Genomic DNA, 56,120 nt, shown 5'->3' with positions numbered 1-56,120 from the left:
CGCCGTGCTGGGCACGGTGCGCGGCGACGGGCTGGAAAAAGCCTTGCACATCGTCAAGCCCGGCAGCCGCGTCGTTTCGCTGGTCGGTCCGCCGGACGCCGCCTTTGCCCGCGCGCGCGGCATGAACGTGGTGCTGAAACTGGTGTTTGGTTTGCTCAGCCGCAAGATCATCGGCCTGGCGCGGCGGCGCGGCGCCAGCTATGCCTTCCATTTCGTGCGTCCCGACGGCGGCCAGCTGGCGCAGATCGCCGCCCTGATCGAGGCGGGAACCATCCGCCCCGTCATCGACAGTGTGTTTCCTTTTCTTGAGGCGAAACAGGCGCTGGCTTATCTGGCGCAGGGCCGTGCACGGGGCAAGGTGGTGGTGCAGCTGCCCGTGTCCTGAGGCGTATCTGGCCTGCTTTCCGCGCCGTGACCATGACTGTGACTATGTGTGAGTTTTGCGTTGGCAATTTGCTCCATACTCGTTGTCAACCCTGTGCCAATTGATACCGGTCAACCTCCATAAAGGTAGCTCATGCGCGTTTTCCCGGAATGCTGCTGGCTCGCTATCACCCTCGTGGCCGGCATGGTCCACGCCGCCGAACCGGGCGTCACCGAGACGCACATCCGTCTGGGCATGGTCAATGCGCAAACGGGCGCGGCCTCGGGGCTGGGGAAAGCCATGCTCGACGGCGCAACGGCCGTGTTCCAGGAAGCGAACCAGCGCGGCGGCATCCATGGCCGCAGCATCGAGCTGGTGGTCGCCGATGACGGCTACGATCCGGACCGCGCCATCAGCGAAACGCTCAGGCTGGTCGAGGAAAAACAAGTGTTCGCCCTGTTCGGCAACGTAGGGACGCCCACGACCAACGCCGTCATACCGATCGTCCAGGAAATGAAGGTGCCGCTGGTGGGCGCGTTTACGGGCGCGATGACCTTGCGCCGCCCCGTGGTGCATGAAATCATCAACTTCCGCGCCAGTTATGACGATGAGTCCGATGCCCTGGTGCAGTATTTCGCCAGCCGGGGCGTCAAGCGCTTTGGCGTGCTGTACCAGGACGACGGTTTCGGCAACGCCGTGCTCGACGGCACCGTGCGGGCCCTGCAACGGCGCGGCCTGGAACTCGTCGCCAAGGGGTCGTTCCAGCGCGGCACCACGGCCGTCAAGGCGGGACTGGCGGCCCTGATCGGACACGACCTGCAAGCGGTGGTCATGGCCGGCCCCTACACGCCGGTGGCGGCGTTCGTGCGCGAAGCCAGCCAGGCGGGGTTGAAGGCGGCCCTGTCCACGGTATCGTTTGTCGGCACGGACAGCTTGCTGCAACTGCTGGGCACGGAAGGCAACAACATCGTCATTTCGCAAGTAGTGCCCTTGCCGGACGACCGCCAGTTGCCGATCGCCGCCGACTGCGCCGCGCTGCTGGCCAAACATGTGCCGGCGGCCAGGCTGTCTTTCGTCAGTTTCGAAGGCTGCATCTCGGCCACCCTGATGGTGGCGGCGCTGCGCCGCACGGGCAGCGACCTCACGCGCGAGCGCCTGATCCAGAGCTTCGAAACGTTCGACCGCCTCGATCTGGGCGGCATGCGGGTGACGCTGCGGCCCGACAACCACCAGGCGTCGACGGCCGTCTTCCTGACCCGCATCGCCGACGGCAAGATCGTGCCGGCGGACCCGGGGCCTGGCGCGAAGTGATGCGCGCCCACTTTTCCGGCCCGCCCTGGAGCCAGGCATGAAAATCAGGACCAAGCTGATCATCAGTACCAGCGTCCTGCTGGCCGGCGTGGCGGCCATGGCGGCGGCCAGCCTGCTGCTGGTGAAAGGCATCGAAACCCATGTGCATGGCTTGACCGACCGGACCGTGCCGCTGTACACGGACGTGTTGCGCCTGCGCTATACCGTGCAGGACATGGCCTCGGATTTTTTCGAGCTGGGCAAGGCGCAAGACCTGGCGCAGCTGGAACAGGTGTCGGACAAGATCGTCGCCAATATCCAGGCCGCCGAGAGCATCCGCAATGAATTGCGGCGCCACGGCGAGCCGCAGGCGGCCCGCTATCACGCGGCCTTCGAACAGGAATTCCAGCGCATGCGCGTCGCCGTGCGCAAGCGCCTGGAAAACGAGGCCTACTACAAGGCGCAGGCGATGGAGATGGGCCAGGTCCTGGCGCAGATCAAGGCCGCCGCCAAGGCCGCGCGCGGCAAGATACGCCTGGTCGACAGCCAGGCCCAGGCCACGGCAGCCGAAGTGCAGCTGCAAAGCCAGCGCCTGAACGAGAACGCGCGCTACCTGACCGACTTGCGCAAGAGCATCCTCGACATGCAGATTGCGCTGGCCGAAACGGAGGCCGTGAAGAACCGCTTCCGCATCGCACCCTTGCGCGAACGGCTGACGGCGGCCGTCGCCCATCTGCAGGGAAGCGGCGAGCGCGACATCAGCCCCGCCCAGCAGGCGCTGCGAACGACACTGCTGGCCACGGCGCGCCAGATGCTCGATCCCGCCGCCGGCTTGCTGGCCTTGCGCGCCGGGCTGCTGGCCGAGGCCGGCGCCAGCGCGGCGCAGCAGGCGCACTATGCCGCGCTCAAGGAGCAAGTCAGCGCCACCCTGGCCACCGCTCTCCTGCGTCTGGCCGAGGAACTCGATCCCATCGAACTGCAGCTGGCCATCGGACGCGACCGGTTGGCGCAGGCCAACCGCTACATGCGCACCTCGGCCCGCATCGAGGACGCCAGCGGCGAAATCAACCTGGCTGTCGACGCCATCAGCATCGACGTGGGCGAAGTCATGCTCGCCACGGCCGCCGGCGACGTCACGCGCCTGGGCGCCGATATCGCGCAGCACATCGGCGCACTGCACCGCGACATGGGCACCATGCAGACCTTGCTGCAAAGCATAGGCCAGCTGGGCTTGCTGGCCGAAACGCGCAGCGTCGATACCTACCTGGACGCGGTGGAACGGTCGGGACAGCGGCTGGTGCAAGCCAAGGGCAGCGTGCTGGACAGCCAGGCGGCACTTGGCGAGGCCATCGACCACGTGCGGGCCTTCGAACGCGAACAGGCCGCCCATTCCACGCAGCAGGTGGCGCGCATCACGGGGCAGCAGCAGGACGCCGTGACCCAGGTGCGCGATGGCGTGCGCCATGCCTTCATGCTGATCCTCGGCATCGCGCTGGTGCTGCTGCTGGCCTGCGTGGCCATCACGGGGCTGATCAGCGCGTCCATCGCCAGGCCGCTGGCGCACCTGTCCCATGCGATTGCCCATATCCGCGGCGGCAAGGCGCTGTCGGTGCGCGTGGCGCAGCATGGCAGCGATGAACTGGGGCAATTGATCAAGGGCTTCAACGGCATGCTCGAGCACGTGGAACAGCGCGACCTGGCGCTCAAGCAGGCCAAGGCCGAGGCCGACGCCGCCAACCGCGCCAAGTCGGAATTCCTGGCCAAGATGAGCCACGAGATCCGCACGCCGATGAATGGCGTGCTGGGCATGACGGAATTGCTGCAGCGCACGGAACTGAGTCCCAAGCAGCAGCGTTTTGTGCACACGGTGCACCGCTCGGGCGAAAGCCTGCTGAGCATCATCGACGACATCCTCGACTTTTCCAAGATCGAGGCGGGCAAGCTGGTGCTCGAACATATCCCGTTCGACCTGCGCCAGGTGATCGACGATGTCGTGGCGCTGTTTGCCAACGGCATCCAGCGCAAGGCCATCGAATTTACCTGCCGCATCGCCTCCGACGTGCCGCAGCACGTGCGCGGCGACCCCGTGCGCCTGCGCCAGATCCTCACCAACCTGCTCAATAACGCCACCAAGTTCACCGAACGGGGCGAGATTTCCGTCGATGTCAGCTGCCCCGCCGCCGGCCAGATCCGCCTGGAAGTACGCGACACGGGCATCGGCATGGCGCCGGAAGCGGCAGCGGCCGTCTTCCAGCCTTTCCGCCAGGCCGACAGCACCACTTCGCGCAAATACGGCGGCACGGGACTGGGCCTGGCCATCATCAAGCAGCTGGTGGAAATGATGGGTGGCAACATTGTGCTGAAATCCGTGGCGGGCCAGGGTTCCAGCTTCGCCGTCACCATCGCCGTGGGCATCGTGGCGCCCGAAGACGCGCCACCGGCGGCGCCGCGCGTGTCGCTGGCCGCCTTGAACGTGCTGGTCGTCGACGACCATGCCACCAACCGCAGCATCCTGCTGCAGCACGCGATCGAGTGGCAGATGGCCGCCGCCAGCGCCGCCGACGGCGCCGAAGCGCTGGACCTGCTGCAAGCCGCGCTGCGCGGCGCACGCCCGTTCGACCTGGCCATCATCGACATGCGCATGCCCGTCATGGATGGCGCCGAGCTGGTGCGCGCGATCAAGGCCGACGCCGGCATGGCGGCCCTGAAAATTATCATGCTCAGTTCGCTGGACGCCTCGGCCGAGCTGCGCCAGCTGACGGCGCTGGGCGTGGAATACTGCCTGACCAAGCCCGTGCGGGCGATGGAACTGCGCCACTGCATCGAAGCTGTCTGCGGCTACGGCACCCTGGCGCCAACGAGTGCTGCCATGCCTGCCCTGCCCGCTCCAGCGGACACCGCGGCCGCGGGCCAGGCGCCGCTGCGCATGCTGCTGGTGGAAGACAACGCGATCAACCAGGAAATCGCCCTGGCCATGCTGGAAGATAGCGGCTACGAAGCCACGCCGGCCGACAACGGGGCGCGCGCGCTGGCCCTGTGGGAGCGCTACCCGTTCGACGTGATCCTGATGGATTGCCAGATGCCGGAAATGGATGGTTTTGAAGCTACCCGGCGCTTGCGCCGCATGGAAAGCGAGCAAGGCCGAGGCCGCACGCCCATCATTGCCCTGACGGCCAACGCCATCCTCGGCGACCGCGAACTGTGCCTGGACACGGGCATGGACGACTACCTGGCCAAGCCGTACACGCGCGCCGCGCTGCTGGAAGTCCTGGCCCGCTGGCGTCCGTCGCCGGCCGCGCCGGCCGCAGCGGAAACGCCTACAGTAACCACGGAGGTGGCGCCGGTGGAATCAGCCGCCATCCTCGACGCCGCCGCCCTGCAAAACCTGCGCGCCATGCGGCGTCCCGGCCGTCCCGACGTGCTGGGGCGCATCATCGACCTGTTCTACAGCGACGCCCCGCGCCTGCTGGGCCAGCTGGAAGTGGCCGCCGAGGCCAGCGATGCCGCAGCCCTGCAGCTGGCGGCGCATACGCTCAAATCGAGCTGCGCCAACGTGGGCGCGCTGGGCTTGTCGGCCACCTGCCGTGAAATCGAACAATACGCGCGCGGCAATGACGTCGGCAGCGCGCTCAACCATATCCGCGGCATCCAGCAAGAGCTCGACCGTGTCCTCGCCGCCCTGGCCATTGAGAAGGAAGCCATATGAATACCGCACTGCCCCCGCAAGCACTGGTCCTGGTGGTCGACGACGACACCATGACGCGCATCCTCGTGACGGAAGCGCTGGAGCCGGAAGGCTTCCGCATCGAGGAAGCGGCCAGCGGCCTGGAAGCGCTGGCCGCCTTCCAGCGCGGCGTGCCCGACCTGATCCTGCTCGACGTCGCCATGCCCGGCATGAGCGGCTTCGAATGCTGCCAGCAGCTGCGCCGTCTGCCCGGCGGCGCGCACGTGCCCATCGTCGTGCTGACCGGCAACGACGACGACGACTCCATCAAGCAGGCGCTGGAAGCGGGCGCCAGCGATTTCATTTCCAAGCCCATGCAATGGCGGCTGCTGGCGCACCGGCTGCGCTATCTGCTGCGGGCCAGCAGCGCCCTCACCGAATTGAGCCGTATCCAGGAAAGCCTCAACCACGCGCAGGCGCTGGCCCGCCTCGGCAACTGGGAATACCGGGTCGCCGGCGGCGACGGCTACTGGTCGCCGGAGCTGTTGCGCATTCTGGGCCTGGATGCCGATACCGGCCCCACCAGCTTCGACCGCCTGCTGCAGTGCCTGCCGGAAGACCAGCGGCCCCTGCTGCTCGATGCCTTCATGGAGCTGCATGCGAGCGGCACCAGCTATGGCCTCGAACACAAGGTGCTGCGGCCGGACGGCGGCGAGTGCATCGTCTTTCACCAGGCCGAAGCCGTGCGCGAAGGCCGCGAAGTGCTCTTGATGCGCGGTACCGTGCAGGACATCACGGACCGCAAGCTGCAGGAATTGCGCATCGAATACCTGGCCAACCACGACGCGCTGACGGACTTGCCCAACCGGCAATTGCTGAACGACCGCATCGGCCAGGCCATCGCCCATGCCCGCCGCACCCGCTTGCACCTGGCCACCCTGATGATGGACCTCGACCGTTTCAAGTTCGTCAACGACAGCTATGGCCATCCCGTGGGCGACGCGCTGCTGCGGGAAGTGGCGCGGCGCCTGAAGCTGGCCGTGCGCGAGGGCGACACCGTGGCCCGCCAGGGCGGCGACGAGTTCGTCATCCTGCTGACGGACCTGCCCGACATCGAGACGGCCGAACAGATCGTGAAAAAGGTGTTGGCGGTGTTCGCCGATCCTTTCGTGCTGGGCGAACATACCCTGCACATCAGCACCAGCATCGGCGCCAGCGTGTTTCCGTCCGACGGCGACAGCGGCGACATGCTGCTCAAGACGGCCGATGCGGCCCTCTACAGCGCCAAGGACAAGGGCCGCAACGGCTACCAGTTCTACAATCACAAGATGGGCGTGCTGGTGGAGGAACGGGCCGAAATCGAACACGCGCTGCACCAGGCGCTGGCGCTGGGCGAGCTGGAATTGCACTACCAGCCCAAGGTCGACCTCACCAGCGGCAAGATCTATGGCATGGAAGCGCTGCTGCGCTGGCGCCGCGACGGCATCGGGCTGGTGCCGCCGGACCGCTTCATCCCCCTGGCCGAGGAAACGGGCATGATCGTGCCCATCGGCGAATGGGTGCTGCGCACGGCGTGCGCGCAGCTGGGCGTCTGGCATGCCTACGGCTTTACGCACCTGACGATAGCCGTCAACGTGTCGGCGCGCCAGTTCCGCCAGGTCGACATGCCGCAACTGGTGCGCGAAGTGCTGGCCGACAGCGGCGTGCCGGCCCACTGCCTGGAGCTGGAGCTGACGGAAAGCGTGCTGATGCAGAACCGCGACCTCGTGGTGAAGGCGCTGGAAGAATTGAAGGAAATCGGCGTGACCTTGTCGCTGGACGACTTCGGCACCGGCTATTCGAGCCTTTCCTACCTCAAGCAGTTCCCCATCGACGTCGTCAAGATCGATCAATCGTTCATCCGCGACGTGACCGACAGCGTGGATGGCGCGTCGCTGACCCGCTCCATCATCGCCATGGCCAAGTCGCTGCACATGACGACGGTGGCCGAGGGCGTGGAAACGGAGGGACAATTGGGATTTCTCAATACCAACCAGTGCGACGCCATGCAGGGCTATTATTTCAGCCGCCCGCTGCCCGGCGCCGAGATGGATCTGATGTTGCATGCGGGCACCCATTTGCCGCCCGACAGCTGCCATGCCGAAACGCCGCAGCGCGTGCTGCTGCTGGTGGACGACGAAGAGCACATCCTGTCCGCCCTGCGCCGCTCGCTGCGCAAGGAGGGTTACCAGATACTCAGCACCAGCAAGCCGCAGGAAGCCTTGGAACTGGTGGCCGCCCATGCCGTGGGCGTGATCCTCACGGATGCGCGCATGCCGGGCATGTCCGGCAACGAGCTCTTGCGCCGCATCAAGGGTATCTATCCGGAAATCGTGCGCGTGATGCTGTCCGGCTACCCGGAACTGCATTCGGTCACGGCGGCCATCAACGAGGGCTCGGTGTACAAGTTTATCACCAAGCCCTGGGACGAAACCTTGCTGAAAGACCATTTGCGCGAAGCCTTCGTGCGCTTCGAATCGGGCGTGCAGCGGCCACCGGTGGGCCCGCATGGTATCGAGATCAGCAACCGTGCCGCCTAGCGCGCCACCAGGAGCCGCCATGCAGGATCAGCTGTTCTTCGAAGGCTTGCGGGCGCTGGCCGAAGCCGCCTTCCCCAAGCATTGCGCCTGTTGCGGGCGCGAATTCGCCACGGCGGACGATTTCATTTTGCAGACGCAATCGATGCGCCAGAACGTCTCGGGGCTGAAACAAAGCTTCGACGACAACAACGTGGCCATCGTCGAGGTCTACCGCAACTGCCTGTGCGGTTCGACCCTGATGGATTTCTTTTCAGACCGGCGCGACACCTCCGAGGCATCGCTGCAGCGGCGTCAGCTGTTTGAACGGCTGTTGCCGCCGCTGATGGAAAAAGGCATGGAACGGGCCGCCGCGCGCGAGTATCTGCTGCACATCGTGCGCGGCCAGCTGCCGTGACGGGGCGGCTGGCCGCTGTCCGCTGGCATTACCAGTAGCCCAGCACCTTCCACCACGTCGTGCCGACGACGGCAAAGATCAGCAATTCGATCACGCACATGATGAAGCCAACTTTCCACCAGTTGCCCATCGTCACGAAGCCGCTGCCGAAGATGATGGGCGAAGTGCCCGTCGCGTAGTGCGTCAGGGTCATCATGATGGCCGAGCCGGCCGTCATCATCAGCATGAACGGCACGTGGTATTCGGCCGGGATCAGGTGCAGGCCCACCGTCAGGAAGGCCAGCAGCATGGCGCTGATGTGGGCCGTCGTGCTGGCGAAGAAGTAGTGCGAGAAGACAAACACCAGCACGAGCACGCCGGCGATCGGCAGCCAGTCCATGCCGCTGGCGACGATGGCCGCTTTCATGCCGGCCGAGAACCAGGCGATCACGCCCGTCTTGTTCAGCTGCTCGGCCATCATGACGAGCGCGCCGAACCACACCAAAGTGTCCCAGGCGCTCTTTTCCGACAAGACGTCATCCCAATCGATGGTGCCGGTAATGATCAGCACGAACAAGCCGACAAAGGCGACCACCGTCGCATCGAGCGAAAACGCGGGGCCGAACAGCATGGCCGGCACGTTGGCCCACAGCAGCAGCAACAGGGCGAAGGTGCCCAGCATGACTTTTTCCGACGGCGACAGCGGGCCCATGCCTTTCAATTCCGCCTTGGCATAGGTGACGGCGTCGGGCGTGGCTTTGAGTTCCGGCGGCGACAGCCAGTAGATAATCAGCGGCATCACCAGCAGGCAGACCAGGCCCGGCAGCAGCATGCACAGGGCCCAGGTGGTCCACGTCAGGTGGAAACTCTGGCCGCTGGCCTTGGCCACGAAGTCGACCACGAGCGGGTTCGGCGCCGTGGCCGTGAGGAACATGGCCGAGGTGATCGGGTTGGCGTGGTAGTTGACGAGGGCCAGGTAGGTGCCGACCTTCTTTTCCGTGCCCTTGGCCGGGTCGGAATCGAAGGCGTTGGCGATCGATTTCATGACGGGGTGGACGATGCCGCCGCCGCGCGCCGTGTTACTGGGCGTAAAGGGCGCCAGCACCAGTTCGCAGATGGCCAGGCCGTAGCCAATGCCCATGGTGCGCTTGCCCAGCAGCGAGATGAACAGCAGGCCGATACGGCTGCCCAGCCCCGTCTTTTTCAGGCCGCGCGAAATCAGGATCGCCACGACGATCAGCCAGATCAAGGGATTCGAAAAACTGCTGAGCGCATCCGTGATGGCGCCCTTGGACGAGGTCGACGTCACTTGCGACAAGGACACGATGACGATGGCCATCATGGCCATCACGCCGATCGGCATGACTTTCAGGATGATCGCCAGAATCGTGGTGAGGAAAATCGCCACCAGGCCCCAGGCCTTGGGCGTCAAGCCATCGGGCGCCGGCAGCAAGAGCATGCTCACCAGCAAGGCCGTGCAGATCAGGGCGGGGACGAGGCGGAATGGGACGGCTTCCTTGAAATGCAGGAACAGGTCGCGCACTGTTTTATACATCATGATTTCCTTTGCTGGACAGGCATCCTGGCGGGCGGTCGCCCGCGTGGATTGGTGATAATTCTTTTTAGCAACATCATACAAGCTCATGCGCCACTACCCTGCTCCGTTACGCCTGCGCGTGCCCGGAAATTTCCGAATCGTTGACTTGAGCGGTATCAGAGTGCCGGTAAATATTGTTGAGCAGTGACAATGGGTGACTTTTTTGTCAATTTTTCTCTGTATCTTTCCCCGTAGCTGCCGCCAGATATGCCACCAGGATTGCCAACCTTTCAGGGGAAAACTTGATGAATAGCACGGAACAGTACTCGATACACCCATCGATCGGCGTTGCCCGTGTGGGCAACAGCCATGATTCGTTTTATCTGGCGCCGGAAACGATCGGCGGGCTGCCGATCGAAGTCGACAGCAACAACGATCCGCAGCTCGTCGATGGCAAGCCGGTCCGCGTTGCCCAATTCAAGGATGCGGCCGGCCGCGTGCGGCGCCAGGCAGCCAGCTTCCGCATCTACAAGTCCGTGGCGGGACGTCCCGGCGAAAAAGTCCTCGTCGACCTGCAGGACCCGAACATTGCCAAGATCGAGTGGACGGTGCACGTGGCAAACAAGAAGGCAGCGTGGTGGAACTTCATTCCCCTGCTGGGCGACCTGATGTTCGGCCCATACAACAGCTATGAAACCTGGGAAAAGACGCCGCCCGCCTGGAATCTGACGCCCACGTCCTGGACCAATCTGCGCAATGACACCGTCAAGGGAGATGAGGCACGGCAAAAACTGATCGTCGATCCGGGACCGCGCACACTCGATGCGCCGCTGGGCAAGGCCCATTTCGACAAGGATGGCGCCGGTTCCTATGCGCACGTGTCCTTCCCCGATCCGCACGCCATCACGCAAGGCTATCCGGTGCGCACGCTCGGTGAAATGCGCACGGATTCACGCGGCAACCTGCTGGTGATCGGCGCCTATGGCCGCGCGGGCGGCTCCGAAAGCATCACGGGCTTTGGCGGCGGCGATACGTGGAATGACGACGTGGGCGATGGCCCCGTCAGCGCGACCATCCATTTCACGGATGGCAGCCCGTCCGTGGAACTGAAAGCCTGGGTCGTCATCGGCTCGCCGAAGTTCGCGCCCGAGCTGGTGAATATTTCCACCTGGGATGACGTCGTGGCCGACATGGCCATCAAATACAAGAACGCGCTGCCCGAGGCCTACGACACGGCCCGCTGGAGCGGCAGCGATGGCTGGAATCCCGACTATGTCGTCAATTACGGGCAGGACATTCAGCCCTTCCTTGCCAGGATAGGCGATTACCAGTGGGTGGCGACGGTGCCGTCGATGACGGCCTTCATCCGCCCTAACTTCGACGTGGCCGATGCGTCGGAAGCGAACCGGCCGCAGCGCGAAAAATTCTTCAGCTATTTCAGGAAGCCGTCGGCCATCCGGCCCGGCACGGAGGAACAGGCGCCCGGATTCACCGGTGGCCAGGGCGGACAATTGTTCAGCGAAGCCACCACGGAGAACCCCGCCGCCGGCATTCCTCTCGTGCCCTTGAATTCGGGCAGCAATTCCGTGCGCAACAACGTCATCAGCAAGTTTTCCGTGCTGACGGATACGCAATACTTTGCCCTGCAGCAATGGGCGGCCGGCAAATTCGCCGCCGATGCGCCGGGCCTGGCCTTGCCCGGCATCGACCCGCTCGATCAGGCGGCCATCGGCAATTGCGTGGGCGAACCCATGTGCCCCGGCATCGAAGTGACGTGGAGCGTGCGCAATCCCATCATCTACGCGAAACCGTACGCCATCCTGCACCGCGTGGATGCCGACTACGCAAAAAACGGCCTGTCGCCGGGCCGCGACGAGTGCGCACCGCTGGACTGGAACGACCCGACCGTCGGCACCGGCTGCGAACCGGGCGACCTGACCAAGCGCATGGCCATCCCGTGGCAGGCCGACTTCTATGACTGTTCCGTGCAGATGATCAACTTCGACAATCCGGACCTGGTCAAGAATCCCGACACGCTCATCCCCGTGCCGCCCACCTATTACGCCTACTGGTGGCCGCCGCAAAGCCCGTGGAACGTGATCAATGGCGCCACCACCAAGGAAGAACAGGCGCTCGCCGGCGTGCCGGCCGGCATGCAGGTGATGTACAGCCGCGGCATGAACAGTTTTTCGCAGATGATCAGCTCATGGCACTACCTCGGTTTCATCGTGAACCAGAACCAGGATGCCGAGTCGGGCCGCCAGTACCCGTATTTTGTGGAAAAGGAGCGCAATCACGCCAAGTTCGTGGCCGCCAGCGTCGGGGTCGGCAATGCCAGCAGCTTCATCACGGGCGACGATTCGAACTACCTGCCCGCCTGGTTCCTCAAGGATGAAGATCCGCAGACGGCGCCCGAGAAGGCATCGCAGCTGTTTGCCACTGGCGGCGCGCAAGTGGCCGTGCACGACACGCCGAAGAAAATCCAGCCTGCCAACCGGCGCCGGTTTTCCCATTGAGTGTCACGCCAAGCACGTCGTCATCGCGCGACTACGACGTCGTCATTGTCGGCGGCGGTGCCGCCGGCACTGCCGCCGCCCTGACCCTGGCCCGCTACACGGGCTTGCGCATCGCCTTGCTGGAAAAGCAGCTGTTCGACGATTACCGGGCCGGCGAAACGGTATCGTCGTCCATCTTCTCGATGCTGGACTTTCTGGGCGTCGGCCGCGACCTGCTGGACGGCGCCCAGCTGCCCGCGTTTTCCCATGCAGCCGCGTGGGGCAGCGCGGAGCTGATGTCGCGCGAAGCCGTCTTCAGCAGCCACGGCCACGGCTTGCACCTGGACCGCCGGCAATATGACGCCATCCTGCTCGAACAGGCGCGCCTGGCGGGCGTGGCGTTGCTGCGTCCGGCGCAACTGGTACAGCTCGAACACGGCGACCCGTGGCGTCTGCGCGTGGCGAGCGAGGGGCAGGAAACGGACCTGACGGCCCGCTACCTGATCGATTGCAGCGGCAAGCAGGCGGCCATCGTGCGCCAGCGCAAGCGTCCGATCCACACGGAAGACTCGCTGGTGGCGCTGTACGCCTATTATCAGCTGGACGAGCCGCAATTCCTGCCGCACCGCACCCTGGTGGAAACGACGGAACATGGCTGGTATTACGCCGCGCCCCTGCCGGGCGAGCGCGTGGCGCTGGCCTTCATCACGGATGCCGACATCCTCAAGCGCCTGCGGCTGAAGGAAGCGGCGCCCTGGCGCGAGGCCGGCATGGGCACGCGCCATGTGGGCGATATCCTCGCGCGCCTGCCCCCGCCGAGCGCGCTGCGCCATTACGCCATCCACAGCCGGGTGGCGTCGCTGCCGGCCGATGAAAACTGGACGGCGGCGGGCGACGCGGCCGCCTGCTTCGACCCGATCTCGTCGCTGGGCATCGGCCAGGCCATGGCCTCGGGCATCCATGCGGCGCGGGTGGCGGAAGCTTATCTGGCCGGCGACCGGGGCATGGCGGCCGGCTACCGGCGCAGCGTTTTCGCCGCGTTTGAAACCTATCTGCAGATGCGGCGCGGCTTCTACGGCGCCGAGCAGCGCTGGCGCGATGCGCCGTTCTGGCAGCGCCGGGCAGCGTCTTGACGCCCCCGGCAAAAAACTGAGCCAGGTCAAGAGTCCGCATGTCCACGGCCCGTTTCCGGGCCAATTCCAGCCCTGCCTTGCCATTCGCACTATAATGTTGGCACCGCGTGCGGCAGCATTGGCGGCGATAGACGGTAACAATTTCGTGTGGAGGCCGGTACAATAGCGTCTGGGCCTACACAGGGTTTCACTTTTGCCAGCAGTTGCCAGCAACTAACCATTTTTTTGACCAGCCAACACATACTATGAGTTCGATGAATGAAGAGCGCGTTTTAAGCGTGCACCACTGGACGGATACCCTGTTCTCCTTTACCACCACGCGCGACCCGTCGCTGCGTTTCTCGAATGGCCATTTCACCATGATCGGCCTGCGCGTCGACGGCAAGCCCTTGCTGCGTGCCTACAGTATCGCCAGCGCCAATTACGAAGACCATCTGGAATTTTTCAGCATCAAGGTGCCGGGCGGCCCATTGACGTCGCGCTTGCAACACTTGCAAGTGGGCGACACCGTCATCGTCGGCCGCAAGCCGACGGGCACCCTGGTATCCGACTACCTGCTGCCGGGCAAGCGCCTGTACATGCTGTCGACGGGCACGGGCCTGGCGCCTTTCCTCAGCATCGTGCGCGATCCGGACATCTACGAGCGTTTTGACCAGCTGATCCTCGTGCACGGCGTGCGCCAGGTCGATGAACTGGCTTACCACGACTTGCTGGAAGAGCATTTGCCGAAGCATGAGTTCCTGGGCGAAATGGTCAGCGACAAGCTGCGCTACTACCCGACCGTGACGCGCGAAGACTTCCGCAACATGGGCCGCATCACGGAACTGATCGAGAACGGCAAGCTGGCCGAAGACCTGGGTGTGCCGGCATTGAACCCGGCCGAAGACCGCGTGATGATCTGCGGCAGCTCGGACATGCTGCGCGACCTGAAGGAAATGCTGGAAGCGCGTGGCTTCAAGGAAGGCAATACCTCGACGCCTGGCGACTTCGTTGTCGAGCGCGCGTTCGCCGAGAAGTAATCGGCAGCAAACTCGTAGCAAATACAGGGGCCCGGCCCCGCCGCTTCCCGCGGCGGCGCCGGGCTTTTTCATTGCAACTTGTGCCATCAACTTGTGCCATCATTTCCTGCGCGCTCCTGACAGAAATTGTCAGTACTTTTTATTATGATTTCGGCACCCGCTGGCTAGCAAGCCAGTACTATTGATATCTCCATCTGCGACAGGACTTTTCATGACACGTGCCATCACCATTCTGACCGAGAACTTTGCCGATTGGGAAACCGCCCTGCTCAATTCCACGGCGCGGCTGTACTACGGCTTTTACACGCAGTTCGCCACGCCGGGCGGCTTGCCCGTCACCTCGTCCGGCGGCATGCTGGTCACGCCGCAACTGGCGCTCGAAGAGATCGTGCTCGACGAACTCGACTTGCTGATGGTGTGTGGCGGCAGCTTCTGGCAAAGCGGCAAGGCGCCCGACCTGGGCCCGCTGCTGCGCGCGGCCCGCGACAAGGGCGTGGTGCTGGCCGGCATTTGCGACGGCACGCGCGTGCTGGCGCAGGCGGGCGTGCTCGACACCGTGCGCCACACCTCGAATTCGGCCGATAACCTGGCGGATACGGGCTATGCGGGCGCGGCCCTGTACCAGGACGTGCCGTGGGCCGTGGCCGACCAGCGCGTCATCACGGCACCGGGCACGGCGCCTGTCACCTTCACCAGGGAAGTCTTGCGCGCCCTGGGCATCGCCGATGACAACCTGGCCGCTTACCTGGCCATGCACGGGGCCGAGCACGGCCAGGCAGCCCGCTAATTGGCACCGAGCACGCGCAGGCGCGCCACGGCGTGCGTGTTGCCCGCGTCCAGTTCCAGCGAACGGCGGTAATGCGTGACGGCCAGCGCCGTGGCGCCGTCCGCCTCGTAGGCTTCGGCCAGGCTGTCGTGGCCATTCGCCCCTTGCGGGTACAGTTGCACACCCAGCTGGAAGACGGCCACGGCCTGTTTCGGCTGCTGCCGCCCCAGCAGGCGGTAGCCCCAGGCGTTCAAGTCGTCTTCCGTGGGTTCCGGCAAGCCGTGCTGGCGCAGGATGGCCGCCAGTTTCTTGTCCAGCCCGTCGAAACCGGCGCTCGCCGCCTTCGTGCGCAGCAAGTGCGCGGCATACGCGCCGCCGCGCTGCTGGCGCAGGGCGGGAAGATAGAAGCCGGCGACGGTATCGATCAGCTGTTCCGGCTGGCCGCCGGCCAGGTTGCTGAGGATAATGACGGCCAGGCTATCGTTCGGATACACATAAAAGGCCGAGCGGCCACCGCCGATGCCGGCCACGGCGCGGTGGCCATCGCGGCCGATGGTGGGCCAGCCCAGCGCCCACGGCGCCGGCTTGCCGTCATTCAAGCTGGTCGGCTGCCACAGCCGTTCCACACCGGCGGGCGCCAGCAAGCGTCCCGACTGCAGCGCGATGAGCCAGTTGGCCAGTTCGCCCGCATTGCTGTTGATGCCGGCCCCGGCGCGCAGGAACACGGGAAAGTCTTCGATCACGTTGCGGTAGCCCTTGCCGCTACGGTCCAGCACGTAGGAACTGGCCTTGTTGGCAACCACATCCTTCGCGTCGCCAAAGCCGCTGTGCCGCATGCCCGCCACGTCGAACTGCCGGCGCTGGATGAAGGCGGTAAAGGGCTGGCCGCCCTGGCGCTCGATCAATTGCGCCAGCAAGACGTAATTGGTCTGGTTGTAGCGGTAGCGCTGGCCTGGCGGGGCTTCCACGGGCAGCGCCTGCACGGCTGTCCACGCCGCATCGGCGTCGTCCGGCAGCGGCCCCACGAGCTTGCCGCTGCGCTGGTCCAGCACGTCGGGCAAGCCCGAGGTATGGTTGAGTAATTGGGTCACCGTCACGGCTTGCCAGGCGACAGGCAAGTCTGTCAGGTACTGGCCGACCGGTGCGGCCAGGTCGATCTTGCCCTCTTGCACCAGCTGCATCACGGCCACGCCCGCAAACGCTTTCGTTGCCGAGTTGATGGAAAACAGGCTGGTATCCGTCACGGGCACCTGGTATTGCAGACTGGCCAGGCCGAAGTTGCGCTTCAACACAACCTTGCCATGCTGTATCACGGCCAGTTGCAAACCGGGAATCTGGCGCTCCTGCATTTCGCTGCGCACGAAGGTGGCAATATCATGTTCCGCGGGGAACGCCTGCGCATGGCTGGTGGGGCTGGCGGCAAGCGCCATGACGAGCAGGACGGACGGCAGGCATGGCTTCACGATGCGGCTTTCGGCAAGAGAAAACGGAACCGCAGCATCCCATACCTATTTGTCAACGTCAACGATAATCTTGCCAGTCAGAAAGTTACTCGTCCAGCCACACATCCTCGTACCCTTCCCGGTCGAGAATGAACTTGGCACCGCTGGGCAAGGCCAGGTAATCGACCACCTGCGGCAGCATCTCGTGCAGGTGTTCCGCATGCAGGGGCTGGTAAAAGCCGCTGGCGTCGTCGTGTTCACCGCAATGGATAAACCAGCTGATCGTGCCATTTTCCGGCAGCTCGATGCGCGTGCCGTAGATGGGCGACTGCGCCAGGCTGCCGGTGGCCAGGGCCACCATGGGTTCGGGCACCTGCGCCGGCAAGCCGAATTTGTCGCAGATGCGCTGCTGTTTTTCGCTGATCAGTTCAGTCAGGTTCTTCATCATCTTGTTCTCAGGATCCGATATAGCGGTAATGGAGGCGCAGCGCGCCATCGTGGCCGGACATTTCCAGGTGCAGGATCGCTTCGCCAGGCTTGCCATTGGCCAGCAGCCGGCATTCCAGGCCCAGCGGTCCCGCATCAGTGGCATACACGTCGACGGCGGGACGGCCGCCCTTGCCCGATACGAAAGCTTGCGCCAGCGGCGCCAGTGACAATGCCTGGTCCGCCGCAAAATAGCTGTTGAGCATTTCGATGATTTCGTCGGCCACGCCCGGCGACAGGCCCCAGTCGCGTTGCAGCGCAACAGGATCGCGCCCGTCGAGCGTCTGCACGAAGGCTGCGGCTTGCGCGTATGCCAGCTGACGCAGGCTGTCGGTAACTGCCATTTCCATCATGTGGCTCCTGCCCTGTCCATTCAACAGGCGCCATTATAGCGCGTGGCCGCGCGCCTAGGCTATCCGTTTGCCATCCATAATCAGACCGATTGCCGTTCATTTAAAACGCAATCCTTATTATTTATCGCACTGCAATAATATAAATGGACCGCGTGATATTTGGTGAGTATTCCCAAAAGATAATCGCGAATACGATTGATTTTCAATTGACGCTTATTTATTCCGGCGCTAATATCGAATGGCCATAGACCATGGCATACAGTGCAAGCAGTACTTAACCATCACAAGAGGATAGTACAATGCAAAATCAAACCAAATTGTTCGCATTCAAACTGGCTGAAAAACAGGTACAAAAACAGGCGGCGCCCGCAACTGCCTGGAAAGTGCGCGACGGCGTCGCCGTGGCCGGTTGCACCGCCGTCGGCACGAATGATCAATATCGCGACTCTTCCCGCCTCAGGCCGAACGACAGCGGCCAGTATTGCTGATCCCCGGCATGCCATAACCCCTGCCTGGCGTCGGGTTGCATTATATTTCCCTATATTCAAACTGGCGCCGTTGGCGCGGCTTTTCTGCGCCCAATGAATATATAAACACCTTTCAATTGGAGATTTCATTTTTATAAGCAGTTATTGGTAAAAATCGAAACACAACCATTAATAGAGGATTCCATGCTCGATAAAAAAGAACCCAAGCTGTTCGCATTCAAACTGGCGGAAAAGAAGGAAGAGGAAAAGCCGGCCCGTCCTGCGCCCTGGAAGGTACGCGACGGTGTTGCCGTAGCCGGCTGCACGGCAGTCGACAGCGAGGAACAATACCGCTATTCGCGCATCGGCTCGAGTGACGGCGGCGAGTTCTGCTGATACGTTGAACCAGCCTTGCCACGGCAAGGCTTTTCACCTTCCCTTACCGCAGGCCTCCCTACATGCACAAAAAGGTTTTGATTATCAGCCATAGCGGCGATCTGCACGCCGACCTGGTCGTAGCCATCCTCGCCGCGCGCGGCCATGCCCCCTTCCGTATCGATCTTGACGCCTTTCCCCGCGATTACCAGCTGTGCCAGCGCCAGCAGGACGGCCGCGCCAGTGCGCGCCTGCGCCGTTTGCCCGATGGCGACTGGCTTGACTTGCAGCAGGTGGGCGCCGTCTGGCTGCGCAAGGCGGCCGACTATGCCTACGCCAGCGCCGACCTGACGCTGCAGGAACGCGCCTACGCCCAGCTGGAAACGGAGCAAGCCGTCTTCAGCGTGCTGTACGGGCTCGATTGCTACTGGCTCAGCCATCCGCTGGCCCTGCGCGGCGCCCAATGGAAAGGCGAACAGCTTGCGCGCGCCGCGCGCATGGGCTTTCGCGTGCCCGCCACCGTGATTACCAATGTGCCCGACGACGTGCGCGCTTTCCGCGCGGCCATCAACGGGCCCATCATTTTCAAGAGCATGTCCACGCCCAGCCTGGCCGCCGAAACGGTCGAGGACGTTGACAGGGTCAGCGCCGGCATCGGCACCACCATTGTCGACGATGCCATGCTGGACAGCTTGGACGCGGTCAGCGAACTGAGCTGCCAGTTCCAGGAATATATAGCCAAGCAATACGAACTGCGCATCACCGTGATCGGCAAGCAACTGTTTGCCGCGCGTCTGTATTCCCAGGATGATGCGCGCACGGCCATCGATTCGCGCGATATGTCAGCCCCCATCCGCTATGAAGCATGCACCTTGCCAGCGGAAATACAGCAGCGCTGCCTCGCTTTCGTGCACAGCTATGGCCTCGAGTATGGCGCGCTCGATCTCATCGTCACGCCCGACGGCGAGTACGTTTTCCTGGAAAACAACCCTGTTGGTCAATTTTTGTATGTGCAACAACTGGTGCCTGCCTTGACCATGCTGGAAAGCGTGGCCACAACCCTGATCGAAGGAGCCGTATGCCGCAGCCAGACCTGAACCAGATCCCCGTCCAGCTGCGCGAACTGGAACTGGCGCGCGACAGCCGTGCCATCGTCCTGGCCGCCTCGCACCTGGACATGGAACTGCTGCCCGCCCTGTATGAACTGTGCCAGGGCATCGGCCCCGTGGCGCGCCTCGACGTGGTGCTGCACGGCCGCGGCGGCATCGTCAACGCGGCGCGGCGCATCGCCCTTCTGCTGCGCCAGCATGCCCGCCACCTGAGCTTTATCGTGCCCTTCCACTGCCAGTCGGCCGCCACCCTGCTGGCCTTGGGCGCCGATGACATCATCGCCGGCGACCTCGCCCTGTTCTCGCCCATCGACCCGCAGCTCGATGGCGCCGACGGCGGCTCCATGTCCAGCCTGGACATCAAGGTATTCGGCGACATGGCGCAGCAGTGGTTCGGCGTCGATGCGGCCGAGGCGCGCCAGCAATCGCTGTCCTTGCTGTGCGGCAGCATCTTCCCCCCTTCCCTGACGGCCTTTTACCGTACCACCCTGGAGCTGGCACAGATCGGCGAGGAATTGCTGGCCTGGCAATTGCCCGATGCCACGCCAGAAGCGCGGCGCGCCATCGTCGCGCAACTGGTGACCGGGTACCACTCGCATAACTATGCGTTGACGCGCGAAGAGCTGGCCCAGTTGGGCTTGAACATGACGCGCGATGCCCATGCCGAACGGCTGGGCTGGGCCATCTCGACACAGTTGCAATCGAGCATAGGCGGCGCCCTGCGCAGCGCGCCAGACGAACCGTGGAACGATGCCCTGCTGGCGTCGCGCGACGGCGTGCAGCTGCGGCGCCAGCGTCCGGGCGGCTTTGCGCCGCTGTGGAGCACGCAATGCTGACAGCACTCCCCTTTTTGTCCGATATCGCACGCTATGTCATCGCCTTGCTGTTGCTGGCGGCCAGCGTGGGCAAGCTGCGCAGCTACAGGGAATTTCGCGGCAACCTGGCCACCTCGTTCGGCGTGCCGCCCGCCGCCGCCCAATTCGCTGCGCCAGCCCTGGTGGCGGCGGAACTGCTGCTGGCCGGCTGGCTGCTGGCGGGCGGCACGCAGCTGCCGATGCTGCTGTCGCTCGTGCTGCTGAGTACCCTCACGGCCGTCCTGGCCTGGCGCTACTTCACGCACAGCGTGGTGCGCTGCAGCTGCTTTGGCGAAGCGGCGCGGCCCGTCTCGCAATACGACCTGCTGCGCAACGTGCTGGCGGTCGGCATCAACGGCGCCTATTTCGCATCCGAGCAGACGGCATCCCTGCCCGTCGCCACCTCGGTCCTGGCCGCCGGACTGGCGGCCATCGTCTGCGTGGCCGTGATTTCCCTGCACGACATCGCCACGTTGGCAAGGGCCGGCTGATGGATGATACGACCTTGCAACTTGTGCTGGCAGCGCTGGCCTTTGCCCTCGCCGGCAATATCTGGCTGACCCTGGCCGTGCTGCGCGCCAGCCGCCGCGAACGCATCGCGCCTGCGGCGCTGGTGCCGGGCGAGCCCCTGCCGGCAGTGCAAGCCCGTCCCCTGGCTGGCGGCGCGCGTTTCCAGCCGGGTGCCGCGGGCCAGGCGGCCGTGCTGCTGTTTTTGGCCAGCCGTTGTCCGAAATGCGCGGAAAAGCTGGCTGGTATCGAACAGCTGCTGCCGCTGGCGCGGGACGCCGGCCTGGCCCTGTGGCTGATCAGTGAAGAACCGGCCCGCCGGCTGCGCGCCTTTTTGCCCAGTAGCATCTTGCGGGAAGCCACGGCGCGGCTGACGCTACGCGATTACCGGTGCGTGAACCCGCTGATGAGTTCGCCTTTCTATGTGTTCGTCAATCACGAGGGCACGGTGGAAGCGGCCGGCCTGATCGGCGATGAAGACTGGCTGGCCCTGGCCGAACAATTGAACGCCGAACCGTCGCAGGAGCGCGCCGCATGAACCATGTAAACATCGGCCCCCATCTGGAACGCCTGCGCCTGCTGTACCCGGTGCGCTGGCGCATCGCCGCCGGCCTGCTGTGCATGGCCCTCACCGTGGGTGCGCAGCTGGCCTTTCCGCAAGCCATCGCGTATTTCATCGATAACGTGGCGGAACTGACGCGGCGCGGCGTTACGCCGGGCATGGTGGCCGCCATGCTGGCCTTCAGCCTGCTGTATGCGCTGGCCTCGGCCGCCCGCTTCTATCTGCTGCAATCGGGCGGCCACATGATCGTCATGGGCGTGCGCCGGCGCTTGTTCGACGTGGTAATCAACCAGCCCATCGCCTTTTTCGACAAGCACCATGGCGGCGAGCTGAACAGCCGACTCACGTCCGACGTGTCGGCCCTGCATGAAAGCCTGACGATCGGCGCGGCCAATGCCTTGCGCTCGCTGTGCGTGTTTTTGGGCGGCATCGCCATGCTGCTGCATCTGTCGCCCATGCTGAGCTTGCCGCTGGCCCTGTTCATTCCCATCAGCCTGTATCTGGGCAAGTTATCAGGCAGTAATTACCGGCAGCGCGCGCGGGCCATTTCCGCCACCCTGGCCGCCAGCGGCAAGGTGGCGCAGGAATACTTTGCCCATGCGCGCCTGGTGCAGGCGTTCAACCAGCAAGGCGGCGCCATGGCGCGCTACGCGCAAGCGATGCGCGAACTGCTGGGCGTGTCATTGGCCGGCACGCGGCTGCTGGCCGTGTTCCAGGGCGCGCAGGGCTTGCTCGCCTTCGTTGCCCTGCTGACCACCTTGTGCTTCGGCGCCCACCTGATCGGCCAGGGCCGCTTGAGCGTGGGCGAGCTGACGGCCTTTGTCATCTATGCCAGCATGGTGACGGACACGGCCGGCTCCATCAGCGAATTCTGGAACACGTGGATGCGCACGATGGGCTCGACCGACCGCATCTTCGAGATCCTGCGCAGCCACCGCGCCGTGCCCGAGGCTGCGCCGCAGCCGCCGCTGGCCGGCCAAATCGCGCTGCGCGACGTACGTTTTTCGTATCCCGAGCGCACGCAGGTGACGGCCCTCGACGGCGTCAGCCTGTTCATTCGCGCGGGCGAGAAAATCGCCCTCGTCGGCGCTTCGGGCGCGGGCAAGTCCACCATCGCCAGCCTGGTGCTGGGCCACTATCAGATAGACGCGGGCAGCCTGCAGTTCGACGGTATCGATGCGCACGTGCTGGGCGTAACGCAGCTGCGGCGCCAGATGGCCGTGGTGGAGCAGGAACCGGCCCTGTTTTCCGGCAGCATCGCCGACAATATCGCCTTTGCCGTGCCGGACCGGGTCGTGGCGCGCGAAGCGATGGTGGCGGCGGCGCGCCTGGCGCATGCCCACGATTTTATTGCAGCCTTTCCGGACGGCTACGAGACCCTCGTGGGCGAACGGGGCGTGCAATTGTCCGGCGGACAGAAGCAGCGTATCGCGATTGCCCGCGCCATCCTGCGCGCGCCGAAAATCCTCATCCTGGACGAAGCGACGAGCGCGCTCGACGCCTCCAGCGAACAGCAGGTGCAGCTCGCGCTCGATACCTTGATGCAAGGGCGCACCACGATCATCATCGCCCACCGCTTTTCCACGATCGTCAAGGCGGACCGTATCATCGTCATGGACAAAGGCCGGATTTGCCAGCAAGGCACGCACGCCGAACTGCTGCGTGCGGGCGGCCAGTATGCGCGGCTGATGCAACAGCAGCTGTCGCAATTCCAGCAGTTGCATGACAGTACGGCAACCCTGTAAAGTGGGCTGCATGAAAAAAACCTACCATGGCAGTTGCCACTGCGGCGTCGTGCGCTTTGCGGCCGAGATCGACCTGGCGGCCCCCAGCCTGCGCTGCAACTGTTCCTACTGCCTGAAAATCCGCTGCTGGGCCAGCCTGGTCCCGCCCGCGGATTTTCGCCTGCTGGCCGGTGAAGGCGAGTTGAGCGAATACCGTTTCGGCGCTCGCCGCGAGCGCCATTATTTTTGCCGCCATTGCGGCGTGCGCCCGTTTGGCCGCGGCGATTCGCCCCGCAGCGGCCCGTTCGTCGGCATCGGCGTCAACTGCCTTGATGACGCATCGGCGGCCGAGCTGGCGCAAGTGCCCGTCACCTTTGTCGATGGCCGGCATGACGAGTGGAATGCGCCGCCGCAGGAAACGCGGCATCTGTAGTAGCAATGTAGAAATGGTTGTCATCCACCACGGAGTTTTCCTACGTGGCGACAAGTCGTGTCCCTATGGCTAAGCCCGACGCAGGCAGCGAGAATGGTCTCAACGGTGCAGCCAATGTTGAACCGGATGATTACGCAAACCAACCATAGGGGACATGACCATGACTTCGAACAGCAACGACAAATCGGGCGGCCAATCGGACAAACAGCAATCGGGCCAATCGGGCAGCCAGCAGTCGGACAAACAGTCCGGCACCCGCCAATCGTCGGGCGGTACCCAGGGTGGCACGCACGAGCAGCATGTCGAGGCGGGACGCCAAAGCCACAAGAATGACGGCGACAAGCAATCGGGCTCGCAGCAATCGGGCCAACAGTCGGGCCAGCAATCTGGTTCCGGCACCGGCACGCGCGGCGGCACGCATGAGCAGCACGTGGAAGCGGGACGTCAAAGCCACAAGAATGACGACAAATCCTGATCCCGGTGGCATGGCCAGAGGCGCCTTCTCAACATGAAAGCACTGACGGCCATGCTGTGCGCCGGGCTGGCCATGGGCCTTGCCGCCTGCGGCGCCAGGAATACGGCATCAAACGTGGAGGCTCCGGGCGCACCGGCCGGGGTCTCCACGCGCGTGCTGGACGCGGGCGCCGACGCATTGCAAGCCCGGCCGCCGATTGCGGCGCTGAACGCCTATCTTGACGGTTTTCATTTCTATAATGGCAATCTGCGCGGCCAGATGGAAGCGCATCATTATTGCGCCATCGTCAATGAAGAACTGATCCAATGTGTGATCTACGATGGCAATGTCAAAGATGCCAAGCTGATGGGCGTCGAATACATCGTCAGCGCCAGGCTGTACGAAGGTTTGCCCGCGGCGGAAAAAGCGCTGTGGCACAGCCACGTGCATGAAGTCAAATCAGGCCAGCTGATCGCCCCCGGCATTCCCGCCGTGGCCGAGAAGGCCTTGATGCAAAAACTCGTCGCCACGTATGGCAAGACCTGGCATACGTGGCACACGGATGTACACAAGACCTTGCCCTTGGGCGTGCCGCAACTGATGATGGGATTCACAAACGATGGCCAGGCCGACGCCGCCATGGTTGCCGCGCGCGACCGCCGTTTCCGCATCGATTCGGCCGAAAAACGCCGCCAGCGGGCCGATATCGCCGCGCCCGCCATCATAGACGGGGCCGATGCCTGGCAGCACGGCACGACCATTCAGCTGGCCGACCCGACGGGAACGCAGCACGGTTCCTCATCACTACCGTCACCCTCCACGCACACGGCCGAACCCGCCATTTCGCGTCCGGCCAGATAGCCGGCACGCGAAAGGCCGTTGTCTGTAACCGCATTCTGGGCGATAATGACGGCCATGAACGATACCACCACCTTACCCCCATTGCCCGATCGCCTGTCGATCGACCCTAGCAGCCCTTATCACGTTGCAGCCGTGTTCGAGAACGACGTCGGCATCCGCTTCAACGACAAGGAACGTCTTGACGTGGAAGAATATTGCATCAGCGAACGCTGGATCAAGGTCGCTTCCACCAAGTCGCTCGACCGCCGCGGCCGTCCGCTGCAGATCAAGCTCAAGGGCAAAGTCGAAGCGTTTTACCGTTAAGCAATACTTGTACTGACCATCGAGGCCGATTTTCATCGGCCTTTTTTGCGTGCGCCGCCGTCCGCTCACGCATCGACCGCGACCAGCCCCGCCGCGGCCGCCATCGGCAGCCACAGCATCGTGTCGGCCAGCACTTCGTCCGGCGCCCTGCCACTGGACTGCGCCGCCTGCCGCGCGCATTGCGCGAGCGGCGCGCCGCCGGCCAGCGCTTGCAGGCAGTAGAACTGCCACGGCGGCAACTCCTGCATGGCAAGCCGGTAATGCAGGCGCGAGATGGCGACAAAGGCGGGAGCGGCCACGGGCTGGGCCGGCACGGCGTCGTCGGGCGCCGCTTGCGCCTGCTGCCAGAAAGCACACAGGGGGAACGACAGCGCCAGCAGCCGCGTGCACGGCGCCAGGCGCCAGGCCGGCGCCATTCCCAGCATCAAGTCCAGGCCGGAAGGCAAGATTGGCGGCGGCCGTTTTTCCAGCCCCGGCGCCCTGCCCGCTTCGCTGCGCGCCCGCTCCAGCTGCGCCAGTTCGACGGCAAAGCGCAAGGCGTCTCCCTGTGCCCCGGCGCCACGCTGGCTGGCGGCGAGAAAATCGGCAAAACCGCCGCCCAGGTCATACAAGGTAGGCGAAGCGGACGGGTGGCGCCACACATAGGCGCGGGCAAAGAACGCGAACAGCTCGTCGCCCATCACCTTGCGCAAGACGGGATAGTCGGCCTGCAGGCATTCGAGCAGGCGCTGCACGTAGCCGTCCGCATGGATGTGCAGCGGCGCCGGCCCGCCCCGCGCCCGTTTTAGCACTTGCTCCTGCGTCAGGCCGTGGCGCTCGCTGGCCAGCTGCGCGCCGTGCACGGCGCCGCCGGGCGCCGTCATGGCCGTCAGGAACCACGCCTGCAATTGCGCCAGAGGCAGGCCGTTACGGCGCATGGGCCGCCTCCAGGTGAAAGCCCAGCGGCGTGGAGACGGCGGCGGCAACCTTGGCTGGCGCGGCGTCCGTAAATTCGCCCCGCACCGCCGCGCGCGCCTTGTCCAGTTCGACCAGCAGTTGCGGATACGGGGGAATCTCCGCATCCCATTCCAGCAGGGCCGACACGCCGCCCGTCAGCTGCTGCGCCAGCGCGTACAGGCGCCAGACGGCGGCCGGCACGGGCGCATCGTGGGTATCGATCAGCATCGCGCCGCAGACGGTCGGCCCGGCCAGGTGGATCTGCACGATGTGGTCGTGCGGCAGCTGGCGGATGTAGGCGGCCGCGTCATAGCCGTGGTTATGCGCACTGACGTGAACATTATTGACGTCGAGCAATAGCCCGCAGCCCGTGTCCTCGGCCAGGCGCCCCAGGAATTCCCATTCCGGCATGCTGGACTGGGCAAACTCCACGTAGGTGCTGGGGTTTTCCAGGATCAGGGGCCGGCCGAGGAATTCCTGCACCTGCCGCACGCGCGCGCCCACGTGGCGCAGGCTGGCCTCGTCCAGCGGCAGCGGCAGCAGGTCGTGGCTGTTGAGCGAGGCGGCGCCCGTCCAGCACAGGTGGTCGGAAATCCACATGGGCCGGATCTCGGCGGCCAGCTGGCGCAGCTTGCGCAGGTAGGCCAGGCTCAGGGGATCGCTGCTGCCGATCGACAGCGACACGCCATGCATGACGATGGGCACCTGCGCCGCCACCTGCTCGAGCACGTGGCGCGCATAGCCGTGGTTGTCGATGAAATTTTCGCTGATGATCTCGAACCAGTCCACCTGCGGCCCGTGGCGCAGGATGTGCTCGTAGTGCGGCGGGCGCAGCCCCACGCCCAGGCCCAGGTTCGGCAGGCCCAGGCGCGGCCGCGCCTCGTGCAGGATGCCCCGCATCAGGTCGACGGTGGCAAGGCCAGGCGCAGGTCGGTGGGCGCCGGCGGCGCTCCCACCGGCGTGCCGCGCGCCGCCATCACCTTGCCGTAGGCTTCCCAGGCCTTGTCGTAAACGTTGTCGCCCAGCGTAAAGCTCATGCTCTGGCCCAGAGGCTTGCTGCGGTGCTCGGGCGCGGGACCGAAATCGTACAGGGTCATGGTGGCGGGCTCGGGCGGTTCCTTGCCCGTGGTGTTCGGATACAGCTGCGAGGCCGAAATCGGCACGGCGCAGCCGCCGAAGCTCGCGCATTTGTTGTCGCTGGGCGCGCTGTAGACTTTATCGTCCGCCGGCGGAGGTGGCGGCACATAGCATGGCGAGCCCGGCGCTGCGGCGGCCTTGACCGAATGGCCGCAGGAGGAGCCGCCCGTGTCGGCCTGGGCAAAGCCGCAGCCGCCCTGGGCGTGGCAGCCGTTGGAGCCGCGGCACGTATGGTAGACGGCCAGCGCGGCGCAGGTGGACGGCGCTTCGCCCTCCAGGTGCATGCCCTGGCAGGCGTGGTACAGCACGCTCTTGTCGGCCAGCGGCACGCCCGTCGCCAGGTTCGGTGCCTGGCCCAGCACGGCCCAGCAGATGGCCATGCGGTCGCCCGCGCCCACCATCGACGGATACGGGAAGTCCAGTTGCTGGTTCAGCCAGTACTGGTCCAGCACGGAAGTGATGCCGTAGATGGCGCCCGTGGCCACCGTGCTCAGCATTCCTAGGGTGCCGCTGGTATCCTTCAGACGGTTCAGGGCGCCCGCCACGTCGGCCGGCGCGGGGATGTTCTTCGGTGCGGTGGCCGGATTGTAGCGCTCGTTGGTCAGCATGGCTTCGCTCCAGCGCTGGCCTTCCCTGTGCCAGCCGGCCCAGGTCTTCACGGGCAGCATGGCTTTCACGTGACCGAAGCGCTCGTAATGGTCGAACGGGGCGCTGTCGTGGCGCGCCTGGGCGTCGCGCGATTCGGCGTCCTTGCCATTGTTCGCGTAGGACGGGTAATCGCACTGCAAGGCGGCCAGGTCTTCGCGGTAGTCGGGCTGCACGGCCATCAGGCGCTGCGCCGCGTCGCGCCGGTAGCGCTGGATGGCCGCTTCGCTGCCCTCGCCCTGGTCCGTGATGGCCGCCATCATATCGATGGCCTTGTTGAACGAACCCGTCTGGCCGCCATCCTGGTCCTGCGGGCCGAAGCAGGTGTCGAAGCGGGGAAATTCCGCCCGCGCATGGCCCTGGACCCGGCTGTTGAACATGTCTTGCTGCACCGAGCCGTTGACGAACAGTTTTTGCCACAGAGTCTGGCCATCCGTGTATTCGATGCTGATATAGCGCGCATAGCATTCGTACATGTAGCCGATGGTGCCGAACAGGGGCAGATCGTGCACGTGCTTGCCCGGCGTCCAGCCCGGCAGCGGCACTTCCGGGAAGTATTTCGTGTGATCCTGGCTGTCGAACTCGGCCAGCTGGGCGCGGGCCTGCTGTTCCGGTTGCTCGATGGCGAGGAACAGGTCACACTGGTTGTCGTTCAGTTCTTCCAGGTTGACGCGCACGTGGCGGTAGCCGGACGTGTCCTGCAAGTCGACGATGTGCGGGATCACGGTGCAGTGCTCGCCATAGCAGGTCCAGCCGTGGTCCTGCGATTGCAGCTCCGACCCCGTGAAGCACGGCGCCGTGCCGATGGCCGTGGCCAGGTTGGCCGCCATCTGCAAGTGCAGCATTTCCTGGATGAAGACGCTGAAGATGATATTGAAGGCTTTCTGCTCGGCCAGTTCGGGGCGGGCCGTGGTGCCCATGCCCGGCCACTGGCGGCCTTCGTAATACGTGATGCCTTTCGAGTTGATCTGGTGCGTGCCCTGGATCGAGTACATGGTGGCCATGTACAGGGGAATGGTGAACAGCTCCACGCTGACGGCCGCCTGGGCGATGGCGCGCACGGCGGCCGTGTCGGTGGCCAGCATGTCGAGCGGACGGTTGCTGATGGCGGGCTGGGTGCTTCCTAAAACGGGCATTTTCATTCTGTCTCTCCACAGGAAGGATGCGTTTCGGATATCGGGCCGCACCGCGCCATCTGCGCGCGCTGATTACGGCAAGAAATCATACGCCTGGGAAAGATACTTTTGCGGCAAGATTTATGCGCTGATCAAGGGTCAATGCAGACCGCCTTACACCGTGAAAATAGGCGTTTTCAGCTGCCATTCGATGACAATTGAATAGAATCGGCAAAAGCTGTGCGTGTATAAGCGCCGCACCGGCAGGTGCCGGCGCGTGGCTTGCATGGTGATAGTCAGGCGGCCGGCGGCGGCTGGAAGGCGCAAAAGCCGGGCCACTGTTCGCGGCTGTCGCATACTTTCAGACAACCTTTGTTGTCCTTGAACGTGGCGACGACCTTGATGGGAAAACCATAGTGTGGCGTGGTGGCCAGGAAGGCGGATGAGCAGCTTTGCTCGTTGCTGAAGCGGAAAGTGATTTCTTCGCGGCGGCCCTTGCGCTCAAAGCTCAGCATGAAGGTTTCATTGCTGTTCCACTGCGCCTTGCCAGGCACACGGAAGCGGTAGCGCGGGTTGCCCGCCTGCTGGCCATCCAGTTTCTGGCCAAATACGCGGCTGCTGGCCGTGGCCGTCTCGACCTTGGCAACCGGATACACGACGCCAAAGATATAGGTGCCGGCAAACCCCTGGTCGAAGCCGAGTCCCTTCTGGTAAAACGGCACGACGATATGCGGCGCGCCCGTGTACTCGACGGTATTGCGCGCCGTCGTGCGCGACGTCAGCTTGTCATCGGGCTCTTTGCCGAAGACCACGTCCAGTTCCAGCAAGGCTTGTTGCTTGTCGATATCTTGCGCCAGATAATCCTTGGGGAACGTTTCGCCGTGCACGCAGCCGGCCAGCAAGGAGGCGGCGCAGCAGCCGGCGATCAGTTTAGATATTGTCATGGCTGTTTTCCTTCCGGCGGCGCGGAAATGAGGCCCAGCCCCGTCACTTGCAAGCCGTTCTTGCCTTGTTTCCATTGAAATTGCTGGCCGAACCAGGCCAGTTCCAGCTCGCGCCGGATACGGATCGAATCCGTGCGGCCCTTGCCCGCCTTGATGGCAGCGCTCGCCTGCGCGGAAGCGGCATCAGACAAAGGTTTGAGCCACCGTTGATAGGTGTCTGGCGGCAAGGCCAGCACGCCAGCCACGCCGTCATCGCGCGTGGCAACGATGATCCCCACCTTCGTCAGCGCATTCGTCAGATAGGCGCCGCGCCGCCCGTCGGGCGAGACGGAAACCAGCATGGCACGCGGATAGTCGCCGCTGACGTTGCCCGGCACGTCAAACCACAGCAGCTCGCCCGTGCCCGTATCGAGCGCGCGGCCGTCGCGGGGAAACAGCAGCATCTCGGGACGGCCCGGCTGCGGCACGCCCCATTCGGGGTCGCGCTCCGTGCGCACCATATTGTCGCGCTGCAAGGGACTGATGGGGCGCATCAGCGGTTCGCCATTCTGCACGCCGATCAGTATCGTGCCCTGGCCCGTATAGCCCTTGGTAAAGGCCAGCAGCATGGGCTGGCCTTCGCGCGTGGCCTTGATGGGCCGCACTTCCACCACTTCGCGCGCGCCGCCGGGCCAGTAGCCGTGCCGGCGGAAAGACAAGGTGACGAGAGCGTCGTAACGGCCATTCGTGACGGCAAAGTCGCCGTATTGCCTGACCACCGGCATGTTGGGCGTCTGCGCCTGTGCGGCGGGCCAGATGGCGGCAAGCAGGCTGGCGGCGGCCGCCAGGCGGCATAAAGAGAGGGACAGCATGGCATCCTGTAAAGGTCGCACTGGGCGAAGAATCAGAATTCTAAACGATTCCTCGCCAGCAACACTGCCCAATTGGAAACATCAACGGCGCTGGATTTCGATCAGCTCGATCTCGAACAGCTTCGGCCACAGTTTGCCCGTGACAAACAAGCGTTTGCCCCGTGCATCCCAGGCGATACCGTTGAGCACGGCATCGGGATTGGCCGTGCCCCGCTGTTCCGGCGGCAGCAAGCCTGTCAGGTCGATCCAGCCGACAACTTTACCGCTGGCCGGATCGATGCGGGCGATCACGTCCGCGCCCCACACATTGGCGTACAGCTCGCCGTCGACTATTTCCAGTTCGTTCAGGCGCTCGATGGCACGGCCTTCCGCCTTCACCTCGAAGCGGCGCACCTCGGCCAGGGTTTTCGGATTGAGCACGCGGATGGCGGAGCTGCCGTCGCTCATGTAGACGAACTTGCCATCGCTGGCCAGGCCCCAGCCTTCGCCCTGGTAGCTGAAGGTGCGCTTGAGCTTGAAGGTTTTCTGGTCGAACACATAGCCGGTCTTCGACACCCAGGTCAGGCCCAGGATTTCATCGCCCACGTCCGTGATGCCTTCGCCGAATACCTTTTTGTCGAGCATGCTTTTCTGCAGCACCTTGCCCGTCGCCAATTCCACCTTGCGCAAGGAAGACTGGCCGTTCTGGCCCGTGCTTTCATACAGATGGCCATCCTTGAACAGCAAACCCTGGGTAAATGCTTGGGGGTCGTGCGGATAGGTATTCTTGACGAAATAGCCATACACGGGGATGGCGGCCTGGGCATAGCCCATTTCGCTCATCAGTCCCACCGTGCATAACAATCCCAGCAGCAGCGAGCCTGCCGTGCGTTTCAGTCTGGTTTTACCTGTGTTCTTCATATGCTTGGCGGTGGTTGGCGAGCGGCTATTGTAATCGCCCGGGCTGCGCCATGCGCACCCTGACGAGCTCGAGCCAGGCGCGGGCGGCAAACGACAGCCGCCCTCCGCGGCGCCAGGCCAGCATCAGATTCCACTCCACAGGGGGACCATCGAGGGGAATGACTGTAAATTGCGTTTGATCCAGGGTATCGCAATACATCTTCGGCAGCAGGCATATGCCCACGCCCAGCTGCACCAGCGAGGCAATGAAATCCCACTGCCCGCTGCGGCCCGTGATGCGCGGGGCGAAACCGGCCCGCTGGCAGGCGTCGAGCACGATGTCGTTCAAGGCAAACGCGGCGCCGTAGAAAATGAAGGGACTGTCGGCCAGCTCGGCCAGGGCCACGGAAGCGCGCCCCTGCCACGGCGAGCCGGGCGCGGCCAGCAGGCACAGCGGCGAGCGCACGAGGGGCAAGGCTTCGAAATCCTGCCACGTGGCCGCATTGCCCGGGTAGTCGAGCATGGTGCCCAGTTCCACCGTGCCGGTGCGCAAGTCGCGCTCGATCGCCTGTGTGCCGCTTTCATACATCTTCAGCTCGATACCGGGATAGCGCTGATGGTACTCGGCCAGCCACGGCGCCAGGGTCGAGTGCGTCTGCGGCGACACGCCAACGCGCAGTTCCCCCCGTTCCAGCTGCTGCAAGTCGCGCAATTCCACCTTCAGTTCCGCGTGCAGGGCCAGCAATTCATGCGCGCGCGACAGCACCACCTTGCCCGCGTCCGTCAGGGTAAAGCGCTTGCCCGCGCGGTCCAGCAAGGCCAGGTCCAGCGACTGTTCCAGCTGGGCGACCATCTTGCTGACGGTGGGCTGCGTCACGTGCAGCCTGGCGGCCGCGCGCGTAAAACTGGCTTGCTCGACCACTTCGACAAAGTAGCGCAGGGAGCGGATATCCATGATGCATTCCAAACTCGAATGATAATCATGAGTTTAAGTCATTTTATCTTTTGATGCGGGGTCCCTACAATGAAACCTTCCCCTTGCCGCTAGAAAGCCTGCCGTGAAAGCCGTCCCTTATTCCACTACCGCCCCACTCTCCGTCCCTGCCTGGCGCCAGCCCGCGCAGACCGTGTGGCAAGTGGGCATCTTGATCGCCGCCTGGTGGCTGGCCGACGAGGCCGCCTCCGCCCTGCACTTGCCGTTTTCCGGCGGCGTCGTGGGTCTGTTCGTGCTGGTGGCCTTGCTGCTGGCAGGCTGGGTGCGGCCCGCCGCCATCGAACTGGGCGCGAACTGGCTGCTGGCCAATATGCTGCTGTTCTTTATCCCGCTGGTCGTGTCCGTGGTGCAATTTACTCAGCTGTTGAAGTCACAGGGTGTAATGCTGTTCGTAAATATCGGTTTGGGCTTTGCCAGCGTGATGCTGGCCACGGCCTTCACCGTGGAATGGGTGTGCCGCTATGAACGCAAGTTGCGCCTGCACAAACTGCTGCGCCAGCGCGCAGCGAGGGCGCAGGCATGAATACCGTGCTCCTGTCCCTGCTGTTCTTGCTGCTGACCCTGGTGCTGTTCTACGCCAACCAGGCGCTGCACCGCCGCCATCCGCACTTTTTGCTCACGCCCGCCATCTGCACCTCGGCGTTACTGATCGTCATCGTGCAGGCCACCTCGACGCCGTTCGCCACGTATTTCGGCGAGACGCACTGGCTGCCGTGGCTGCTGGGACCGGCCACCATCGCCTTCGCGCTCCCGATCTTCCAGGAGCGCAAGCTGATCCGCAAGCACTGGCTGGCCCTGTCGCTGGGCAGCTGCGCCGGCATCGTCGCGTCGGTCGCCGCCACCCTGCTGCTGGACCGCTTGCTGGGCGTGCATGGCGACATGGCGCGCAGCCTGCTGGCCAGATCTGTCTCGACACCGTTCGCGCTGGAAGCGTCGCGCCATATGGGCGGCTCGGCCCAGCTGACGGGCATCTTCGTCGTCATGACGGGCCTGTTCGGCCTGATGCTGGGCAAACCGCTGCTGAAACTGCTGCCCTTGCGCATGCGCATCGCCCGTGGCGCGCCGTATGGCGCGGCTGCGCACGGCTTTGGCTTGTCCGTGGCGCGCCGGATCGGCACGGAAGAAGGCGCCGTGGCCAGCCTGACGATGATTTTTTCCGGTGTCGTGACGGTGCTGCTGGCGCCGCTGCTGGGGCGCTTGCTAGCTTAACGTTCCCTCGGCTCGATTGCGGCAGGTCAAAGCGGCAAGCGCGGGTTGGGCGATAGTGTGCGGACTCCCGTTCGCCCACCCTCCCGGAAACCCTATGGCAAGCACATCCAATCCAGGGCCGCAGGCCCTGCAAGTCGACTATTTTTCCGCCAGCGACCAGTTCCTGTTCACGCAGACGGCCGCCGATCTGCTGGAGCAGCAGGCCAATCTCGACCTTGATGCCCAAGTCGATGCCGGCCTGGCCTACCAGGTCAGCCAGTTCCAGTCGCAAATGAAGAGCCGCGCGATGACCGCCGGCGACCGCATCTTGCCCGCCTACATCGGTTTGCTGAGCCAGGCGACGGCCTTTGCCGCGCTATGGAACGCCGCCTACCAGCTGCAACGGCCCCGGCTGGCGCAAGCGGCGCTGGATGCCGGCACACGCGCCGACATCGCGCAGGTCTACCGGCAACTGGCCGTGCAATCGGGGCACATCAACCAGCAAGCCCAGGCGCTGACGGGCGACATGCGCGTCAGCGCCGGCGAACTGGCGCCGCTCAACGCGGGCTTCAATACGGCGCTGTCCGCCACCATCGCCGCCCTCGGCGCCGCCGCCAGCGCGTCATCGGCCAGCATCGACCAGCTGAAAGCCGCCATCAACACGAATATCGCCGATATCGTCGCCGGTGCCAACAAGACGGGCGCTGCCGTGACGGAATTGATCGTCAAGACCATGACCACCATCAGCGATGCCCAGGGTGATGGAAAGACCGCGCCATCGGGCGACTTCGTGGTGCAAGGCATCGATGCGGCGGAACAGGGCGTGGCCGAAACGGCCCAGGCCCGCGCGGCCCTGAACGCCAACAATGCCCTGCTGGCCAGCGCCTACCAGCAGCTGGCCGGCGCCGATGCGCTGGTGGCCGTGGCCAAGGTGGTGCAGGTACAGAACAGCCAGTTCAGCAGCGCCTTTCACAACGCACTCGACACGGCCCAGGTACTGGCCGAGGACTGGGGCCAGTCGCCGCAAGCACCGCCAGCGACGGGCATCAGCGCCGGTCTGGCCGCCTTTGCCGATGCCGTCGCCGGCATGGCCAGCAGCGCCGACACCGAAACGCTGGGCGGGCAGCTCGACTACGCCAACACGGCGTGGCAGCTGCTGGCCGCCAGCTTGGCGCCGCTGGAGCAAGCCATGACAGGCGCTTCCTGAACGGTGCGCCACCGCTTGTTTATCCGACCGCCCACACAATGACCCATCCGACCAGGAGCCGCGCATGTCGAATCAAAACCAGGCAGCACAAGGCATCAGCACCGCCAACAAATCGCAGTGTTCACAAGCGCTGCTGATACAAACCTACGCCAACAGCATCAACGAGCAGCCCAGCGTGGATTTTTCGGGCGACGCCAATTTGCTGAAATACCAGTCGCAAATCAACGATGGCCTGAGCCAGGCGCAAACCCACGCCACGGCCTACCTGAATGTCATCCAGCCCACGATCATTGCCAACATCGCCAATATCGGCAATTACTACGCGCTCAACAACGCCGTGCTGACGGCCTTGCCAACCGGCTCGACGGAGGCGCAATGGATCGCTACCCTGACGGCGCTGCAACAGCAATCCCAGCAATACCAGACGGCCGCGAATGGCGTCGTCAGCGCCCTGCAGACCTTGCACGACAACCTGACCACGGATTCCGCCTCGTTTTCCACCACCGTCAGCGACTTGAACGCGGCCGTGAATGGCGACAATGGCGTGCTCAGCTCCATCAACAGCCAGCTCGGTACCATCCAGGGACAGATCGACGGCGCCATTGCCGGCACCGTGCTGAGCGGGCTGGCCATCGTGGGCGGCACCTTCATGGTCGTCGTCGGCGGCGTGGCCGATTTCGTCACGGCAGGCACGTCGACGCCGCTCGTGGTGGCCGGTGTTGCCGTCGTGGCCGCCGGTATAGGCGGCGAAGTGGCGTCGGCCATCACCCTGAAAAACCTCAACGATGAAAAGGCGACCCTGCTGGGACAGGAAGCGTCGCTGACGGCCGAAGTCAAGCTGGCCACCGGCATCAGCAGCGGCTATGCCAGCCTGTCGAACCAGGTGCAGGCGGCCGTGCAATCGGCCACGCAGATGGAAAACGCGTGGGAATTTCTCAGCAGCGACCTGGGCAGCCTGATCAGCGACCTGCAGCAAGGCATACAAAACACGGACACCATCCGCACCCTGTTCCTGACGGCCGCCAACACGGAAATGCAAGCCGTCACCACGGACATCACCACCATCAAGGGCCAGATGACGGGCGTCACCAGCATCGTCGCACCCAAGGGCCAGACGGTGGGCGAAGCGGCCGTTGCCGCGGCGGCGTGAGCGCCATGGCCGGCCTGCTGACGCAAACCCTCGCCAACCTGCTGGCCGCGCAGCAGCAGATCGCGGCCCTTGGTGGCTTGCCGCCAGCCGCCCAGCAGATCCAGGCCGGCTGCAACGCCTTGATCCAGCCCATGGTGACGCAGACGCGCGCGCTGCAACAGGCTGTTGCCGCCTTCGTCCAGACGGCAACGCCGCAGCTGGCGCAAGTACAAAGCATGCTGGCGGCGCAAGCGCCGCTGCCCGATATCAAGGCGGCGATGTCGGCCCTGCAACAGCAGGCACAGCAGCTGCAAGGCACGGCCAACGGCACGGCCGGCACGCTGACGGCGCAAACGGCGCAATTGATGGGCTATTTCAACCAGCTTGCCGGTGTCGAAGCGGGCTTGCAAAGCCAGGTCACGGCCTTGCAGGGGCAACTGGGCGACGCGCAAAGCGAACTCGATGCGGCGCAGAAGCGCTATTACTATCTGCTGGCGCTGGGTCCGTTCGGCCTCGTCGGCCTGGCCGTGGCGCTGGGCCTGTACTTGAAATGGAAGTCCGATGTCAGCGACCTGCAAGGCCAGATCGGCGGCTTGAATGGCCAGATCGGCGCCTTCAATGGCATGAAGGCGGCGTGCCAGCAGCTGGGCACGGATTGCCAGGGCCTCGCCGCCAGCATTTCAGGCGTGCGCAACGCCGTCAATTTTCTCGTCAGCGACTTGCTCGAGGTCAGCGGCGACCTGGACGCGGGCGACGCCGCGGTCGTCATTGCCCTGATGGCGACGGCCGCCAGCACGGAACTGGCCACCCTGGGAACGGATGCGGCTTGAGCCGCCTGAGGTCCATTGCTTGCAGGGACTGACGGCACGGGCGTTTATCGGGGATAATACGTCTTTCCCCTTGCCAGCACCCGCGCCACGATGAAATACCCCGCAGTTCAGCCTTTCAGCGATATCCTGCCCCGCTTGAGCGAGTTCGATGCCATCATCGATGTGCGCAGCCCGTCCGAGTTCGCGGAAGACCACTTGCCGGGCGCCATCAACCTGCCCGTGCTCGACGACGAACAGCGCGTGCGCGTGGGCACCTTATATAAACAGACGAGCGCCTTCGAGGCAAAAAAACTGGGCGCGGCGCTGGTGGCGAAGAATATTGCGCGGCATATCGAAGACGGTTTGCTCGGTCATCCGCAGCACTGGAAACCGCTCGTCTATTGCTGGCGCGGCGGCAACCGCAGCGGCGCCATGGCGCACATCCTCGCGCGCATCGGCTGGCCCGTCACGCAGCTCGAGGGCGGCTACAAGGATTACCGGCGCCACGTGAACGCCGAGCTGGCCACCCTGCCCGAGCGCTTCGACTTCATCAATGTGCTGTGCGGCCCCACGGGCAGCGGCAAGAGCCGCTTGCTGCAAGTGCTGGACACGCAAGGCGCGCAAGTGATCGACCTGGAGCAATTGGCGGCCCACCGCGGTTCCGTGCTGGGCGGCTTGCCCGAGGAAGACCAGCCATCGCAAAAAGCGTTTGAAAGCGCGCTGTGGCAGCAACTGCACACTTTCGACCCGCAGCTGCCCGTGTTCATCGAATCGGAAAGCAAGAAAGTGGGCCGTTTGCGCGTGCCCGATGCGCTGATGGAAAAGATGCGCGCGGCCGATTGCACGGACGTGCTCCTGGCCACGGACCAGCGCGTGCAATTGCTGATGCAGGACTATGCGCATTTCGTCGGCGACCCGGCCCGCCTGAACGTGCAGCTGGCCCTGCTGACGCAGCTGCATGGCAAGGAAAAAATTGCCCACTGGCAGCAACTGGCCACCTCTGGCCGCATGGCCGAGCTGGTGGAAGAATTGCTGGTCCAGCATTACGACCCCGTCTACCGCCAGTCGATCGCCCGCAACTTCAGCCGCTACGCCCAGGCGACGCCGCTGGTGCTGCCCGATATTTCAGAACATGCCTTTGAGCAAGCCGCACGCGCATTATGTGCTATCGTCGGCGGCAACCGTACCGCCAGCGCCGCGTGATGCCTGGCTTGCCACCCAATTACCTATTTCAGCAGGATGAAGACCATGTCCGATAGCGCAGCAACACCTAATACACCGATCCGATTGACCGAATTTGCCCATGGCGGCGGCTGCGGCTGCAAAATTGCACCGGGCGTGCTGGCCGACATTTTAAAGGGCAGCGGCGGCTTTCCCCTGCCGAAGGAATTGCTGGTCGGCATAGAAACCTCGGATGATGCGGCCGTCTACCAGCTCAACGACGAGCAGGCACTGATCGCCACGACGGATTTCTTCATGCCCATCGTCGACGATCCGTTCGACTTCGGCCGCATCGCCGCCACGAACGCCATTTCCGACGTGTACGCCATGGGCGGCACGCCCATCATGGCCTTGGCCCTGGTCGGCATGCCGATCAACAAGCTGCCGGTGGAAACCATCGGCCTCATATTAAAAGGTGGCGAAACCATCTGCGCCCAGGCCGGCATTCCCATCGCGGGCGGCCACACCATCGATTCCGTCGAACCGATCTATGGCCTCGTCGTGCTGGGCCTGGTCCACCCGTCGCAAGTGAAGCGCAACGCGGGCGCACGCGCCGGCGACAAACTGGTATTGGGCAAGCCGATCGGCGTGGGCATCCTGTCGGCCGCGCTGAAGAAGAATGCGCTCGATGCGGGCGGTTACGCTTCCCTGATCGACAACACCACCAAATTGAATACCCCGGGCAAGAAGCTGGCCCTGCTCGATGGCGTGCATGCGCTGACGGACGTGACGGGCTTCGGCTTGCTGGGCCATACCCTGGAACTGGCGCGCGGCGCCAAGTTGCAGGCGCGTATCGCCATGGATGCCGTGCCGCTGCTGCCGCAAGTGCAGCAACTGGCGCAAAACGGCAACATCACGGGCGCCTCCGGCCGCAACTGGCAGGGATATGGCGCGCAAGTGGCGCTGGCCGACAGCCTGAGCGCCATCGACAAGGCGATTCTGACGGACCCGCAAACGGCCGGCCCCCTGCTGGTGGCCTGCGCGCCGGAAGCCGTCGAGCAAGTGCTGGCGATTTTCCGCGCAGAAGGTTTTGCCGACGCCACAGTGATTGGCGACGTGCTGGAAGGCACGACCGGGGTTTCCGTATTTTAATGAACAATTTTTTAAAGGCAGTCCCATGACCACATTCTCGAAATTTCCCGCCATCCTGGCCACCGTCGCCGCCACCCTGGCCATCCACAGCGGCCTGGCGCAAGCGCAGCAAGTGTTGCGCGTGTCCGCCATTCCCGACGAAGCGCCGACGGAATTGCAGCGCAAGTTCAAGCCGCTGGGCAGCTACCTGGAGAAAAAGCTGGGCATGAAGGTGGAATTCACGCCTGTCACCGATTATGCGGCCTCCGTGGAAGGCTTGATCAATAACAAGCTCGACATGGTCTGGTTCGGCGGTTTTACCTTCGTGCAAGCGAACGTGCGCAGCGGCGGCAAGATCGTCCCGCTGGTGCAGCGCGAGGAAGACACGAAATTCCGCTCGGTTTTTGTGACCACCAGCAAGGACATCAACCAGTTGTCCGACCTGAAAGGCAAGAATTTCACGTTCGGCTCGGAATCGTCGACCTCGGGCCACTTGATGCCACGCTACTACTTGCTGGCAGCCAAGATCAATCCTGACACGGACATGAAGCGCATCGCGTTTTCCGGCGCGCATGACGCCACCGTGGCGGCAGTGGCCGGCGGCAAGGTCGATGCGGGCACCTTGAACATTTCTGTTTGGGAAAAACTGGTCGAAGCGAAAAAGGTCGACCCAAGCAAGGTGCGCGTGTTCTACACGACACCAGGCTACTACGACTACAACTGGAGCGTGCGCGCCGACATGAACCCCGCCGTGCGCAAGAAACTGACGGACGCCTTCCTGGCGCTGGACCCATCGACGACTGAAGGCAAGGAAATCCTCGAATTGCAGCGCGCCACCAAGTTCATCCCGACCAAGGCCGAGAACTACAAGGATATCGAAGCGGCCGCGCGCGATGCGAAGCTGTTGAAGTAACTTTATTGCCGAACCTGTCGGATTACGTCCTGCGGACTAATCCGACCTACGCTGTCCGTTGTATGGCGTAGGTCGGATTAGCGGCGCAGCCGTGTAATCCGACACCGCCCCAAAAAAAACCGAAACATCGCATGACATTCCAACTTCACAAGGTCAGCGTCCACCACGCGGGTGCGCCCGGCAATGCGCTGGCCCTGCGCGAACTCAGCCTGGACGTGGCCCAAGGTGAACAGATCGCCCTGATCGGCCCTTCCGGCGCTGGCAAGACCAGCTTGCTGCACACCCTGGCCTGCGCGCTGCGCCCGGAATCGGGTACATTGAACATTCTTGGCACTTCACCCTGGCAAGTCGCCAGCGCCGCGCGCCACCGCTTGCGCGCGCGCCTGTTCCTGGCACCGCAGACGCCGCCGCTGCCGCCGCGCCAGCGGGTCGTCAACGCCGTGCTGGCGGGCCGCTTGCCGCAATGGAGTTTGTGGACGGCTATCCGCTCGCTGCTGGCGCCGGCCGATCCGCGCGCCGCGTGGGAAGCCCTCGGTAAATTCAACCTGCAGGATAAACTGTATGCGCGTGTCGACCGCCTGTCCGGCGGCGAACGCCAGCGCTGCGGCATGGCCCGCGCGCTCGTGTCGAACGCGGAGGTGTTCCTTGTCGACGAACCCTTGTCCGCGCTCGACCCCACACTGGCTTTGCAGACGATCCATGTGCTGCAGGCCGAAGCAACGGAACGCAACGCCACCCTGATCTGCAGCCTGCACCAGGTGGAAATCGCCCGCGCCTGCTTTACGCGCATCGTCGCCCTGCGCGATGGCGAGATTGTCTTCGACTTGCCTGGCGCCAAGGTCAGCGACGCGATGATCGCCGAACTGTACCGCAACAAGGCCGATCCCGCTCCGCAATTCGAGGCCGTGGAAACGAAGCTGGACGCCGCGAGGCCCCTTTGCTGAAGAGCGCCGCCATGCCACGCGACCCCGCCTGGCGCGGCCGCCTGACCGGCGGCGCCGTCGTGCTGCTCGTGCTGTGGCCGATGCTGGTACAGGCCGAATTCAAGCCGTGGATTTTATGGGATGCGCAAAGCCTGGCCGCCACCTGGCAATTCATCGCCAGCTTCGTGCCACCCGCCCACTCGCTGGAATTCCTGCAACTGGTAGCCGTATCCAGCTGGGAAACCATAGCCATGGCCACGGCCGGCATGGCGCTGGCCATGCTGGGCGCCATTCCATTGACACTGCTGGTGACGGAGCGGCTGTCGATTTCGCGCATCGGCTCTGGCCGAGTGTCGCCGCTGGCTGCCAGCGTGCGCCACGCCGTGCGCGCGCTGCTGGTGCTGCTGCGCAGCGTGCCGGAACTGGTCTGGGCCTTGCTGTTGGTGCGCATCGTCGGCCTGGGACCGACGGCGGGCGTGATCGCCATTGCGCTCACCTATTGCGGCATGCTGGGCAAGGTCTACGCGGAAATCCTTGAATCGTCGGATGCGTCCGCCTGCAACGCCCTGCTCCACAATGGCAGCGGCAGATTACAAGCCTTGCTGTACGGCGCCCTGCCCGAATCGGCCGCCGAACTGGTGTCATACACGATTTACCGCTGGGAATGCGCGATCCGCGGCTCCGTCGTCATGGGTTTTGTCGGCGCGGGCGGCCTGGGCCAGCGCATGGATGAATCGATGAAGATGATGGCGGGCAGTGAACTGGCCACCATGCTGATGGTGTTCGTGCTGCTGGTGGCGGGCGCCGACGCCGTGTCCGCCATGCTGCGCCGGAGGCTGGCATGAAGCATCACCTTGACGCCATGCTGCCCACCCCATCGCCCGTGCGGTGGTCGACCTGGGCCTTGCTGGCCGGCTTGCTGCTGCTGGTCATCGCCAGCTTCGCCACCCTGCCCCTGAAATGGGGCGAGTTCTTCAGCGCGGACGCCGTGCGCACGAGCGCCGACTTCCTGCACGGCTTCGCCCCGCCCGAGCTGGCGCCGAACTTCCTCATGAAAGTGGGCGTCGCCACGTTCGAGACACTGGCCATGTCGGCCATCGGCACGGTGATCGCGGCACTCGTGGGCGCGCTGCTGGCCCTGCCCGCCAGCGGCCGCTTTGGTCGCTTGGCGCGCAATGCCACGCGCGCGATACTCAACGTGCTGCGCTCGATTCCCGAACTGGTATGGGCTTCGATTCTGCTGATCGCCGCCGGCCTGGGCCCGTTCGCGGGCACCCTGGCGCTGGCGCTGCATACGATGGGCGTGCTGGGCCGGTTGTTTGCCGATGCGTTTGAGAATTGCCCGCCCTTGCCGGCCACCACCTTGCGCATCAATGGCGCGCGTCCTGCCGTGGCCTTCCTGTACGCCACCTTGCCCCAGTGCGGTCCGCAGATGATGTCGTACACCTTGTACCGCTGGGAAAACAATATCCGCGCAGCCGCCATCCTCGGCGTCGTCGGTGCTGGCGGCCTGGGGCAAATGCTGAAATACCATCTGTCGCTGTTCCAGATGCAAAACGCCGCTACCGTCATCGTCGCCATGCTGCTGATGGTGGCCGCCGTCGATGGCCTCAGCTACCTGCTGCGCCGCGCCATGACCCGTTAATTTTTTACTTTTCACAAGGAAAATCCATGTCAGGCTGGTGGACCATTATCTCGACAGACACGCCGGAGCAAATGGCCGACATGACGAAAGTCAACAAGGACGCTTTTCTCGCCACGTGGGAAGCGGGCCTGTTCGGCGCCGACTGGATCGCCCAGCTGTGCCACGATGGCAAGGCAACCCAGCTGGCTTTCAACGGCTTTCCCAACCGCTACACGGCGCTGGCGAACGTCGTCGTGCCCCTGCTGCAGGCGGGCATCGCCGAAGCGCAGGATGGCGAATTTCCGCAGGACCGGCTCACAGGCTGGCCCGGCTGCATTACCGTGCACCAGGACCGCATCGCCGCCTGTAAGCCCGGTCAGCTGCTGACCATCGAAGTGTGGGATCAATCGTAAATGATGATTAAAGGCAAATGGTTTAGACTGATGCGCAGCTGCAACTAGAGGAGTTCATGATGGGATTGGCAATTTCGGTCGGCGCCCTTGCCGACCTGCTGGAAGAAGACCCGGAAGGCGCGCAGTGGCTCGTCACCGCTTTGGAGGAAGCCAATCTGCTGCTGCAAAAGGCGGGATTGCCACAGCACAACGAACCAGCTGCGCTGCCGCAACTGGACTCGCGCGTCATGCTCGATTCCTTTCCATACAGCTTCCTGCACACGCTGCGCCGCGCGTATGCCCATGCGCGCCTCGATGCGCAATGGCGTGCCACGCCACTGGCCGACGGCGAGGATGCAAGCGAGGATCCGGTGCTCGATGCCGCGCAAGATGACTTTGACAGCCACCTGATCTGCCATTCCGATTGCGAAGGTTTTTATTTCCCCCTGGTCTTCGAGGAAGTCATTTTTGCCGATGAGGAACACGCGCTGCTGGGTGGCATGCTGGGCTCCTCGTACAGCCTGCGCGCTGAACTGGTCACGGTCGCGCCCGCGCTGGGCATCTTCCTGCTGGGTAACGAACTGAGCGATGAAGAAGCGGCCCGCATCAATGCGCGCATCGACGCGGAGGACGGCCTGGAGCGCGAACTGGTCGCCTGGCTGGCCGCGTACGAGGCATGCCGGCTCAGCATCGAGCACAAGACGGCGATCGTCTTCAATTGAGCATGCTGATACACCCCACCACTGCCGCCGACTGGCCGGCACTGAAGTCCACGCGTCTGGCCGCCCTGCTCGACGCGCCCACGGCCTTTGGCGCCAGCCACGCCAGCGCCGCCGGTTTTTCCGATGCCGACTGGCAGCAGCGCGCCACCAGCACGCCCCAGCGCACGTTTTTCCTCGCCTTTGGCGGAGAACACCCCATCGGCCTGGCCGCGCAAGTGGTGGCCGGCAATGGCGAGTGCCACCTGATCGCCATGTGGGTGCATCGCGAATATCGGGGCATGGCCGTGGCGCAGGGCCTGGTCGACGCCGTGAAACAATGCGCTGTCGGCAGTGCTCGACGTGGCGCCGGAAAATGCACGCGCCGCCGCGTTTTACCGGAAACAGGGCTTTGTCTTTTTGCCGGAGTGGGAAGCGCTGGAAAGCCATCCGCATATCCAGGTGCAGAAGATGGAATGGCTGGCGCCGGCATAGGTATTAATCAGTAGAAAGGTGCAAAGCGATGCTGCGATCTATCTCGACACTCCTGCTGTTGACTGTCCTTGCCGGCAAGGCGAGCGCAGCGAATATTCCCGATATCGTTCTTGAATATGCCCATGCGTTTGCGCAAACACAGGCGGCGGACAAGCAAGCATCCACGCCGCCAGCCGACTACGCGCAATGGTTCTTTCAAGGCTTGACCCATCCCTCAGGCGGCATCGTGACGCAATCGGCCGCCATGCGTGATGCCTACGTGAATGGCCAACGCTATTGGCGCGATCATCCGTCCGAACGGACCAACATCATGGCAGGCTATGGCTACCGTGCCATCGAGCGCGATGGCGTCTGGTCGCGGGGCTTTGAAAAGAGCGTTTTCCAACCGGCCCATACTGATCTCGACCTTGACGCCAGAGCATGGTGGTTCAACTCCTTCGGCAGCGTCGGGTGGCGGGACGTCGGCCTGGTGGCGCCCAATTCAAGCTATGAGCAGCCGCGCGTGCATATTGCCGGTTATCTCAGTCCCAAAGGCCATTACGGCCATCTGGGCGCCTATGAACATGAAGTCCTGGTCACATCGGGCGCCGCCGTGCAAGCTGCGGATCATTGATGGTGAATCCGGATAAACGCGATTTCAAGCACTCCATTCATCCCGATTGACATCCTGTCTTAAAAACCACCTGGCGCCTGTGTTTTTTTCTACACTCTGCCAAGGTGAGATTACTTGGGATTCAAATGAACAGGATGAATATGCGTGCAATAGCTGGTCTTATGCTGTGTTTATACGGCGCCGCGGTACAGGCCCAGGCGGATACGGCGCAAGCCACGGAGCCATCCGCTCAGGATGTCGCGGCGTCCGTCAATGTAAAGGGCATCCGCGACCCGGACTGGAAGCCCTACAGTGCCATGCTCAAGGGCGTCAAGCGCTTCGAGGAAAAACATGCGCTGGCGCCAGGCGCGCAGCTGCGCTTCATCCTGGAGCCGCGCCGTGCCGACGTCGACATGCACGCCATCGCGCTGCGGCTGGAAAGCGATGACGCGGCTATGGCCATACCGATGGGGGAGCGCAATATCTTCACCTTGCCCGTCGAACAGGGACCGCTGTATGAAAAGGCCGAGCTGACCGTGAACCGCAAGGCGGGCTCGGTCAGGTGGATTCCCTACGTCAGGAGCGCGGCGTCCAGCGACACGTTGCGCCGCCTGGGCGACCTGCGGCTGGCGTGCGAAGTCCATTGGGCCATCGACAAGGACACCTTGCCTTTTGCTATGCGCACGGCGATGGGCGCATTGGGCGGACCCTGCAATTTCGTGTCGCAAAAGGGAACCTACAGCTTTTCCGAACCACGGCGCATCACGGCCGCGACCATCAGCTACAACGGCAAAAGCGCGCCCGTGCCCTTCAGCGGTTCGTCGTTCACGCCACCGTTGCGGGAGCAGGATTGGAGCGATGACAGTATGATCGAACTGACATTCGATAACAATTAGCCTGCGTACCCTGCATTGTCGCCACATTGCCTGCCGCGTTTTCAATGATCTTGCTGCTGGCGAGCCGCGCATGGAAACAGGAAATAGCCCCCGTTTAGCAGGATATCTAGATATTTATCAGCACCAAAGCAGCTGCAGCTGCAAGAATTAACCACGGATGTAGCGCCCCATGGCTGCAACCGTTTTTTGGAGACATTGATTGCTCGTATTCCTTTGCTGCCGTCCTTATTTTACTTCCGGAGCGCCCCATGGAAGCATCCAGCAACGAGCGTGATTCCAGCCAGAAGGATGCTGACTTTAATGCCCAGATGGAACTGTACGTCAAACGCAAATTAAAACTCCTGGCCGCACAAATTGGCACATTGACATTTCTACTTGGAGCGCTAGGATTCATGGGGATTGGATACAAAGAACTCATTTTTACACCGATCGTAAAATATATCTATCCACCATCGCTGATACGGGAAGAATTGCTGAAATTGAGCACCGATACGGATAGCAAGGAATCGACTGCCTTGAAAACCAACGTTCTGGACTTCCTGCATGATCATGTGGACTCCGGCTATACGAAGGTGATGATTCTGCCGGCCAGGGGCAAATTCAATGACAACAATATCCCTTTCTATTCGACTCCCGAGCAGGAAGTTGAACTGACCATCTACGTCGACACAGAACAACTCGACTTTCGATATGTGGCAACCGTGGACCAGAAACCGATCGATGACGACGGAGGTTCCGATCATTCCATTCCAATGAGCCGTCCCGTTTTGAATATCTCGCTAGCCAAAAAACTCAACTTTGACCAGTTTTCCAAACATAAAAGATTGCCCAACCTGCATCTGCTATCGATCAGCCCAACCGATGTACAGAACAAGGATGTCATCATTACGTGCGTCATTATCGTCAGAAACAAAAAAATGAGGCAACAATAAATGTCCCATTTCAAAAGGCAACTTGTTTACCTGGGCATCTCGGTGCTGGCGACCATTGCAATGCCATCGGCAAGTGCAGGCATTCCGTTGCAGTACAAAAAAGTGGCGCCCGGCATAGAGATCAGCGACGCAACCGTTGCGGTGAACAAAAGCAGTGCCGATTCCGTGGATTTTCACCTTATCCGTGTCAATCCCGCGCTGGTGCGCATATCGGTCGTTGACGTGCGCTACTTGTCCAATCCGCATGACAAGAATTCCATGCAGATCGCCTTCAGCCTGCGAGAAGTGATGCGCCTGATTACTCCTGCTGCGGCAATTAACGGTGGCTACACGCGCTCCCTCATCAAGCCGATACCGACCGGCTTGATTTTATCCGAAGGCAAACATACCTCGAAAATCATCAACGATTCAACAAAAATCAGAGGGGTCATCTGCATCCACCGCGATGGACGCATCGCCATCGATGAAATCAGCGCCATCGCCACGACCGACTGCCTATCTGCCATTCAGTCCGGCCCAATGGTCATTGAAAAAAATGGTGTGAACGGCATACGCAAGTCGCAACAATCGGTCAGGGCCGTACGCTCGCTGGTGGGTATCGATCAAAAGGGATGGGTGTACCTGATACAGACGACGAGCGCCTCACTGTTTGATCTGGCGGAGATACTTCGCCCGGGTGGCGCCCTGGGCACCGGCCTGAATGCCGTCCTCAATCTTGACGGAGACGTCGATTCAGGAATGATGCTCAAGGACGAAAATGGTACCCGTATCTTTGGCAACGTCGATGCTGTCATTCCCAGTGCCCTGGTCATCCATTCACTCCCGTATCGGGGCAGGCGTCAAAAATAACAACACTCCGGCTCGCGCCACACTTCGCGGTTTTATCAGGCGAGGTTTGCAGGGAAACGCCTTACTTCACCCGCTGCTTCTCCAGCTTGCGCGCCAATGTACGCCGGTGCATGCCGAGGCGGCGGGCCGTTTCCGAGATATTGAAATCCGTCTCGGCCAGCATTTCGTGGATGCGTTCCCATTCGAGCGTCTTGATGTTGGTGGCGCGGTTCGTCAGTTCGATGTCGGCATTGCCGGCCACGTGGCCAAAGGCCGCTTCGATGTCGTCCGTGTTCGACGGTTTCGCCAGGTACTGACAGGCACCCAGCTTGATCGCTTCGACGGCCGTGCCGATGCTGGCGTAGCCGGTCAGCACGACGATCAGCATGTCCGGGTCATGCTGGTGCAGCATCTGCACGCAGGCCAGGCCCGAGGTGTTCCCATTCAACTTCAAATCGACGACGGCGTAGTCGGGGCAATGCTGCTCGAGCAAGGCGCTCGCTTCGTCGAAATTGGTGGCCAGGATGACTTGGTAGCCGCGCCGTTCGAACGAGCGGCCCAGGGTGCGGGCAAACGCGGCATCGTCTTCCACGATCAGTAACAGACGGTCATCCTGCATGGTGGTCGCTTTCTCTTTCCAGTTTGATGGCCGCCAGCGGCAAGGCCAGGTGCACCACCGCCCCGCCCTGCACCCGGTTGCGTGCCGTCACCGTGCCGCCCAGGGTACGCGCGACATTGACCACCAGGAACAAACCGAGGCCGCCGCCGGGCTTGCCCTTGCTGCTTTGGTACGGTTTACCCAGGTGCGTCAGCATCGACGGCTCGAAGCCGGGGCCCGCATCGGTAATGACCAGGTGCAAGGCATCCGCTTCGCGCGTCGCTTCGAAACGCAGCCACTCGGGCGACGCTTCCAGCGCATTGTCGAGCACATTGCAGATGGTTTGCTTCAGGGTCGAATCGAAGACGACGGGCACGTCGTGCTCGATGCGGTTATCGTATTCGAAACCCTGGATCGGGCGGCTGGTGCGCCACTCGTCGACCAGGTCGTTGAGGAAGGTATTGATCGTCGTCTTCACGGAAGATTCCCCGCGCGCCTCGCCCGCCGACAATAAAATGCCGCTGACGATGCTCTTGCAGCGCTGCAACTGGGCCTGCATTTCCGTGATTTCTTCCAGCAATTCGCTGTTCTTGCTCAGTTCCGGCATGCGGCGCCAGTCGCCGAGGATGACGGACAGGGTTGCCAGCGGCGTGCCCAGCTCGTGCGCGGCGCCCGAGGCCAGCAAGCCCATGCGGATGATGTGCTCTTCTTCCGCCGCGCGCTGGCGCAAGTCCGCCACCTTGGCGTCGCCGGCGCGCTGGTTGCGGTTGATGCGCGTGATGAACACCACCAGCAAGGCGGCATTCAAAATAAAGCAGATCAGCAAGCCCTGCACGTAGAGGCTGGAAAAGCCCCGCTCGGGGTCGATCGGCAGAATCAAGGGGCCGGGCAGCAAGGCCAGGCCGGCCAGGCACAGGCTCGTGATGGCCACCATGATCCAGGTCGACCACACTTCCAGCAGCACGGCGCTGAGGATGACTTGCAGCAGGTACAGGAAGGCAAACGGGTTGCTGATGCCGCCGCTCAGGTAGAGCTGGGCCGTCAGCACGGTGACGTCGACCAGCAGAGCGAGGAACAGGGCCGTGTTGGAAACGGGCTGGCGTTCATGCCAGCGCAGCAGGCTGGCAAGGTTAAAAGCGATGAGGCAGGACAGCACTTCGAGCATGTAGGGCACGGGCAAGGCGATGCCCAGTCCCACGCCCACGCCGAAGATCGTGCTGATCTGGCCGATAACGGCCAGCCAGCGCAGCTGGATCAGCAGCTTCATGTTCTGGTGGCCGGCCGGATGTTCCATCTCGGCCGCCACCGCGCCGCGCTCTAACACTTCGCGGTTGGGCAGGATCTCAATCCTGCCCGGCATGGTCACTCTCTTGAAGACCGGCATTACGGCGCGCGCGGCGGCGCTTGTCCTCGCGCACGAGCCACCACGTGATGCCGGCCACCATCAGGGCCAGCGCGAACCACGTCAGGGCGTACACGAGGTGGTTGTTGTGGAAGGAAATCACGGTCAGGCCGCCGACGGGTGCATCAACGGCCGTTTCCGATTTGGCCTTTGCGTCGACAAAATACGGCGCCACGTTGCTCAGCATGTGCGAGGCGCCGATGGCGGCCACGTCGCGCGAATACCAGTGTTGCGTGGCGGGACTGTTTTCGCGCAGGAAGCCGCCGCCCGTCTCGCTGACGCGCAGCAAGCCGTCGACGTGCACGATGCCGGCCGGCGTGCTGGCGGCGATGCCTTCGCGTTTCGGCACGAAGCCGCGGTTGACCAGCACGGTGCTGCCATCGGCCAGACGCAAGGGCGTCATCAGCCAGTAACCGCTGCCCAGTGCCGTCGTTGCTTGCACCAGGGTATTAAAAATGGGGAGATAGGTACCGGAGAGTCGCACATGGCGGTATTCGTCCGTTTGCTGCGTGATGCTGGCCCAGGCTGCGGGTCCAGGGGCGTCCGTTGCGGGCGCATGTACGCGTTGTTCGACGCGCTCGATCAGGTCAAGCTTCCAGAACAGGCGCTTGACTTGCCAGGTGCCCAAGGCACAGAAACCGGCAAACAAGATCCCCGCCAGCAAGGCTAATGCGTAGCGCACAGCCATGCCGCGTGGGCCTGGCGCGGCATCTTGCGATGCGGCGCCAGGGGCGCGCCCGGTGTTGCTTGGGCGCGTATTACTCATCATGGAGCCGTTTTCGTATGCATGTACTCAGGCATCAGATCCGGCATCATGTTGTGGTTCATGTGGTACATGACCCACAGGGAACCGGCCATGGCAATGCCCACGATCATGATGGTGAAGATCAGCGCCATCATGTTCCAGCCGCCTTCGGACTTGGTGTTCATGTGCAGGAAGTACACCATGTGTACCACGACTTGAACAGCCGCGAACGCCAGCAGGACCAGGCCCATGGTGCCCGAGTTGGTGATGGCTTTCGTCATCACCAGCCAGAACGGAATGGCCGTCAGGATCACCGACAGGATGAAACCGATCGTGTAGCTTTTCAGGCTGCCATGATCGTGGTTGTCATGGTGGTGGCTATCGCCGTGTGTGTGGTGGTCGCTCATGGCAGCACTCCCATCAGGTAGACAAAGGTGAAGACGCCGATCCAGATGACGTCCAGGAAGTGCCAGAACAGCGACAGGCACATCATGCGGCGGCCGTTTTCCGGGGTCAGGCCATGCTTGTTCAACTGGAACATCAAGGTCACGAGCCAGATCACGCCGAACGTCACGTGCAAGCCGTGGGTACCGACCAGGGCGAAGAACGACGACAGGAACGCGCTGCGCTGCGGACCGGCGCCTTCGTGGATCAGATGAATGAATTCATACATTTCCAGCGACAGGAAGGCCAGGCCGAACAGGCCCGTGATGCCCAGCCAGACCAGGGTGCTGCGCAATTGCTTGCGCTGCATGGCCAGCATGGCGAAGCCGTAGGTGATCGACGACAGCAGCAGCATGGCCGTGTTGACGGCCACCAGCGGCAGGTCGAACAGCGCGGCGCCCGTCGGGCCGTCCGCGTAGCTGCGGCCGACCACGGCGTACGTGGCGAACAGACAGGCGAAGATCAGGCAATCGCTCATCAGGTAGAGCCAGAAACCCAGCAGGCTGCCGTTTTCCGGGTGGTGCTCGCGCACAAAGTAGCTGCGCGTGCTTGGTGCGGCGCCAGCGGCGCCGGTGTTATGGGCGATGGTATCAGACATGGCTGCTCAGCAATTTAGTATAAGCGTCTTCGGTACGGACCACTTCTTCCGCAGGAATGTAGTAATCGCGCTTGTAGTTAAAGGTATGGACGATGATGGTAACCATCATAATCACGAAGCCAATGCTGGCGACGAGCCACATTTGCCAGATCAGGCCAAAACCGACCAGTGCGGACAGTGCGGCGATCACGAAACCAGCCCAGGTGTTCTTCGGCATGTGGATCTTCGTGAAACCGGACGTCGGACGCTGGTAACCGTGTTTCTTCATGTCAGTCCATGCATCGAGTTCGTGCACTTGTGGCGTAAAGGCGAAATTATAGTCTGGCGGTGGCGACGACGTCGACCATTCCAGCGTACGGCCACCCCATGGGTCACCGGTCACGTCGCGCAGAGCGTGACGGTTGCGGTAGCTGACGAAGAACTGGATCAGCATGGAAGCAATACCCAGTGCGATCGAGACGGCGCCAAACCAGGCGATGATGGTCCAGATTTGCAACGATGGATCTTCGAAGTGGTTGACACGACGGGTCACGCCCATCAGGCCCAGCACGTACAGCGGCATGAAGGCCAGGTAGAAGCCGACGAACCAGAACCAGAACGAGCACTTGCCCCAGAACACGTCGAGCTTGTAGCCGAAGGCTTTCGGGTACCAGTAGTTAATCGCAGCGAAGACACCGAAGACCACGCCGCCGATAATCACGTTATGGAAGTGGGCGATCAGGAACAGGCTGTTGTGCAGCACGAAGTCAGCTGGTGGTACGGCCAGCAATACACCGGTCATGCCGCCGATGGTGAAGGTGACCATAAAGCCGATCGTCCACAGCATGGGCAGTTCAAAACGGATGCGGCCGCGGTACATGGTAAACAGCCAGTTGAAGATCTTCGCGCCCGTCGGGATCGAAATGATCATCGTCGTGATGCCGAAGAAGGAGTTGACGCTGGCGCCCGAACCCATGGTAAAGAAGTGATGCAGCCATACCAGGTACGACAGGATCATGATGACGCAGGTGGCGTACACCATCGAGGCGTAGCCGAACAGGCGCTTGCTGCTGAACGTGGCGACGACTTCCGAGAACACGCCGAACAGCGGCAGGATCAGGATGTAGACCTCTGGGTGGCCCCAGATCCAGATCAGGTTGACGTACATCATGGCGTTGCCGCCCAGTTCCGTCGTGAAGAAGTTAAAGCCTGCAACGCGGTCCAGCGACAGCATGGCCAGCACAGCCGTCAGCACCGGGAAAGCGGCGACGATCAGGATGTTGGTGCACAGTGCGGTCCAGGTGAAGACGGGCATTTTCATCCAGGTCATGCCTGGCGCGCGCATCTTGACGATGGTGGCGATCAGGTTGACACCGGACAATAGCGTCCCGACCCCGGCAATCTGCAAGGACCAGATGTAATAGTCTACCCCCACGTCCGGACTGCCGACGATGCCCGACAGTGGTGGATACGCCAGCCAGCCCGTGCGGGCGAATTCGCCGACGAACAGCGAAGCCATGACCAGGGCGGCGCCCATGGTGGTCATCCAGAAGCTGAAGTTGTTAAGGAATGGGAAAGCCACGTCGCGCGCGCCGATTTGCAGCGGCACCACGTAGTTCATCAGACCCGTCACGAAAGGCATCGCGACGAAGAAGATCATGATCACGCCGTGAGCGGTGAAGATCTGGTCGTAGTGATGCGGTGGCAGGAAGCCGGCATTGTCGCCAAAGGCGACAGCCTGCTGGGTACGCATCATCAGCGCATCGGCAAAGCCGCGCAGCAGCATGACGAGGCCCAGGATCATGTACATGATACCGATTTTTTTATGGTCGATACTGGTGATCCAGTCGCGCCACAGGGTACCCCAGACGCGGAAATACGTCAGTGCCGCAACGAGTGCGATACCGCCCAGGGCAACCATGGCAAAGGTCACCAGCAGGATAGGTTCGTGAAATGGAATTGCATCCCAAGTCAGACGGCCGAATATAAGCTTCGTCAGATCAATATGGTCTAGCATTGTTACTCTCAGAGAAAAAAGGGAGGCGCCAGGCAAACGGCGCCAGTATCTGCAGCGCAATGCGCTGCGGGATTCATGCAGTTGTTACTTGGCTTGAACGCCCTTTTCAACCACTGCATCGCTAGCGACTACTGCCGTTACGGCCGCTACCGGGCTATTTGCCATCGTCAACTTATATGGCTGGACCGGCGTCACGCACAGGGCGTCGGAAACGATGGTGCGGTTCAGGATTGCCTTGTACAGGTCGTTAGGCACGGCGCTGTAGCGGCGGACCGGATCGCGTTCGCTAGGCTGGGCCAGCGACAGGTAGTCGTCGCGGTTCAGCGCGCCGCCACCGGCACGTGCCGATTCCACCCATTTGTCGAAGTCCGCATCATTGACACCGTGGAACTTGAAGCGCATGCCCGAGAAACCGGCACCGCTGTAGTTCGCGGAGAAGCCCTTGTAGACACCAGGCTTGTTGATGACGGCATTCAACTGCGTTTCCATGCCCGGCATGGCGTAGATCTGACCTGCCAGTGCGGGGATGAAGAACGAGTTCATGACGGACGACGCGGTGATCTTGAAGCGGATTGGACGATCGACAGGCGCGTACAGTTCATTCACGGAAGCGATGCCTTGCTCCGGGTAGATGAACAGCCATTTCCAGTCCAGGGCCACGACTTCGACGATCATCGGCTTGTGGCTGGCAGGAATAGGACGGTTGGCGTCGATACGGCTCAATGGGCGGTATGGATCGAGGGTGTGGGTACTGATCCAGGTCAGCAGGCCCAGCACGATAATGATCAACAGGGGCGCGCCCCAGATAATCAGCTCGAGGCGAGTCGAGTGGTCCCAGTCCGGCTCGTATTTGGCCGCGGTGTTGTTTTTTCTATAGCGCCATGCGAAAAGCAGGGTCAGGGCGATTACCGGAACGATAATCAACAGCATCAGCAATGTCGAGATGACAATCAGATTGCCTTGCTGAACTGCGATGTCACCAGACGCATTCAGTACCACCGTATTGCAACCAGCCAACAATGCGAGAGGTGAAAGAAGCAGTCCGCGACGAACTTTTAATGAAAACATACAGGAAAGTCCAGTACAGGGGATGAAGATATGGTACTGTATTCTCACTGGAGCGCGTTGGCAATTGGACGTTTTGTCCTACCCCTTGCTCGGATTTTCACTGGGTGGCTGCGGAGTTTTCCTACAGCTATCTATTGAATAGTCCTACTCCGGGCGTGAGACACCCGGGGTATGTTACGCGTTGGCCGAACTCGAAACTATATTGGAGACGATCATCATGTCCAGCACGCGCATACACAGCGGGGATGTACCCGCCGACTTTTCCCCCCACTCCCTGCGCGACGCACGCGGGGCCGGCATGGTCGAATCGCATATCGACCCCGGTGAGATCGCCGTCGGCGTGATCATCGGCCGCGCTTCCGAATACTTTGACTTCTTTGTCTACGCCATCGCCTCGGTGCTGGTGTTTCCACGCGTCTTCTTCCCGTTTGAAGAACGCCTGGAGGGTACATTATATGCATTCCTGATCTTTTCGTTCGCCTTCATCGCCCGTCCGTTCGGCACCGTGATCTTCATGGAGATCCAGCGCCGCATGGGACGCAGCGCCAAGCTGACATTCGCCCTCTTCCTGCTGGGCGTGTCGACGGCCGGCATCGCCTTCCTGCCGACCTACTCGCACCTGGGCTTTGCCGCCATCATCTGGCTGTCCGTGCTGCGCATTGGCCAGGGCGTGGCGCTGGGCGGTTCGTGGGATGGCTTGCCTTCGCTGCTGGCACTGAACGCGCCGGAAAACAAGCGCGGCTGGTACGCCATGTTGGGCCAGCTGGGCGCACCGGTTGGCTTCCTGATCGCCGCCGGCCTGTTCTGGTTCATGCTGACCACCCTGACGGATGAAGACTTCCTCGACTGGGGCTGGCGCTATCCTTTCTATGTGGCTTTCGCCATCAACGTGGTAGCCCTGTTTGCCCGTCTGCGCCTCGTGTCGACGAATGAATATGCGCGCCTGCTCGACGAACGCGAACTGCAGCCCGTGAGCGTGTTTGAAATGAGCCGCGGCCAGGGCCGCAACGTGCTGATCGGCGCCCTCGCCGCGTTGGCCAGCTACGCCCTGTTCCACCTCGTCACCGTGTTCCCGCTGTCGTGGATTTCCGTCTACCAGACGCGTTCCGCCTCGGACTTCCTGCAAATCCAGATGCTGGGCGCCGTGCTGGCCGCCGTCGGCGTGGTGATTTCCGGCGTGCTGGCCGATAAAGTGGGCCGCCGCACCACCCTGGGCGTGCTGGCCGTGCTGATCGCCATCTTCAGCGCCTTCGTGCCAACCCTGATGGGTGGCGGCAATACGGGCCAGGACGTCTTCATCCTCGTGGGCTTCAGCCTGCTGGGCTTGTCCTACGGCCAGGCAGCCGGCGCCGTGACGGCCAACTTCCCTGCCCGCTTCCGCTACACGGGCGCGGCCCTGACGTCCGACCTGGCCTGGCTGGTCGGTGCCGGCTTCGCCCCGCTCGTGGCGCTGGGCCTGTCGGCCAACTTCGGCCTCGCCTATGTCAGCTTCTACCTGCTGTCGGGTGCCGTCGCCTCGCTGGCCGCCCTGAGCCTAAACCGGGCGCTGGAAATCCGCGACTGACATATAGACTGACATATATATAGAGAGAGAGGCAATCCGGGTGGCAGCGCGCCGCCATCCGGAACACCCCAAAAACACCCCAAAAACGCCGGCACCGTCCGGCGTTTTTTCGTAGGTCGGCTTAGCCCGCAGGACG

The 56,120-nt window shown here is 63.0% G+C and carries 57 protein-coding genes (1 of these 57 running past the window's edge); 39 read left to right on the top strand and 18 right to left on the bottom strand.

The annotated features are described in order from the left end of the window. The 5 genes from JAB6_RS08740 to JAB6_RS08720 form a co-directional block, all read left to right on the top strand. Positions 1-385: the final stretch of an NADP-dependent oxidoreductase gene (locus JAB6_RS08740; protein WP_070302411.1), read on the top strand. 623 nt of this gene lie to the left of the window's left edge; only the last 385 of its 1,008 coding nucleotides appear in the window; the start codon falls outside the window, past its left edge; it ends in the stop codon at positions 383-385. Between the two features lie 132 nt (positions 386-517). Further along, the gene (locus tag JAB6_RS08735) at positions 518-1,675 is read left to right on the top strand and encodes an ABC transporter substrate-binding protein (RefSeq protein WP_254671528.1); all 1,158 of its coding nucleotides are present in this window, start codon (positions 518-520) and stop codon (positions 1,673-1,675) included. A gap of 37 nt (positions 1,676-1,712) precedes the next feature. After that, on the top strand, positions 1,713-5,360 hold the full coding sequence (locus JAB6_RS08730) for a response regulator (protein ID WP_070302410.1): 3,648 nt from the start codon (positions 1,713-1,715) through the stop codon (positions 5,358-5,360). Next, positions 5,357-7,897: an EAL domain-containing protein gene (locus JAB6_RS08725; protein ID WP_070302408.1), complete on the top strand. Its 2,541-nt coding sequence runs from the start codon at positions 5,357-5,359 to the stop codon at positions 7,895-7,897. The genes JAB6_RS08730 and JAB6_RS08725 overlap by 4 nt, the downstream gene beginning before the upstream one ends. Positions 7,898-7,916: 19 nt before the next feature. Then, positions 7,917-8,291 carry a hypothetical protein gene (locus tag JAB6_RS08720; RefSeq protein ID WP_070302402.1) on the top strand — a complete coding sequence of 125 codons (375 nt, stop codon included), beginning with the start codon at positions 7,917-7,919 and terminating at the stop codon, positions 8,289-8,291. 28 nt (positions 8,292-8,319) lie between these two features. On the opposite strand, the gene JAB6_RS08715 is transcribed toward JAB6_RS08720, so the two are convergent. Further along, positions 8,320-9,825 carry an anion permease gene (locus tag JAB6_RS08715; protein ID WP_034748161.1) on the bottom strand — a complete coding sequence of 502 codons (1,506 nt, stop codon included), beginning with the start codon at positions 9,823-9,825 and terminating at the stop codon, positions 8,320-8,322. 287 nt (positions 9,826-10,112) lie between these two features. On the opposite strand from JAB6_RS08715, the gene lodA reads away from it, so the two are divergent. The 4 genes from lodA to JAB6_RS08695 all read left to right on the top strand — a co-directional run bounded on the left by lodA (position 10,113) and on the right by JAB6_RS08695 (position 15,241). Next, positions 10,113-12,323, top strand: coding sequence for a CTQ-dependent lysine 6-oxidase LodA (gene lodA, locus JAB6_RS08710; RefSeq protein ID WP_070302400.1), 2,211 nt, complete (start codon positions 10,113-10,115; stop codon positions 12,321-12,323). Further along, positions 12,320-13,435: a tryptophan 7-halogenase gene (locus JAB6_RS08705; RefSeq protein ID WP_070302398.1), complete on the top strand. Its 1,116-nt coding sequence runs from the start codon at positions 12,320-12,322 to the stop codon at positions 13,433-13,435. Before lodA ends, JAB6_RS08705 begins: the two co-directional genes overlap by 4 nt. A gap of 245 nt (positions 13,436-13,680) precedes the next feature. After that, on the top strand, positions 13,681-14,454 hold the full coding sequence (locus JAB6_RS08700; protein WP_034748152.1) for a ferredoxin--NADP reductase: 774 nt from the start codon (positions 13,681-13,683) through the stop codon (positions 14,452-14,454). Positions 14,455-14,665: 211 nt separating this feature from the next. Then, complete coding sequence (locus JAB6_RS08695) at positions 14,666-15,241, top strand: type 1 glutamine amidotransferase family protein (protein ID WP_070302396.1); 576 nt, start codon at positions 14,666-14,668, stop codon at positions 15,239-15,241. Here JAB6_RS08695 and JAB6_RS08690 read toward each other — a convergent pair. The 3 genes from JAB6_RS08690 to JAB6_RS08680 all read right to left on the bottom strand — a co-directional run bounded on the left by JAB6_RS08690 (position 15,238) and on the right by JAB6_RS08680 (position 17,501). Further along, positions 15,238-16,683, bottom strand: coding sequence for a serine hydrolase domain-containing protein (locus JAB6_RS08690; protein ID WP_083292618.1), 1,446 nt, complete (start codon positions 16,681-16,683; stop codon positions 15,238-15,240). The two genes, JAB6_RS08695 and JAB6_RS08690, sit on opposite strands and share 4 nt — an antisense overlap. A gap of 85 nt (positions 16,684-16,768) precedes the next feature. Further along, the gene (locus JAB6_RS08685; protein WP_175444516.1) at positions 16,769-17,110 is read right to left on the bottom strand and encodes a hypothetical protein; all 342 of its coding nucleotides are present in this window, start codon (positions 17,108-17,110) and stop codon (positions 16,769-16,771) included. A gap of 7 nt (positions 17,111-17,117) precedes the next feature. Next, positions 17,118-17,501, bottom strand: coding sequence for a hypothetical protein (locus tag JAB6_RS08680; RefSeq protein WP_217494616.1), 384 nt, complete (start codon positions 17,499-17,501; stop codon positions 17,118-17,120). A gap of 299 nt (positions 17,502-17,800) precedes the next feature. On the opposite strand from JAB6_RS08680, the gene JAB6_RS08675 reads away from it, so the two are divergent. The 11 genes from JAB6_RS08675 to JAB6_RS08625 all read left to right on the top strand — a co-directional run bounded on the left by JAB6_RS08675 (position 17,801) and on the right by JAB6_RS08625 (position 25,150). Further along, entirely contained in the window at positions 17,801-17,989 is a 189-nt protein-coding gene (locus JAB6_RS08675; protein WP_070302394.1) for a hypothetical protein, read from the top strand. Positions 17,990-18,172: 183 nt separating this feature from the next. Next, a complete protein-coding gene (locus JAB6_RS08670; protein WP_070302392.1) occupies positions 18,173-18,364 on the top strand; it encodes a hypothetical protein in 192 nt (63 codons plus the stop codon). Positions 18,365-18,426: 62 nt separating this feature from the next. Further along, positions 18,427-19,440, top strand: a complete 1,014-nt coding sequence (locus tag JAB6_RS08665; RefSeq protein ID WP_070302390.1) for a RimK family alpha-L-glutamate ligase — start codon at positions 18,427-18,429, stop codon at positions 19,438-19,440. Continuing rightward, entirely contained in the window at positions 19,422-20,288 is an 867-nt protein-coding gene (locus JAB6_RS08660) for a hypothetical protein (protein ID WP_070302388.1), read from the top strand. The genes JAB6_RS08665 and JAB6_RS08660 overlap by 19 nt, the downstream gene beginning before the upstream one ends. Continuing rightward, positions 20,282-20,797 carry a MauE/DoxX family redox-associated membrane protein gene (locus tag JAB6_RS08655; protein WP_070302386.1) on the top strand — a complete coding sequence of 172 codons (516 nt, stop codon included), beginning with the start codon at positions 20,282-20,284 and terminating at the stop codon, positions 20,795-20,797. The genes JAB6_RS08660 and JAB6_RS08655 overlap by 7 nt, the downstream gene beginning before the upstream one ends. Next, positions 20,797-21,351, top strand: coding sequence for a redoxin domain-containing protein (locus tag JAB6_RS08650; protein ID WP_070302384.1), 555 nt, complete (start codon positions 20,797-20,799; stop codon positions 21,349-21,351). The genes JAB6_RS08655 and JAB6_RS08650 overlap by 1 nt, the downstream gene beginning before the upstream one ends. Beyond that, entirely contained in the window at positions 21,348-23,120 is a 1,773-nt protein-coding gene (locus JAB6_RS08645) for an ABC transporter ATP-binding protein (protein ID WP_070302382.1), read from the top strand. Before JAB6_RS08650 ends, JAB6_RS08645 begins: the two co-directional genes overlap by 4 nt. Before the next feature lie 10 nt (positions 23,121-23,130). Then, positions 23,131-23,532, top strand: a complete 402-nt coding sequence (locus JAB6_RS08640; protein WP_070302380.1) for a GFA family protein — start codon at positions 23,131-23,133, stop codon at positions 23,530-23,532. A gap of 160 nt (positions 23,533-23,692) precedes the next feature. After that, the gene (locus JAB6_RS08635) at positions 23,693-24,007 is read left to right on the top strand and encodes a hypothetical protein (protein ID WP_051990946.1); all 315 of its coding nucleotides are present in this window, start codon (positions 23,693-23,695) and stop codon (positions 24,005-24,007) included. Positions 24,008-24,040: 33 nt separating this feature from the next. Continuing rightward, a complete protein-coding gene (locus tag JAB6_RS08630) occupies positions 24,041-24,847 on the top strand; it encodes an OBAP family protein (protein WP_083292617.1) in 807 nt (268 codons plus the stop codon). A 54-nt stretch (positions 24,848-24,901) separates the two neighbouring features. Beyond that, on the top strand, positions 24,902-25,150 hold the full coding sequence (locus JAB6_RS08625; protein ID WP_010398340.1) for a DUF3297 family protein: 249 nt from the start codon (positions 24,902-24,904) through the stop codon (positions 25,148-25,150). A gap of 65 nt (positions 25,151-25,215) precedes the next feature. Here JAB6_RS08625 and JAB6_RS08620 read toward each other — a convergent pair whose 3' ends face one another. From JAB6_RS08620 to JAB6_RS08590, 7 genes are all read right to left on the bottom strand, one after another. Beyond that, positions 25,216-26,067, bottom strand: a complete 852-nt coding sequence (locus JAB6_RS08620; protein ID WP_070302378.1) for a DNA-binding domain-containing protein — start codon at positions 26,065-26,067, stop codon at positions 25,216-25,218. Then, positions 26,057-26,986, bottom strand: coding sequence for a DUF692 domain-containing protein (locus JAB6_RS08615; RefSeq protein WP_070302376.1), 930 nt, complete (start codon positions 26,984-26,986; stop codon positions 26,057-26,059). The genes JAB6_RS08620 and JAB6_RS08615 overlap by 11 nt, the downstream gene beginning before the upstream one ends. After that, positions 26,986-29,010: a ferritin-like domain-containing protein gene (locus JAB6_RS08610; protein WP_070302373.1), complete on the bottom strand. Its 2,025-nt coding sequence runs from the start codon at positions 29,008-29,010 to the stop codon at positions 26,986-26,988. The genes JAB6_RS08615 and JAB6_RS08610 overlap by 1 nt, the downstream gene beginning before the upstream one ends. Before the next feature lie 269 nt (positions 29,011-29,279). After that, positions 29,280-29,927 (bottom strand): hypothetical protein, encoded by a 648-nt coding sequence (locus JAB6_RS08605; RefSeq protein WP_070302371.1) that lies wholly within the window; start codon positions 29,925-29,927, stop codon positions 29,280-29,282. After that, positions 29,924-30,778 (bottom strand): hypothetical protein, encoded by an 855-nt coding sequence (locus JAB6_RS08600; RefSeq protein ID WP_051990890.1) that lies wholly within the window; start codon positions 30,776-30,778, stop codon positions 29,924-29,926. The genes JAB6_RS08605 and JAB6_RS08600 overlap by 4 nt, the downstream gene beginning before the upstream one ends. Before the next feature lie 81 nt (positions 30,779-30,859). Continuing rightward, entirely contained in the window at positions 30,860-31,678 is an 819-nt protein-coding gene (locus tag JAB6_RS08595) for a glutaminyl-peptide cyclotransferase (protein WP_217494615.1), read from the bottom strand. A gap of 25 nt (positions 31,679-31,703) precedes the next feature. Then, entirely contained in the window at positions 31,704-32,612 is a 909-nt protein-coding gene (locus tag JAB6_RS08590) for a LysR family transcriptional regulator (RefSeq protein WP_070302369.1), read from the bottom strand. Between the two features lie 103 nt (positions 32,613-32,715). Here JAB6_RS08590 and JAB6_RS08585 point away from each other — a divergent pair, with 103 nt between their 5' ends. The 18 genes from JAB6_RS08585 to JAB6_RS08500 all read left to right on the top strand — a co-directional run bounded on the left by JAB6_RS08585 (position 32,716) and on the right by JAB6_RS08500 (position 47,590). Further along, positions 32,716-33,174, top strand: coding sequence for a CidA/LrgA family protein (locus JAB6_RS08585; protein WP_070302367.1), 459 nt, complete (start codon positions 32,716-32,718; stop codon positions 33,172-33,174). Beyond that, the gene (locus JAB6_RS08580; protein ID WP_070302365.1) at positions 33,171-33,860 is read left to right on the top strand and encodes an LrgB family protein; all 690 of its coding nucleotides are present in this window, start codon (positions 33,171-33,173) and stop codon (positions 33,858-33,860) included. Before JAB6_RS08585 ends, JAB6_RS08580 begins: the two co-directional genes overlap by 4 nt. A gap of 94 nt (positions 33,861-33,954) precedes the next feature. Beyond that, on the top strand, positions 33,955-35,046 hold the full coding sequence (locus JAB6_RS08575) for a hypothetical protein (protein ID WP_070302363.1): 1,092 nt from the start codon (positions 33,955-33,957) through the stop codon (positions 35,044-35,046). Positions 35,047-35,110: 64 nt separating this feature from the next. Next, a complete protein-coding gene (locus JAB6_RS08570; RefSeq protein WP_070302362.1) occupies positions 35,111-36,196 on the top strand; it encodes an HBL/NHE enterotoxin family protein in 1,086 nt (361 codons plus the stop codon). After that, a complete protein-coding gene (locus tag JAB6_RS08565; RefSeq protein WP_139143327.1) occupies positions 36,193-37,005 on the top strand; it encodes a hypothetical protein in 813 nt (270 codons plus the stop codon). The genes JAB6_RS08570 and JAB6_RS08565 overlap by 4 nt, the downstream gene beginning before the upstream one ends. 90 nt (positions 37,006-37,095) lie before the next feature. Then, complete coding sequence (mnmH, locus tag JAB6_RS08560) at positions 37,096-38,187, top strand: tRNA 2-selenouridine(34) synthase MnmH (RefSeq protein ID WP_070302357.1); 1,092 nt, start codon at positions 37,096-37,098, stop codon at positions 38,185-38,187. Positions 38,188-38,232: 45 nt separating this feature from the next. Beyond that, a complete protein-coding gene (selD, locus tag JAB6_RS08555) occupies positions 38,233-39,297 on the top strand; it encodes a selenide, water dikinase SelD (protein ID WP_070302355.1) in 1,065 nt (354 codons plus the stop codon). A 25-nt stretch (positions 39,298-39,322) separates the two neighbouring features. Further along, a complete protein-coding gene (locus JAB6_RS08550; protein ID WP_070302353.1) occupies positions 39,323-40,189 on the top strand; it encodes a putative selenate ABC transporter substrate-binding protein in 867 nt (288 codons plus the stop codon). A 131-nt stretch (positions 40,190-40,320) separates the two neighbouring features. Then, complete coding sequence (locus JAB6_RS08545; protein ID WP_070302351.1) at positions 40,321-41,133, top strand: phosphonate ABC transporter ATP-binding protein; 813 nt, start codon at positions 40,321-40,323, stop codon at positions 41,131-41,133. An 11-nt stretch (positions 41,134-41,144) separates the two neighbouring features. Further along, complete coding sequence (locus JAB6_RS08540; protein WP_070302415.1) at positions 41,145-41,957, top strand: ABC transporter permease; 813 nt, start codon at positions 41,145-41,147, stop codon at positions 41,955-41,957. Then, a complete protein-coding gene (gene phnE, locus JAB6_RS08535; RefSeq protein WP_070302350.1) occupies positions 41,954-42,757 on the top strand; it encodes a phosphonate ABC transporter, permease protein PhnE in 804 nt (267 codons plus the stop codon). The genes JAB6_RS08540 and phnE overlap by 4 nt, the downstream gene beginning before the upstream one ends. A gap of 26 nt (positions 42,758-42,783) precedes the next feature. Then, positions 42,784-43,149, top strand: coding sequence for a hypothetical protein (locus JAB6_RS08530; protein ID WP_070302348.1), 366 nt, complete (start codon positions 42,784-42,786; stop codon positions 43,147-43,149). Between the two features lie 56 nt (positions 43,150-43,205). Next, positions 43,206-43,850, top strand: a complete 645-nt coding sequence (locus JAB6_RS08525) for a hypothetical protein (RefSeq protein ID WP_254671527.1) — start codon at positions 43,206-43,208, stop codon at positions 43,848-43,850. Positions 43,851-43,852: 2 nt separating this feature from the next. After that, positions 43,853-44,335, top strand: a complete 483-nt coding sequence (locus JAB6_RS08520; protein WP_217494614.1) for a GNAT family N-acetyltransferase — start codon at positions 43,853-43,855, stop codon at positions 44,333-44,335. Positions 44,336-44,349: 14 nt separating this feature from the next. After that, the gene (locus tag JAB6_RS08515) at positions 44,350-44,934 is read left to right on the top strand and encodes a hypothetical protein (protein WP_139143326.1); all 585 of its coding nucleotides are present in this window, start codon (positions 44,350-44,352) and stop codon (positions 44,932-44,934) included. Between the two features lie 161 nt (positions 44,935-45,095). Next, positions 45,096-45,809 (top strand): hypothetical protein, encoded by a 714-nt coding sequence (locus JAB6_RS08510; RefSeq protein WP_070302342.1) that lies wholly within the window; start codon positions 45,096-45,098, stop codon positions 45,807-45,809. A gap of 248 nt (positions 45,810-46,057) precedes the next feature. Further along, complete coding sequence (locus JAB6_RS08505) at positions 46,058-46,741, top strand: hypothetical protein (RefSeq protein ID WP_070302340.1); 684 nt, start codon at positions 46,058-46,060, stop codon at positions 46,739-46,741. Continuing rightward, positions 46,742-47,590 carry a phosphodiester glycosidase family protein gene (locus JAB6_RS08500; RefSeq protein WP_070302338.1) on the top strand — a complete coding sequence of 283 codons (849 nt, stop codon included), beginning with the start codon at positions 46,742-46,744 and terminating at the stop codon, positions 47,588-47,590. A 61-nt stretch (positions 47,591-47,651) separates the two neighbouring features. On the opposite strand, the gene JAB6_RS08495 is transcribed toward JAB6_RS08500, so the two are convergent. The 7 genes from JAB6_RS08495 to cyoA all read right to left on the bottom strand — a co-directional run bounded on the left by JAB6_RS08495 (position 47,652) and on the right by cyoA (position 54,420). Then, on the bottom strand, positions 47,652-48,188 hold the full coding sequence (locus JAB6_RS08495; RefSeq protein WP_034748067.1) for a response regulator transcription factor: 537 nt from the start codon (positions 48,186-48,188) through the stop codon (positions 47,652-47,654). Further along, positions 48,178-49,527, bottom strand: a complete 1,350-nt coding sequence (locus JAB6_RS08490; protein WP_034748064.1) for an ATP-binding protein — start codon at positions 49,525-49,527, stop codon at positions 48,178-48,180. The genes JAB6_RS08495 and JAB6_RS08490 overlap by 11 nt, the downstream gene beginning before the upstream one ends. Further along, positions 49,511-50,338, bottom strand: coding sequence for an SURF1 family protein (locus tag JAB6_RS08485; RefSeq protein ID WP_083292616.1), 828 nt, complete (start codon positions 50,336-50,338; stop codon positions 49,511-49,513). The genes JAB6_RS08490 and JAB6_RS08485 overlap by 17 nt, the downstream gene beginning before the upstream one ends. After that, on the bottom strand, positions 50,335-50,721 hold the full coding sequence (gene cyoD / locus JAB6_RS08480; RefSeq protein ID WP_034748058.1) for a cytochrome o ubiquinol oxidase subunit IV: 387 nt from the start codon (positions 50,719-50,721) through the stop codon (positions 50,335-50,337). The genes JAB6_RS08485 and cyoD overlap by 4 nt, the downstream gene beginning before the upstream one ends. Further along, positions 50,718-51,356, bottom strand: a complete 639-nt coding sequence (gene cyoC, locus JAB6_RS08475) for a cytochrome o ubiquinol oxidase subunit III (RefSeq protein ID WP_034788486.1) — start codon at positions 51,354-51,356, stop codon at positions 50,718-50,720. Before cyoC ends, cyoD begins: the two co-directional genes overlap by 4 nt. Further along, positions 51,349-53,352 carry a cytochrome o ubiquinol oxidase subunit I gene (cyoB, locus tag JAB6_RS08470; RefSeq protein WP_034748052.1) on the bottom strand — a complete coding sequence of 668 codons (2,004 nt, stop codon included), beginning with the start codon at positions 53,350-53,352 and terminating at the stop codon, positions 51,349-51,351. Before cyoB ends, cyoC begins: the two co-directional genes overlap by 8 nt. Positions 53,353-53,436: 84 nt before the next feature. Then, the gene (gene cyoA / locus JAB6_RS08465; protein WP_083292615.1) at positions 53,437-54,420 is read right to left on the bottom strand and encodes a ubiquinol oxidase subunit II; all 984 of its coding nucleotides are present in this window, start codon (positions 54,418-54,420) and stop codon (positions 53,437-53,439) included. 217 nt (positions 54,421-54,637) lie between these two features. Between cyoA and JAB6_RS08460 the strand changes: the two genes are divergently transcribed. Beyond that, complete coding sequence (locus JAB6_RS08460; RefSeq protein ID WP_070302334.1) at positions 54,638-55,984, top strand: MFS transporter; 1,347 nt, start codon at positions 54,638-54,640, stop codon at positions 55,982-55,984. Positions 55,985-56,120 lie beyond the last annotated feature (136 nt).

The sequence above is a fragment of the Janthinobacterium sp. HH104 genome, from assembly GCF_001758715.1.
GTDB classification, from domain to species: Bacteria; Pseudomonadota; Gammaproteobacteria; order Burkholderiales; family Burkholderiaceae_D; genus Janthinobacterium; species Janthinobacterium aestuarii.
The sequence above is the reverse complement of the archived record's forward strand: the minus strand, read 5'-3'. Positions and strand labels throughout refer to the sequence as shown.

What these genes read in the sequence shown, in the direction of transcription:
- JAB6_RS08635 (WP_051990946.1), top strand. Translation starts at nt 23,693, where the DNA reads ATGACTTCGAACAGCAACGACAAATCGGGCGGCCAATCGGACAAACAG.
- JAB6_RS08520 (WP_217494614.1), top strand. Translation starts at nt 43,853, where the DNA reads ATGCTGATACACCCCACCACTGCCGCCGACTGGCCGGCACTGAAGTCC.
- JAB6_RS08735 (WP_254671528.1), top strand. Translation starts at nt 518, where the DNA reads ATGCGCGTTTTCCCGGAATGCTGCTGGCTCGCTATCACCCTCGTGGCC.
- JAB6_RS08615 (WP_070302376.1), bottom strand. Translation starts at nt 26,986, where the DNA reads ATGCGGGGCATCCTGCACGAGGCGCGGCCGCGCCTGGGCCTGCCGAAC.
- lodA (WP_070302400.1), top strand. Translation starts at nt 10,113, where the DNA reads ATGAATAGCACGGAACAGTACTCGATACACCCATCGATCGGCGTTGCC.
- JAB6_RS08680 (WP_217494616.1), bottom strand. Translation starts at nt 17,501, where the DNA reads ATGATGGAAATGGCAGTTACCGACAGCCTGCGTCAGCTGGCATACGCG.
- JAB6_RS08525 (WP_254671527.1), top strand. Translation starts at nt 43,206, where the DNA reads ATGATGGGATTGGCAATTTCGGTCGGCGCCCTTGCCGACCTGCTGGAA.
- mnmH (WP_070302357.1), top strand. Translation starts at nt 37,096, where the DNA reads ATGAAATACCCCGCAGTTCAGCCTTTCAGCGATATCCTGCCCCGCTTG.
- JAB6_RS08460 (WP_070302334.1), top strand. Translation starts at nt 54,638, where the DNA reads ATGTCCAGCACGCGCATACACAGCGGGGATGTACCCGCCGACTTTTCC.
- JAB6_RS08655 (WP_070302386.1), top strand. Translation starts at nt 20,282, where the DNA reads ATGCTGACAGCACTCCCCTTTTTGTCCGATATCGCACGCTATGTCATC.
- JAB6_RS08545 (WP_070302351.1), top strand. Translation starts at nt 40,321, where the DNA reads ATGACATTCCAACTTCACAAGGTCAGCGTCCACCACGCGGGTGCGCCC.
- JAB6_RS08500 (WP_070302338.1), top strand. Translation starts at nt 46,742, where the DNA reads ATGTCCCATTTCAAAAGGCAACTTGTTTACCTGGGCATCTCGGTGCTG.
- JAB6_RS08515 (WP_139143326.1), top strand. Translation starts at nt 44,350, where the DNA reads ATGCTGCGATCTATCTCGACACTCCTGCTGTTGACTGTCCTTGCCGGC.
- JAB6_RS08675 (WP_070302394.1), top strand. Translation starts at nt 17,801, where the DNA reads ATGCAAAATCAAACCAAATTGTTCGCATTCAAACTGGCTGAAAAACAG.
- cyoD (WP_034748058.1), bottom strand. Translation starts at nt 50,721, where the DNA reads ATGAGCGACCACCACACACACGGCGATAGCCACCACCATGACAACCAC.
- JAB6_RS08530 (WP_070302348.1), top strand. Translation starts at nt 42,784, where the DNA reads ATGTCAGGCTGGTGGACCATTATCTCGACAGACACGCCGGAGCAAATG.
- JAB6_RS08510 (WP_070302342.1), top strand. Translation starts at nt 45,096, where the DNA reads ATGCTGTGTTTATACGGCGCCGCGGTACAGGCCCAGGCGGATACGGCG.
- JAB6_RS08695 (WP_070302396.1), top strand. Translation starts at nt 14,666, where the DNA reads ATGACACGTGCCATCACCATTCTGACCGAGAACTTTGCCGATTGGGAA.
- JAB6_RS08600 (WP_051990890.1), bottom strand. Translation starts at nt 30,778, where the DNA reads ATGCTGTCCCTCTCTTTATGCCGCCTGGCGGCCGCCGCCAGCCTGCTT.
- cyoA (WP_083292615.1), bottom strand. Translation starts at nt 54,420, where the DNA reads ATGTTTTCATTAAAAGTTCGTCGCGGACTGCTTCTTTCACCTCTCGCA.
- JAB6_RS08595 (WP_217494615.1), bottom strand. Translation starts at nt 31,678, where the DNA reads ATGAAGAACACAGGTAAAACCAGACTGAAACGCACGGCAGGCTCGCTG.
- JAB6_RS08665 (WP_070302390.1), top strand. Translation starts at nt 18,427, where the DNA reads ATGCACAAAAAGGTTTTGATTATCAGCCATAGCGGCGATCTGCACGCC.
- JAB6_RS08590 (WP_070302369.1), bottom strand. Translation starts at nt 32,612, where the DNA reads ATGGATATCCGCTCCCTGCGCTACTTTGTCGAAGTGGTCGAGCAAGCC.
- JAB6_RS08670 (WP_070302392.1), top strand. Translation starts at nt 18,173, where the DNA reads ATGCTCGATAAAAAAGAACCCAAGCTGTTCGCATTCAAACTGGCGGAA.
- JAB6_RS08650 (WP_070302384.1), top strand. Translation starts at nt 20,797, where the DNA reads ATGGATGATACGACCTTGCAACTTGTGCTGGCAGCGCTGGCCTTTGCC.
- JAB6_RS08620 (WP_070302378.1), bottom strand. Translation starts at nt 26,067, where the DNA reads ATGCGCCGTAACGGCCTGCCTCTGGCGCAATTGCAGGCGTGGTTCCTG.
- selD (WP_070302355.1), top strand. Translation starts at nt 38,233, where the DNA reads ATGTCCGATAGCGCAGCAACACCTAATACACCGATCCGATTGACCGAA.
- JAB6_RS08630 (WP_083292617.1), top strand. Translation starts at nt 24,041, where the DNA reads ATGAAAGCACTGACGGCCATGCTGTGCGCCGGGCTGGCCATGGGCCTT.
- JAB6_RS08495 (WP_034748067.1), bottom strand. Translation starts at nt 48,188, where the DNA reads ATGCAGGATGACCGTCTGTTACTGATCGTGGAAGACGATGCCGCGTTT.
- JAB6_RS08550 (WP_070302353.1), top strand. Translation starts at nt 39,323, where the DNA reads ATGACCACATTCTCGAAATTTCCCGCCATCCTGGCCACCGTCGCCGCC.
- JAB6_RS08505 (WP_070302340.1), top strand. Translation starts at nt 46,058, where the DNA reads ATGGAAGCATCCAGCAACGAGCGTGATTCCAGCCAGAAGGATGCTGAC.
- JAB6_RS08540 (WP_070302415.1), top strand. Translation starts at nt 41,145, where the DNA reads ATGCCACGCGACCCCGCCTGGCGCGGCCGCCTGACCGGCGGCGCCGTC.
- JAB6_RS08580 (WP_070302365.1), top strand. Translation starts at nt 33,171, where the DNA reads ATGAATACCGTGCTCCTGTCCCTGCTGTTCTTGCTGCTGACCCTGGTG.
- JAB6_RS08715 (WP_034748161.1), bottom strand. Translation starts at nt 9,825, where the DNA reads ATGTATAAAACAGTGCGCGACCTGTTCCTGCATTTCAAGGAAGCCGTC.
- JAB6_RS08570 (WP_070302362.1), top strand. Translation starts at nt 35,111, where the DNA reads ATGTCGAATCAAAACCAGGCAGCACAAGGCATCAGCACCGCCAACAAA.
- phnE (WP_070302350.1), top strand. Translation starts at nt 41,954, where the DNA reads ATGAAGCATCACCTTGACGCCATGCTGCCCACCCCATCGCCCGTGCGG.
- JAB6_RS08605 (WP_070302371.1), bottom strand. Translation starts at nt 29,927, where the DNA reads ATGACAATATCTAAACTGATCGCCGGCTGCTGCGCCGCCTCCTTGCTG.
- JAB6_RS08730 (WP_070302410.1), top strand. Translation starts at nt 1,713, where the DNA reads ATGAAAATCAGGACCAAGCTGATCATCAGTACCAGCGTCCTGCTGGCC.
- JAB6_RS08490 (WP_034748064.1), bottom strand. Translation starts at nt 49,527, where the DNA reads ATGCCGGGCAGGATTGAGATCCTGCCCAACCGCGAAGTGTTAGAGCGC.
- JAB6_RS08610 (WP_070302373.1), bottom strand. Translation starts at nt 29,010, where the DNA reads ATGAAAATGCCCGTTTTAGGAAGCACCCAGCCCGCCATCAGCAACCGT.
- JAB6_RS08640 (WP_070302380.1), top strand. Translation starts at nt 23,131, where the DNA reads ATGAAAAAAACCTACCATGGCAGTTGCCACTGCGGCGTCGTGCGCTTT.
- cyoC (WP_034788486.1), bottom strand. Translation starts at nt 51,356, where the DNA reads ATGTCTGATACCATCGCCCATAACACCGGCGCCGCTGGCGCCGCACCA.
- JAB6_RS08575 (WP_070302363.1), top strand. Translation starts at nt 33,955, where the DNA reads ATGGCAAGCACATCCAATCCAGGGCCGCAGGCCCTGCAAGTCGACTAT.
- JAB6_RS08485 (WP_083292616.1), bottom strand. Translation starts at nt 50,338, where the DNA reads ATGATGAGTAATACGCGCCCAAGCAACACCGGGCGCGCCCCTGGCGCC.
- JAB6_RS08725 (WP_070302408.1), top strand. Translation starts at nt 5,357, where the DNA reads ATGAATACCGCACTGCCCCCGCAAGCACTGGTCCTGGTGGTCGACGAC.
- cyoB (WP_034748052.1), bottom strand. Translation starts at nt 53,352, where the DNA reads ATGCTAGACCATATTGATCTGACGAAGCTTATATTCGGCCGTCTGACT.
- JAB6_RS08720 (WP_070302402.1), top strand. Translation starts at nt 7,917, where the DNA reads ATGCAGGATCAGCTGTTCTTCGAAGGCTTGCGGGCGCTGGCCGAAGCC.
- JAB6_RS08700 (WP_034748152.1), top strand. Translation starts at nt 13,681, where the DNA reads ATGAGTTCGATGAATGAAGAGCGCGTTTTAAGCGTGCACCACTGGACG.
- JAB6_RS08685 (WP_175444516.1), bottom strand. Translation starts at nt 17,110, where the DNA reads ATGATGAAGAACCTGACTGAACTGATCAGCGAAAAACAGCAGCGCATC.
- JAB6_RS08645 (WP_070302382.1), top strand. Translation starts at nt 21,348, where the DNA reads ATGAACCATGTAAACATCGGCCCCCATCTGGAACGCCTGCGCCTGCTG.
- JAB6_RS08625 (WP_010398340.1), top strand. Translation starts at nt 24,902, where the DNA reads ATGAACGATACCACCACCTTACCCCCATTGCCCGATCGCCTGTCGATC.
- JAB6_RS08660 (WP_070302388.1), top strand. Translation starts at nt 19,422, where the DNA reads ATGCCGCAGCCAGACCTGAACCAGATCCCCGTCCAGCTGCGCGAACTG.